The sequence below is a fragment of the Streptomyces sp. NPDC029151 genome (assembly GCF_055564315.1).
Map to the genome: position 1 here is coordinate 1,300,463 of NZ_JBVHWQ010000001.1, position 56,885 is coordinate 1,357,347.

50 protein-coding genes (2 of these 50 running past the window's edge) are annotated in these 56,885 nt (G+C 73.6%); 14 read left to right on the plus strand and 36 right to left on the minus strand.

Annotation, left to right across the window (positions count from 1 at the left end):
• Window positions 1-775: the 5' portion of a serine hydrolase domain-containing protein gene (locus ACZ4VF_RS05245; RefSeq protein WP_467923268.1), read on the minus strand. Its footprint begins 461 nt before the window's first position; only the first 775 of its 1,236 coding nucleotides appear in the window; it begins with the start codon at window positions 773-775; its stop codon lies off the left edge, out of view.
• A gap of 170 nt (window positions 776-945) precedes the next feature.
• Here ACZ4VF_RS05245 and ACZ4VF_RS05250 point away from each other — a divergent pair, with 170 nt between their 5' ends.
• On the plus strand, window positions 946-1,254 hold the full coding sequence (locus tag ACZ4VF_RS05250) for an ArsR/SmtB family transcription factor (protein ID WP_467923269.1): 309 nt from the start codon (window positions 946-948) through the stop codon (window positions 1,252-1,254).
• On the opposite strand, the gene ACZ4VF_RS05255 is transcribed toward ACZ4VF_RS05250, so the two are convergent.
• The 20 genes from ACZ4VF_RS05255 to ACZ4VF_RS05350 are packed head-to-tail and all read right to left on the minus strand — an operon-like array spanning window position 1,247 to window position 23,455.
• The gene (locus ACZ4VF_RS05255; RefSeq protein ID WP_467923270.1) at window positions 1,247-2,089 is read right to left on the minus strand and encodes a class I SAM-dependent methyltransferase; all 843 of its coding nucleotides are present in this window, start codon (window positions 2,087-2,089) and stop codon (window positions 1,247-1,249) included. The two genes, ACZ4VF_RS05250 and ACZ4VF_RS05255, sit on opposite strands and share 8 nt — an antisense overlap.
• A 2-nt stretch (window positions 2,090-2,091) precedes the next feature.
• Window positions 2,092-2,883, minus strand: a complete 792-nt coding sequence (locus ACZ4VF_RS05260; RefSeq protein WP_467923271.1) for an alpha/beta fold hydrolase — start codon at window positions 2,881-2,883, stop codon at window positions 2,092-2,094.
• Complete coding sequence (locus ACZ4VF_RS05265; RefSeq protein WP_467923272.1) at window positions 2,880-3,539, minus strand: LysR substrate-binding domain-containing protein; 660 nt, start codon at window positions 3,537-3,539, stop codon at window positions 2,880-2,882. Before ACZ4VF_RS05265 ends, ACZ4VF_RS05260 begins: the two co-directional genes overlap by 4 nt.
• Complete coding sequence (locus tag ACZ4VF_RS05270) at window positions 3,540-4,292, minus strand: DUF6182 family protein (RefSeq protein WP_467923273.1); 753 nt, start codon at window positions 4,290-4,292, stop codon at window positions 3,540-3,542.
• Window positions 4,289-5,683: a hypothetical protein gene (locus ACZ4VF_RS05275; protein ID WP_467923274.1), complete on the minus strand. Its 1,395-nt coding sequence runs from the start codon at window positions 5,681-5,683 to the stop codon at window positions 4,289-4,291. Before ACZ4VF_RS05275 ends, ACZ4VF_RS05270 begins: the two co-directional genes overlap by 4 nt.
• Window positions 5,680-7,095: an FAD-dependent oxidoreductase gene (locus ACZ4VF_RS05280; protein WP_467923275.1), complete on the minus strand. Its 1,416-nt coding sequence runs from the start codon at window positions 7,093-7,095 to the stop codon at window positions 5,680-5,682. The genes ACZ4VF_RS05275 and ACZ4VF_RS05280 overlap by 4 nt, the downstream gene beginning before the upstream one ends.
• Complete coding sequence (locus ACZ4VF_RS05285) at window positions 7,092-7,958, minus strand: class I SAM-dependent methyltransferase (RefSeq protein ID WP_467923276.1); 867 nt, start codon at window positions 7,956-7,958, stop codon at window positions 7,092-7,094. The genes ACZ4VF_RS05280 and ACZ4VF_RS05285 overlap by 4 nt, the downstream gene beginning before the upstream one ends.
• A complete protein-coding gene (locus ACZ4VF_RS05290) occupies window positions 7,955-9,655 on the minus strand; it encodes a GH3 family acyl-acid amido synthetase (RefSeq protein WP_467923277.1) in 1,701 nt (566 codons plus the stop codon). Before ACZ4VF_RS05290 ends, ACZ4VF_RS05285 begins: the two co-directional genes overlap by 4 nt.
• Complete coding sequence (locus ACZ4VF_RS05295) at window positions 9,652-10,281, minus strand: hypothetical protein (protein WP_467923278.1); 630 nt, start codon at window positions 10,279-10,281, stop codon at window positions 9,652-9,654. The genes ACZ4VF_RS05290 and ACZ4VF_RS05295 overlap by 4 nt, the downstream gene beginning before the upstream one ends.
• The gene (locus tag ACZ4VF_RS05300; protein WP_467923279.1) at window positions 10,278-10,796 is read right to left on the minus strand and encodes a shikimate kinase; all 519 of its coding nucleotides are present in this window, start codon (window positions 10,794-10,796) and stop codon (window positions 10,278-10,280) included. Before ACZ4VF_RS05300 ends, ACZ4VF_RS05295 begins: the two co-directional genes overlap by 4 nt.
• Complete coding sequence (aroC, locus tag ACZ4VF_RS05305; RefSeq protein WP_467923280.1) at window positions 10,793-11,977, minus strand: chorismate synthase; 1,185 nt, start codon at window positions 11,975-11,977, stop codon at window positions 10,793-10,795. The genes ACZ4VF_RS05300 and aroC overlap by 4 nt, the downstream gene beginning before the upstream one ends.
• Complete coding sequence (locus ACZ4VF_RS05310) at window positions 11,974-12,876, minus strand: prephenate dehydrogenase/arogenate dehydrogenase family protein (RefSeq protein WP_467923281.1); 903 nt, start codon at window positions 12,874-12,876, stop codon at window positions 11,974-11,976. The genes aroC and ACZ4VF_RS05310 overlap by 4 nt, the downstream gene beginning before the upstream one ends.
• On the minus strand, window positions 12,873-14,279 hold the full coding sequence (locus ACZ4VF_RS05315; protein WP_467923282.1) for a class II 3-deoxy-7-phosphoheptulonate synthase: 1,407 nt from the start codon (window positions 14,277-14,279) through the stop codon (window positions 12,873-12,875). Before ACZ4VF_RS05315 ends, ACZ4VF_RS05310 begins: the two co-directional genes overlap by 4 nt.
• 30 nt (window positions 14,280-14,309) lie before the next feature.
• Window positions 14,310-15,404 (minus strand): carbohydrate kinase family protein, encoded by a 1,095-nt coding sequence (locus ACZ4VF_RS05320; protein ID WP_467923283.1) that lies wholly within the window; start codon window positions 15,402-15,404, stop codon window positions 14,310-14,312.
• The gene (gene metF, locus ACZ4VF_RS05325) at window positions 15,391-16,329 is read right to left on the minus strand and encodes a methylenetetrahydrofolate reductase [NAD(P)H] (protein ID WP_467923780.1); all 939 of its coding nucleotides are present in this window, start codon (window positions 16,327-16,329) and stop codon (window positions 15,391-15,393) included. Before metF ends, ACZ4VF_RS05320 begins: the two co-directional genes overlap by 14 nt.
• 2 nt (window positions 16,330-16,331) lie before the next feature.
• Entirely contained in the window at window positions 16,332-17,327 is a 996-nt protein-coding gene (locus tag ACZ4VF_RS05330; RefSeq protein ID WP_467923284.1) for a carbohydrate kinase family protein, read from the minus strand.
• Between the two features lies 1 nt (window position 17,328).
• Entirely contained in the window at window positions 17,329-18,552 is a 1,224-nt protein-coding gene (metK, locus tag ACZ4VF_RS05335) for a methionine adenosyltransferase (RefSeq protein WP_467923285.1), read from the minus strand.
• Window positions 18,549-20,384 carry an asparagine synthase (glutamine-hydrolyzing) gene (asnB, locus tag ACZ4VF_RS05340; protein ID WP_467923286.1) on the minus strand — a complete coding sequence of 612 codons (1,836 nt, stop codon included), beginning with the start codon at window positions 20,382-20,384 and terminating at the stop codon, window positions 18,549-18,551. The genes metK and asnB overlap by 4 nt, the downstream gene beginning before the upstream one ends.
• Before the next feature lie 13 nt (window positions 20,385-20,397).
• The gene (locus tag ACZ4VF_RS05345) at window positions 20,398-21,831 is read right to left on the minus strand and encodes a phenylacetate--CoA ligase family protein (RefSeq protein ID WP_467923287.1); all 1,434 of its coding nucleotides are present in this window, start codon (window positions 21,829-21,831) and stop codon (window positions 20,398-20,400) included.
• Window positions 21,815-23,455: an HAL/PAL/TAL family ammonia-lyase gene (locus tag ACZ4VF_RS05350; protein ID WP_467923288.1), complete on the minus strand. Its 1,641-nt coding sequence runs from the start codon at window positions 23,453-23,455 to the stop codon at window positions 21,815-21,817. The genes ACZ4VF_RS05345 and ACZ4VF_RS05350 overlap by 17 nt, the downstream gene beginning before the upstream one ends.
• Before the next feature lie 285 nt (window positions 23,456-23,740).
• Here ACZ4VF_RS05350 and ACZ4VF_RS05355 point away from each other — a divergent pair, with 285 nt between their 5' ends.
• The 4 genes from ACZ4VF_RS05355 to ACZ4VF_RS05370 all read left to right on the plus strand — a co-directional run bounded on the left by ACZ4VF_RS05355 (window position 23,741) and on the right by ACZ4VF_RS05370 (window position 27,828).
• Complete coding sequence (locus tag ACZ4VF_RS05355; RefSeq protein ID WP_467923289.1) at window positions 23,741-24,451, plus strand: helix-turn-helix transcriptional regulator; 711 nt, start codon at window positions 23,741-23,743, stop codon at window positions 24,449-24,451.
• 235 nt (window positions 24,452-24,686) lie between these two features.
• Entirely contained in the window at window positions 24,687-25,880 is a 1,194-nt protein-coding gene (locus ACZ4VF_RS05360) for an acyltransferase family protein (protein WP_467923290.1), read from the plus strand.
• A gap of 37 nt (window positions 25,881-25,917) precedes the next feature.
• Window positions 25,918-27,120, plus strand: a complete 1,203-nt coding sequence (locus ACZ4VF_RS05365; RefSeq protein WP_467923291.1) for a cytochrome P450 — start codon at window positions 25,918-25,920, stop codon at window positions 27,118-27,120.
• Between the two features lie 210 nt (window positions 27,121-27,330).
• On the plus strand, window positions 27,331-27,828 hold the full coding sequence (locus tag ACZ4VF_RS05370; protein ID WP_356154602.1) for a MarR family winged helix-turn-helix transcriptional regulator: 498 nt from the start codon (window positions 27,331-27,333) through the stop codon (window positions 27,826-27,828).
• Between the two features lie 308 nt (window positions 27,829-28,136).
• Here ACZ4VF_RS05370 and ACZ4VF_RS05375 read toward each other — a convergent pair whose 3' ends face one another.
• Together ACZ4VF_RS05375 and ACZ4VF_RS05380 are read right to left on the minus strand one after the other, a co-directional pair.
• On the minus strand, window positions 28,137-29,117 hold the full coding sequence (locus ACZ4VF_RS05375) for an LLM class F420-dependent oxidoreductase (protein ID WP_467923292.1): 981 nt from the start codon (window positions 29,115-29,117) through the stop codon (window positions 28,137-28,139).
• Window positions 29,118-29,215: 98 nt separating this feature from the next.
• The gene (locus ACZ4VF_RS05380) at window positions 29,216-30,739 is read right to left on the minus strand and encodes an IucA/IucC family protein (protein WP_467923293.1); all 1,524 of its coding nucleotides are present in this window, start codon (window positions 30,737-30,739) and stop codon (window positions 29,216-29,218) included.
• 128 nt (window positions 30,740-30,867) lie between these two features.
• Between ACZ4VF_RS05380 and ACZ4VF_RS05385 the strand changes: the two genes are divergently transcribed.
• The 5 genes from ACZ4VF_RS05385 to ACZ4VF_RS05405 all read left to right on the plus strand — a co-directional run bounded on the left by ACZ4VF_RS05385 (window position 30,868) and on the right by ACZ4VF_RS05405 (window position 36,988).
• A complete protein-coding gene (locus ACZ4VF_RS05385; RefSeq protein WP_467923294.1) occupies window positions 30,868-32,406 on the plus strand; it encodes an IucA/IucC family protein in 1,539 nt (512 codons plus the stop codon).
• 108 nt (window positions 32,407-32,514) lie between these two features.
• Complete coding sequence (locus ACZ4VF_RS05390; protein WP_467923295.1) at window positions 32,515-34,056, plus strand: hypothetical protein; 1,542 nt, start codon at window positions 32,515-32,517, stop codon at window positions 34,054-34,056.
• Between the two features lie 48 nt (window positions 34,057-34,104).
• A complete protein-coding gene (locus tag ACZ4VF_RS05395; RefSeq protein ID WP_467923296.1) occupies window positions 34,105-34,848 on the plus strand; it encodes an NUDIX hydrolase in 744 nt (247 codons plus the stop codon).
• Window positions 34,849-34,925: 77 nt separating this feature from the next.
• Window positions 34,926-36,188 carry a VWA domain-containing protein gene (locus tag ACZ4VF_RS05400; protein ID WP_467923297.1) on the plus strand — a complete coding sequence of 421 codons (1,263 nt, stop codon included), beginning with the start codon at window positions 34,926-34,928 and terminating at the stop codon, window positions 36,186-36,188.
• On the plus strand, window positions 36,188-36,988 hold the full coding sequence (locus ACZ4VF_RS05405; RefSeq protein ID WP_467923298.1) for a hypothetical protein: 801 nt from the start codon (window positions 36,188-36,190) through the stop codon (window positions 36,986-36,988). Before ACZ4VF_RS05400 ends, ACZ4VF_RS05405 begins: the two co-directional genes overlap by 1 nt.
• A gap of 216 nt (window positions 36,989-37,204) precedes the next feature.
• Here ACZ4VF_RS05405 and ACZ4VF_RS05410 read toward each other — a convergent pair whose 3' ends face one another.
• The 3 genes from ACZ4VF_RS05410 to ACZ4VF_RS05420 form a co-directional block, all read right to left on the minus strand.
• Window positions 37,205-37,627 (minus strand): acyl-CoA thioesterase, encoded by a 423-nt coding sequence (locus tag ACZ4VF_RS05410; RefSeq protein ID WP_467923299.1) that lies wholly within the window; start codon window positions 37,625-37,627, stop codon window positions 37,205-37,207.
• 53 nt (window positions 37,628-37,680) lie between these two features.
• Entirely contained in the window at window positions 37,681-38,310 is a 630-nt protein-coding gene (locus tag ACZ4VF_RS05415) for a hypothetical protein (protein ID WP_467923300.1), read from the minus strand.
• A gap of 286 nt (window positions 38,311-38,596) precedes the next feature.
• Window positions 38,597-39,196 (minus strand): histidine phosphatase family protein, encoded by a 600-nt coding sequence (locus tag ACZ4VF_RS05420; RefSeq protein ID WP_467923301.1) that lies wholly within the window; start codon window positions 39,194-39,196, stop codon window positions 38,597-38,599.
• A 236-nt stretch (window positions 39,197-39,432) separates the two neighbouring features.
• On the opposite strand from ACZ4VF_RS05420, the gene ACZ4VF_RS05425 reads away from it, so the two are divergent.
• The gene (locus ACZ4VF_RS05425) at window positions 39,433-43,908 is read left to right on the plus strand and encodes a type I polyketide synthase (RefSeq protein ID WP_467923302.1); all 4,476 of its coding nucleotides are present in this window, start codon (window positions 39,433-39,435) and stop codon (window positions 43,906-43,908) included.
• A gap of 151 nt (window positions 43,909-44,059) precedes the next feature.
• Here the strand turns inward: ACZ4VF_RS05425 and ACZ4VF_RS05430 are convergent, their stop codons facing one another.
• Window positions 44,060-45,907 (minus strand): trypsin-like serine peptidase, encoded by a 1,848-nt coding sequence (locus ACZ4VF_RS05430; protein ID WP_467923303.1) that lies wholly within the window; start codon window positions 45,905-45,907, stop codon window positions 44,060-44,062.
• Between the two features lie 167 nt (window positions 45,908-46,074).
• Window positions 46,075-47,283, minus strand: coding sequence for a pyridoxal phosphate-dependent aminotransferase (locus tag ACZ4VF_RS05435; RefSeq protein WP_467923304.1), 1,209 nt, complete (start codon window positions 47,281-47,283; stop codon window positions 46,075-46,077).
• 81 nt (window positions 47,284-47,364) lie between these two features.
• Between ACZ4VF_RS05435 and ACZ4VF_RS05440 the strand changes: the two genes are divergently transcribed.
• Together ACZ4VF_RS05440 and ACZ4VF_RS05445 are read left to right on the plus strand one after the other, a co-directional pair.
• Entirely contained in the window at window positions 47,365-47,991 is a 627-nt protein-coding gene (locus ACZ4VF_RS05440) for a winged helix-turn-helix transcriptional regulator (protein ID WP_467923305.1), read from the plus strand.
• A 102-nt stretch (window positions 47,992-48,093) separates the two neighbouring features.
• On the plus strand, window positions 48,094-48,711 hold the full coding sequence (locus ACZ4VF_RS05445; RefSeq protein ID WP_467923306.1) for a 3'-5' exonuclease: 618 nt from the start codon (window positions 48,094-48,096) through the stop codon (window positions 48,709-48,711).
• Window positions 48,712-48,736: 25 nt separating this feature from the next.
• Here the strand turns inward: ACZ4VF_RS05445 and ACZ4VF_RS05450 are convergent, their stop codons facing one another.
• The 8 genes from ACZ4VF_RS05450 to ACZ4VF_RS05485 all read right to left on the minus strand — a co-directional run bounded on the left by ACZ4VF_RS05450 (window position 48,737) and on the right by ACZ4VF_RS05485 (window position 56,071).
• Entirely contained in the window at window positions 48,737-50,104 is a 1,368-nt protein-coding gene (locus ACZ4VF_RS05450) for a nucleobase:cation symporter-2 family protein (RefSeq protein ID WP_467923781.1), read from the minus strand.
• A 302-nt stretch (window positions 50,105-50,406) separates the two neighbouring features.
• Window positions 50,407-51,792 (minus strand): 8-oxoguanine deaminase, encoded by a 1,386-nt coding sequence (locus ACZ4VF_RS05455; protein ID WP_467923307.1) that lies wholly within the window; start codon window positions 51,790-51,792, stop codon window positions 50,407-50,409.
• Between the two features lie 68 nt (window positions 51,793-51,860).
• Entirely contained in the window at window positions 51,861-53,273 is a 1,413-nt protein-coding gene (locus ACZ4VF_RS05460; RefSeq protein ID WP_467923308.1) for a nucleobase:cation symporter-2 family protein, read from the minus strand.
• Between the two features lie 65 nt (window positions 53,274-53,338).
• A complete protein-coding gene (gene pucL, locus ACZ4VF_RS05465; RefSeq protein ID WP_467923309.1) occupies window positions 53,339-54,286 on the minus strand; it encodes a factor-independent urate hydroxylase in 948 nt (315 codons plus the stop codon).
• Between the two features lie 4 nt (window positions 54,287-54,290).
• Window positions 54,291-54,719 carry a hydroxyisourate hydrolase gene (gene uraH, locus ACZ4VF_RS05470; RefSeq protein ID WP_467923310.1) on the minus strand — a complete coding sequence of 143 codons (429 nt, stop codon included), beginning with the start codon at window positions 54,717-54,719 and terminating at the stop codon, window positions 54,291-54,293.
• A gap of 4 nt (window positions 54,720-54,723) precedes the next feature.
• Window positions 54,724-55,236, minus strand: a complete 513-nt coding sequence (gene uraD, locus ACZ4VF_RS05475) for a 2-oxo-4-hydroxy-4-carboxy-5-ureidoimidazoline decarboxylase (protein WP_467923311.1) — start codon at window positions 55,234-55,236, stop codon at window positions 54,724-54,726.
• A 212-nt stretch (window positions 55,237-55,448) separates the two neighbouring features.
• Window positions 55,449-55,760, minus strand: a complete 312-nt coding sequence (locus tag ACZ4VF_RS05480; RefSeq protein WP_467923782.1) for a helix-turn-helix domain-containing protein — start codon at window positions 55,758-55,760, stop codon at window positions 55,449-55,451.
• A gap of 47 nt (window positions 55,761-55,807) precedes the next feature.
• Window positions 55,808-56,071, minus strand: a complete 264-nt coding sequence (locus ACZ4VF_RS05485; protein WP_467923312.1) for a thiamine-binding protein — start codon at window positions 56,069-56,071, stop codon at window positions 55,808-55,810.
• Window positions 56,072-56,218: 147 nt separating this feature from the next.
• Here ACZ4VF_RS05485 and ACZ4VF_RS05490 point away from each other — a divergent pair, with 147 nt between their 5' ends.
• Window positions 56,219-56,885, plus strand: partial view of a TIM barrel protein gene (locus ACZ4VF_RS05490; protein WP_467923313.1) — the 5' portion only. Its footprint extends 173 nt past the window's final position; the window shows 667 of its 840 coding nt (coding positions 1-667); the start codon lies at window positions 56,219-56,221; its stop codon lies off the right edge, out of view.

Below are 56,885 nucleotides of genomic sequence, written 5' to 3' on the forward strand. Positions count from 1 at the left end.
CGGCGCGGATCGCCTTCCCGGTGGCCGGGTCCGCGGTGTAGAAGGCGGCGAGCCGGTCGGCCTTCTCCTGCGGGACGTGGAAGGCGGTGTCGGTCATCCCGAGCGGTCCGAGGATCCGCTCGGCGAAGAACTCGTCCAGGCTCCGGCCCGAGGCGACCTCGATGACACGGCCGAGCACATCGCTGGAGACGCCGTAGTTCCAGGCGGTCCCCGGCTCGAAGAGCAGCGGGAAGGAGGCCCACTGCTCACAGCAGGCGGCGAGGTCGAGCCCGGGCGGGGTGGCCCACTCGAAGCCGTTCGCGGTGTAGATCTCGTCCACCGGGTGGGCCCGGTGGAAACCGTAGGTCAGCCCCGAGGTGTGGCTGAGGAGGTGCTGGACGCGGATGGGGTTCGCGGCCGGCGTGGTGACCGGACGGGTGGCCGGTCCGCGCTGGTAGACGCGTACGTTCTCGAAGGCCGGGATGTAGCGGCTGACGGGGTCCTGCAGGCCGATGGTGCCGTCCTCGACCAGGGTCATCGCCGCGACCGAGGTGACGGGCTTGGTCATCGACCAGGCGCGGTAGATCGTGTCGCCGCCGGCGGGCAGGCCGTTCTCGACGTCCCGGTGGCCGTACTCGGCGAGATGGGCCACCTTGCCGCGGCGGGTCACGGCGAGCTGCCAGCCGGGCAGTCGTCCGTCGTCGACGTAGGAGGCCAGGTACCGGTCGAGCCGCCGTAAGCGGTCGGCGTCCAGCCCCACTTCCGCCGGATCGACTTCGGTCTTCAGCTCGGGCACCGTGCCTCCTTGTGATCGGCGTACGATGATTCATGTTCAATGGTTCGCGAGCAATAGAACTATAGGAAGAGGTCGACTGCCAGAACAAGGGCCTTATTTCGATACTATGCAAATCTCCGAAGTCGAAGGGAAGCGGAGCCGCTCCCCTCACCCGAAGAGGAGTCCGCGCGGTGCGCACGCTGAAGCATCCCAGCCGGGAAGAGATCCAACTGACGGATGTCTTCCACGCGTTGAGCGACCCCACCCGGCTGGCCATCGTCCAGAACCTGGGCGACGCGCACGAGCAGTCGTGCAGCGGCCTGAACATCCCCATGGCCAAGTCGACGCTCTCCCATCATCTGAAGGTCCTGCGGGACGCGGGCCTGACCCACACCCGCGTCGAGGGCACCCATCGCCTGATGTCCCTGCGCCGCGACGACCTCGACGCCCGCTTCCCGGGCCTCATGGACGTCGTCCTGCGGACCGGACCGGTCAGCTGACCACACCGACCGCCACCGTGTTGCCCTCCCTGATGTACGCGTGCGGACCGCGCAACGGGTGGGCGGCGCTCTCCGGGTCGAGGAACTCCCGCCACGGCCCCTCGGCGCCCGCGTCGGCCGCCATCCGCGCCACCCGGGCGCACGCCAGGGTGTAGAACCGCAGCACCTGCGGCGGCATGGGCGCGAAGTGCTCGATCAGCAGGCTGTGCTGGCGCACCGACGTCAGCCCGGCCCGGTCCAGCCACCGGTACAGCTCTCCGGTGCGCAGCAACTGCCGTGCGTAGCCCGGCTGCCGCGCCGCCCGGCGGAAGAAGTCCGGGAACAGGAACGGATCCCCCGGGCGTACGACGATCAGCCCGGCGTCGAGGTCCTTGACGGCCACCGTCCCTCCGGGCCGTACGACCCGCCGGAACTCGGCCAGGGTCTGCAGGAGTTCCTCGTCGCCGAGGTACTGGGTGGTGTTCGCGCACCAGACGGCGTCGAAGCTGTTGTCGGGGTGGTCCAGCCGCCGGATGTCGCCCTGCCGGACCTCGACCGGGCAGGGGCTGCCGTGTGCCCGCATCCGCGCGGCGGCGCGTTCGGCGTTCTCCGCGGCGAGGTCGACGGCGCTGACCCGGCCCCCGGGACCGACGGCCTCGGCCAGCCAGGGCAGGAAGGCGCCGGTCCCGCAGCCGGCGTCGAGCACGCTCCAGCCCGGCTGGATCCCGGCCGAGTCGAGCGTCGCCCGGTACGGGCCGGCGCAGGCCTCGAAGTGCGCGTCGACGATCTCCTCGTGGGTGAATCCGAGCCCCGTGGAGGCGGTGTAGCCCCAGGAGCCGTGGTCCGTCGTCCGCATCCTCACGGTTCCCTTCGCGCGGTCCGCGCCACGGCGGTGGCGTCGCGGTGCAGTGCGGTGAGCAGGCGGGTGACCTCGCCGGGCGCCTCCAGGGGCGGCAGGTGGCCGACGCCCGGCAGGACGACCAGCCGTCCCCGGGGCAGCGCGTCCGCGGTGGCCCGCGCCTCGGCGGCCGAGACCAGCTCGTCCTCCTCCCCGGCGACGACGAGCGCCGGGACACCGGTCGCGCGCAGGACGTCCAGGCCGTCCGGCCGGGCGGCGACGGCCTCCTGCGCCCAGGCGACGGACTCGGGGTCGGCGGCCCGCACGGCCGCCAGCAGGTCGCGCAGCAGCTCCGGCCGCCGGGTGCGGCTGCCGGCGCCGAGCAGCGCCGGCGTGGTGGCGTCGACGAGCCGGTCGCGGGCGGCGGGGTCGCGCATGGCCCGGGCGAAGCCCGCACGCCGGGCCGCGGCCTCGGCGGTGTCGGCGGCGGCCCGGGTGGACAGCAGGGCCAGACCCTCGACGCGTCCGGGGTGGCGGCGCAGGAAGGCCAGCGCCGTGTAGCCGCCCAGGGAACAGCCGGCCAGGACGATCCGGTCGATGCCCTGCCGGTCCAGCGCCGTCGCGAGGTCGTCCGCGACGAGGTCGAGCGAGGGCGGTGCGGTGCCGAGCGGTGCCCGGCCGAACCCGCGTTGGTCGACGGCCAGCACCCGGTGGCCCAGCGCCGTCAGCTCGCGTGTCTGCGCCCGCCACATGGCGGAGTCCAGCGGCAGCGCGTGCAGCAGGACGAACGGGGGCCGGTCGGCGGCGGTCACCGGTCCGCGCCCCGTTCCGCGGTGGCGAGCGCGCTCCGTTCCGCGGCGGCGACGAACGCGTCCCGCTCGGGGGACGGCGGGGCGTCCCGCAGCCAGGCGAGGGAGACCGGGGCGGCCGGGAGGTCCGGCACGGGGATCACCCGGACGCCGGGCGGCAGGCTCCCCGCGAGCGACAGGAACGACAGGTGGACGGCGTCCGAACCGGTCAGCGTCGCCACCAGGTCGGCCGGGGTGCCCATGAGCCGCACCCGGTGGATGGGCCGGCCCCGCGGGGTGCGGAGCGGCACGATCTCGTCCCAGACGTACGGCGGGAAGTCGCCCGGGCAGTGGAAGGCGTCGTAGGGGGCGACGTCCTCGACGGAGAGGGTGTCGCGGGCGGCCAGGGGGTGGCCGGCCCGCACGAGGGCGGCCCGGGGGTCGAAGGCGACGGGCGCGCTGGTGACGATGTCCGGCTCGCGCAGCGCATACTTGACAAGCATCAGGTCCAGTTCGCCGGCCCGCAGCAGCCGGAACGGTTCGCGCACGTCGTACCCCACGTGCGCCACGCGCGCGGTGTCGTACCCGGCGGCGGCGACGAGCCGCGCGGGCTGGGGGGAGGACCCGTGGACTCCGAGGCGCAGCGGGCGGGGGACGGCGGGGGACGGGGGCTGAGGCACCTAGTTCTCCTGGGTCAGTGCGGCGTAGGCCCGCAGGCGGTCCGGGTGGTGCTGGTCGGTGTCGACGCGCAGGGCGGCGTAGGGGGCGGGCAGGGCGGTCAGACGCGGGACGGAGCGCAGGGTCAGCCGGTCTCCGGGGCCGATGGTGCCGTCGATGACGGACTCGGCGAGGAGATGGCCGAGGTGCACCAGCGCGTCGGCCACGGTGAGCTGGGCGGTGGACAGGTACAGGTCCCGGTGGACGGGCCGCCGGCCGGCGGACGCGCCGGCCCGGGCCCCGCCACCGGGGACCTCGACGGTGGCGGGGCGCCAGGCCGTGAGCGGGCGCCGGCCGCTGTACGTCCTGAGCAGCCGGCGCAGCCCGGTCGTGGCCGCGTCCGGCGCGGGCGCGGCCCAGGCGGCCGTCGCGTCCGGGGCGACGTGCGTGAAGGCGAAGCGCTCGCGCAGGTTGTCGGGGCGGCCCGCCAGGTAGAGGGTGCGGGTGAAGGACCGGCGCCAGGCGTCGGTCTGCTCCGGGGTGAGGGACAGCACGAACGCGCACGTCTCCCGCGTCCAGGACGGCAGGTCGGCCTCCTGGACGACGGCGACGGCCGACACCCGGCCGGCGGGTGCGGCGCCCGCGGCGGAGCGGATCTCGTCCTTCACCGCGAGGAGGGAGCGCGGGCCGGACGGGCCCGCGGCCGCGAGGTCCGGACGGGCGGCCCTGAGGCGCTCGGCGGCGACGGTGAGCAGCAGTTCCGGGGAGAGGGTCATAGGTACACCGTGGAGAGCAGGTCGTGGCCGAGGGACCGGCGGGAGCGGGCCAGCAGCGACGAGGTGAGCCGGTAGGGGTCGACGTGGGTGTGGGCGCCGCGGTGCCGGCGCAGTTCCTCGTGCAGCCGCGGGGCGCCGAGCCGGTGGCCGTCGGCCCGGCGCAGCAGCCGTTCGGCGCGGTCGAGGCTCTTGCGCAGCAGGTCGGCGCGGAACGACTGGGCCTGTCCGGGGCCGAGGCCGGCGATGAAGTACAGCCGCATGGCGAGCTGGCGTACGTCGGGGTCGCCGTCGGTGCCGACGGTCCTGAGCAGGGCACCGGCCGTGTGGTCGTGCCAGCCCCCGTGCCGGGCCGACCGGATCCGGCCGTCGACGGGGACGCGGCCGACGGGGACGCGGTGCACCCGCGGTCCCAGTGCGCCGAGCACCCGCTGCAGGAGCAGGTAGTCGGCGGCCAGCTCGGGGTCGTGGAGGAGCACGACCTCGTCGTACGCGGGTGCCAGCGGGAGCAGTTCGCGCAGGGCGCAGGCGAGGTAGTTGGGCTGCCCGTCGGCGGTCGTGATCTGCCGCAGGGGCAGCCCGTACCGGGTGGCGTCGAGGTAGACCGGTCCGCCGCCGGCCCGCTGGTCGAGCCCCATCCCCAGGGTGACGAGCCGCTCGATCATCTCCTCCGTGCCGAGTCCCGGCGGCTGGTGGCGCGTCAGCCCCGGGTCGTGGAGGCCGAGGGCGTCGTAGTGCGCGGTCCACAGCCGCAGCACGCGCTCGCTCGCCGGGTGCACCCAGCCGTTGCGCTCCACTTCATGGGCGTAGGGGCGCAGCGCCTCGGCCGGCGGGGGCGTGTCCTTGCGGAACCGGACGTACAGGTCGCCGATCTCCTCCTCCGACAGCGAGGCGTACGGCAGGTCGCCCTGGGTGCGGTCGAGGAACTCCCAGAAACCCAGGGTCTGTTCGGTGAGGTGGTAGGTGGTCGGGCTGTAGCGGTAGGTGACGTCCGCGAGCGGGACGGTGGCCCGGAACATGACGTCGGTCCACAGCAGGCCCTTGAGGTGGCTGGGGGTCAGGGGTTTGGCCGGGGTGACGGTGACGGGCGCGAGCAGGACGGTGGGGCGGCTGGCCGGGGAGACGGCCAGGTGGTCGGCTCGGCGGTCGGCCGGGGCGTCGGCCAAACGGTCGGCCGGGGAGACGGGCAGGTGGTCGGCAGCGGCCAGGCGGTCGGCCGGGGAGACGGGCAGGTGGTCGGCAGCGGCCAGGCGGTCGGCCGGGGGGACGGCCCGGCGGTCGGCCGGGACGTCGGCCAAGCGGTCGGCCGGGGGGACGGGCAGGTGGTCGGCAGCGGCCCGGCGGTCGGCCCGGCGGTCGGCCGGGGCGTCGGCCAGGCGGTCGAGGGGGGTCATGCGGGCTCCTCGCAGGAGACGGCCCGGACCAGTTCCGCGCGCGTCGGCGGCAGCGGGCCGCGCGCCACGGGCGCCGGGGCCGAGCCCACCCGCTTGCGGAACACCTCGTCGTCGAAGACGTCCTCCGCGGTGTCCAGGCTCATCAGGACCCGGGTCAGGCCGCGCCACACCACGGTGTCGGCGGCGGCCGCGGCCGCGACGGCGGCGAGGGGCGGGCGGCCGTCGGGGGACGGCGTGGCGGGCGGGGGGCCGCCGGTGACCTGCGCACGCCACAGCGCGGTGCGTGCCGTGTCCTCGCGGACGGCGTGTTCGTACCACGGCCGGTAGACGCGGTCGGCGAGCGCCGCCGCCCGTTCCGCGTTCCGCGCGGCCGGGCCCGTCTCGCCGTCGAGGAGGTCCGCGAGCAGGAACGCGTGATGCAGCGCCAGGGACATGCCCCGCCCGAACAGCGGGTTGGTGACGCACAGGGAGTCCCCGACCGGGTACAGGCCGGCGACCGGACCGGCGTGCGCGTCGGCCTGGCGGCGCAGGATGTCGGGGGGCAGGGTGATGGGGCGCACGGGGCCGGCCGGCTCCCCCACGGCGGGGTCGGCCCAGGCGGCGACGTGCGGCGAGAGGCGGGCCACCCGGGTGAACCCGGACGGGTGGCGCAGGCCGGTCGTGGCGGGGTCCCGCGTGGGCACGCCGAGCGTGATCGCGTAGGTGCCGTTGTCGGCGGGGTGCGCCACGGCCGCGTAGTGGCCCCAGATCCCGCCGGCCGCGTTGCCGCGGTTGAGCGGACCGGGCAGGGGGCCGGGGGACGTCTGCCGGTAGAAGCGGGTGAAGCCGCGGACCCGGGTGGGCGCGGTCAGCTCGGCCGGCACGGGCAGGCCCGCGGCCGCCAGCCAGGTCCGCCAGGCCCCTCGGCGTCCGGTGGCGTCCACCACGGCGTACGCCGGGAGCCGCGCACCGTCGCCGGTGACGACCCCGGTCACCCGGCGGCCCGCCGTGGACAGGCCCCGCACGGTGACGCGGTGGCCGAACGTGACGCCGGGCAGGGACCGTACCACCTGCCGCAGGACGAGTTCGAGGACCGGGCGGCGCACGGCGAGGGCCACCAGCTCGTCGTCGTCCAGCCGGTCGGGCGCCGCGTCGGTGAGGTCGAGCAGGCGGGCGCCGGCGCCGAGGGCTGCGTCGAGCACGTCGGGGGCGTGGTCGCGCAGCACCCGCACCCCGAGGGAGGTGAGGACGTGGGAGTGGCCGTGCTGCGCCACGGTGGGCCGGTGCCACCGGTCGGCCGCCCGCCGCGCGGGGCCCTCGGGGGGCGGCGGCGCCTGTTCCAGCACCGTGACCGGGAAGCCGCGCCGGCCCAGCGCGAGGGCGCAGGCGAGACCGGCCACGCTGCCGCCGGCCACCACGACCGGCCGGGTCATCGGCGTCGGCCGTGGACGAAGAAGACCCGCCGGACGTCCTTCACCGAGCGGTCGGGGACCGGGTCGGGCCAGCGTCCGAAGTCCGCGCCCGGCTCGCCGGGCTGGACCGCGGTCACGTCGAAGCCGTACTGCCCGAACAGCGCCTCGGGTTCGTCGCTGCCGAACAGCCAGGGGCAGCCCCAGCCCTCGAACACGTCCAGCAGGGGGCGCATGTGCGGCAGGGTGAGGGCCGCCGCGTTGACGAGGTCGGCGGCGACGAGGCTGCCGGGGGCGCAGAAGGCGGCGACCCGTTCCAGCATGCGGCGGGCGTCGTGCTCGGGGATGTAGTACAGCAGCCCTTCGAGCATCCACACGGAGGGCGCGTCCGGGTCGTACCCGGCGGCGCGGAGCCGGTCCTCCCAGTCGTCGGCGGTGAGGTCGACGGCGACGGTGACGTGGTCGACGCGGGGGGTGGCGCCGCGCAGCCGCTCCTCCTTGAACGCGAGCACGGCCGGGCGGTCGACCTCGAAGTACCGCAGGCCCGCCGGCCAGTCGAGCCGGTAGGCGCGCGAGTCCATGCCGGCGGGGGCCATGACGAGCTGGGCCCTGCCGGCCTCGCCGACGGCACGCTGGAGGAAGTCGTCGAAGAACCGGGTCCGGATGGCGTTGTAGTCCGGGGTGCTCGGGACGGAGCGCGGCCGGTCGGGCGGGAAGGTCGCGGCACGGATCTCGGCCAGGAGCCGGGGCCCGGCGTCGCCGACCAGCGTGGCCGCGTACGGGTCCGTGTAGAGCCGGTCCTCGCGGAGGCTCTCCGCGGCGCGCAGGGCGGCGGTGAGGAGGGCGGTCTTCTCGACGGGGTCGGCGGGGTCCAGGACGTGCGTCACGTGCCTTCTCCTCGTAGTGCGTCGGACGCGGCGACCAGTCGTCGCCACTGGGGTTCTTCCTGCCGGAACAGCCGGTCCTTCACCTGGGCGGGCCGGTTGCCGTCGGCCACGCGCGCGTGCCAGTCCCGCTGGAAGCTGTCGGGGTGCAGCGGCAGCAGTTCCGCCCCGCCGAGGCGGCCGTCGCGCCGGGCCCGTGCGTAGCCCGCGGACCGGCCGCCGAGCGCCGTGTCGAGCAGGGCGGTGAACCGCGCGGAGGCCTCCGCCGGCCAGGGGGTCTCCGGGGCGACGGCGAACCGGTACCGGGGCGGCCCGCCGGCGGGTTCCTCGACGCGGCAGGCGACGTTGCGCGCGGTGACGCCGGCGCCGGCCAGGGCCTCCTGCAGCGCCCGGACCACCTGTGCCTCGCGCAGCCGTTCACCGGCCGCGTCCGAGCGGGTCGACCGGCCGGCGTACATCAGGCGCGGAACGCCCCGGACCCGGTCCACCACCCGGACGACGTCGCCGACGGCGTACCGGTACAGGCCTCCGACATGGCTGAAGACGACGTGGTAGTCGCGGTCCGGTTCGAGGTCCTGCGGGAGGAGGGTCGCGGTGTCGGGGCGGAGGTCGTCGTCGGCGTCGGCGAACTCGTACACGCAGGCGGAGGGGATGAGGGTGCCCGCGGTGGGATGCGTGTCGAGGGGCACCGCCACCGGCCCCTCCGACGCGGCCACCGGTGCGGGCAGGGCGGCGACCGAGGACCCGAACCGCTCGCGCAGGGCGGGCAGGTACAGGGAGGCCACGCCCGTCGTCCACCCGAACAGGGCGCGGATCCGGGGCCAGACGTCGCCGGGCCGCACCTGCCCGGAGGAGTCGGCGAGCGCCTCCAGCCGGGCGGCCAGCCCGGGATCGCCGGGCCCGTACGGCACGGCCCCCAGGGTGCCGTCGCGCACCTCCTTCACGATGCGCTGCCACCACAGGCCCAGCAGGTACGGCACGGCCGCGAGCACCGCCGGGTTGATGCCGATGAGGCCGCGGACGTCGCTGTGCACCGCCAGTCGCAGCCGCAGGTACATCCGTTCGAGGTGGTCGTCGGGTGCCACGGGCACGCGCAGCGCGGACCAGGGCGCCGCGGTACCCATCTCCGCCGCGAGCGGCTCACCGAACGCCGTGCCGAAGTCGACCTGGCTGGCACCGACGTGGGGATGTCCGTCGGCGGTGACCGGAGGGGCGGCCGGCGGGTCGTGCTTGAGGTTGAGCATCGCGTCGGGCCGGTCCATGAGGTCCGGGAAGCTTTCGATCAGCGGTGCCCAGGCGGCGTAGTAGAAGGGGAAGAACACCGTCTTCATGAAGCGCCGGGTGACCGGGATCTTCTTGTGGGCCCCGGTGCTTCCGCTGCTGGTGAAGTAGACCACCGGGGCGTCGGCGGTGAGGACGCCGGGCTCCCCCGCGGCCATGCGCTCGATCCAGGGGGCGTGGGCCGCGTAGTCCTGGATCGGTACGGCCGACTGGAAGTCCCTCAGGGTGCGGATCGCGGCGAAGTCGTGCCGCCGGCCGAACTCGGTCGCGCGGTTGAAGTCCAGGAGGTCGGTCAGCACGCTCTGCTGCCGGCCCGGCAGGTCGGCCAGTTCGGCCGTGAGGCGCGCCTGTTCGGCGAGGACGCGCCGGCGGTAGCGCTCGGCGTGGCCGGGGGCGCCCCAGCCCGGGTCCGCGCTCATGCGGCGAGCGCCTTGCGTACGGCCGCCACGGTGGTGTCGGGCCCGGTGCTCTCCTCGATCACCGTCACCGGCAGCCGCCCGGTCTCCTCCAGCATCAGCTTCCTCAGGTTCTTCTGGTAGCTCTCGAAGCCGAACCACTCGGGCCGGGGACCGAAGTGCTCCAGGGGGTTGAGGCGGGTGCCCCGGCCCGAGCGGCGCCAGGCGGTCTCGGGCGACACGTCGAGGTAGACCACCGCGCGCGGCTGCGGGAAGGAGCGCCACCAGCCGTACAGCGGGTGGGTCGTGAGGCCGGCGAGCCTGCACTTCGCGAGGATCTTGTAGTAGTAGGAGTCCATCAGGACCGGTGTCCGCGGGTCCTGCCGTTCCAGCTGGTCCCGCAGGTGGACGACCGCGGTGCCGAGCAGCTGGGCGAGGAAGTCGACGGAGTAGGCCCGGCCGAGTTCCGGCAGGACGTCCTCGACGACGCTCCGGCGCAACCGGGTGATCAGCCCGTGCTCGCCGGCCACCAGCTCGTCGTCGGTCGACAGGGTCCGCCAGCCGGGCAGCGCCGTGGACAGCTCGGCCATCACGGAGGACTTCCCTGCGCCGTCGGGACCCAGCAGGACGTAGAACTCACGATCCGTCACGTCTGTTTCTCCTCCAGTGCGTCCAGGGCTGCCTGGGTGACCTCTTCGGGGGTACGGCCGTCGGTGGCCACCACCGCGGTGGCGACCTCCTCGTACAGGTGCCGGCGCGCCTCCATCAGCTCCCGCCAGCGCTTGCGCGGGTTGGCCGCCAGCAGCGGGCGGGCCACGTTCAGGCCGGTCCGCTTCACGGCCTCCTCGACGTCCATCGACAGGTAGACCACCCGGTGCCCGGCGAGCAGGGCGCGCGTGTCCGGGTCGAGGACCGCCCCGCCGCCGAGCGCGACGACACCGTCGTTCCCGGTGAGCGCGGCGCGTACGGCGGCCTTCTCGACGGCGCGGAAGGCCTCCTCGCCCTCGTCGACGAAGATCTCGGCGATGGTGCGGCCCTGGGCGGCGACGATCTCCTCGTCGGTGTCCCGGTAGCCCACGCCCAGACGCCCGGCGAGCAGTCGCCCGACGGTGGACTTGCCCGCCCCCATCGGGCCGACGAGGACGACCGCGGGTCCGCCGCTCACCTGATCCCCAGGCCGTCGAGGTACGACCGCACGTTGCGGCGGGTCTCGGGGACGGAGTCGCCGCCGAACTTCTCCGCGACGGCGTCCGCGAGGACGAGCGCCACCATGGCCTCGGCGACGATGCCGGCGGCCGGCACCGCGCACACGTCCGAGCGCTGGTGGTGGGCCTGGGCGGGCTCGCCGGTGACCACGTCCACCGTGGCCAGCGCGCGCGGCACGGTCGCGATCGGCTTCATCGCCGCGCGCACCCGCAGCGGCTCACCCGTGCTGAGACCGCCCTCGGTACCACCGGACCGCCGCGAGGCACGCCGGATGCCCTCGGAGGTGTTGACGATCTCGTCGTGGGCCCGGGAGCCGGGCACACGGGCCAGCTCGAAGCCGTCGCCGATCTCGACGCCCTTGATGGCCTGGATGCCCATCAGGGCGGCGGCCAGGCGCGCGTCCAGCCTGCGGTCCCAGTGCACGTGCGAGCCGAGCCCCACCGGGACGCCGTAGGCCAGGACCTCGACCACACCGCCGAGGGTGTCGCCGTCCTGGTGGGCCTGATCGATCTCCGCGACCATCGCCTTCGAGGCGTCCGCGTCGAGGCAGCGCACCGGATCCGCGTCCAGCCTGGCCGCGTCACCCGGAACCGGACAGACCCCGTAAGGGGCCCGGGCACCGGCCAGCTCCACCACGTGGGAGACGATCTCCACACCGGCCGTCTCCCGCAGGTACGACCTGGCCACCGCGCCCAGCGCCACCCGCGCCGCGGTCTCCCGGGCCGAGGCGCGTTCCAGGATGGGGCGGGCCTCGTCGAAGCCGTACTTCTGCATCCCCGCCAGGTCCGCGTGGCCGGGGCGCGGACGGGTCAGCGGCGCGTTGCGGGCGAGGCCGGCCAGTACCTCGGGATCGACCGGGTCGGCGGCCATGACCTGCTCCCACTTCGGCCACTCGGTGTTGCCCACCATGACCGCCACCGGAGAACCCAGGGTCAGGCCGTGCCGCACCCCGCCCAGGAACGTGACCTCGTCGCGCTCGAACCTCATCCGCGCACCGCGGCCGTGACCGAGCCGCCGCCGCGCCAGGTGATCCGCCACCATCTCCGTGGTGACCGGCACGCCGGCGGGAAGACCCTCCAGCGTCGCGACCAGTGCGGGACCGTGCGACTCCCCCGCGGTCAGCCAGCGCAATGCGGTCAACGGACACCCCCCGTCCGGCCGTCGTGGTGCGCCGCGACCGCGGCGTACCCGTCCCTGCCCTGCTCCAGAAGGTGCGCCAGCTGCTTCCCGCTCTGTTCCCGGTGGGCGTCGTCCGGTGAGTCCACGCCCTCCAGCGCGGCGAGCAGGACGTCGAGGTCGGCGCTCACCTCGCGCAGGACGGCGGCCACCGCGGAGGCGTTGCCGCGCAGCAGGTCGCTCCACGGCTCCGGGTCCAGGTCTGCGGGGCGCAGCACCGCGCACAGGTCCGGCTCCGTCAGCCGCAGAAGGCGTGGCCGCGGAGGGTGGAAGCGGGCGGCCAGGAGGGCGGTGAGCAGGCGCGGGACGTGCGCGGTCCGGGCCATCGCCGCGTCGTGGGACGCGTGGTCCATGACGACGGGGACGGCACCGCACAGCGCGGTCAGCCCCAGCACACGGTTGAGGGTCTCCCGCGAGGTGGCCGGGGTCGGCGCGAGCACCCAGGGGCGGCCCTCGAAGAGGCCGGCCGACGCGTCGGGCCCGGTGAGGTCCGTCAGCGGATGCCCGGCGAGGTAGTCGGAGCCGTCCGGGCCGCTCACGTCGGCCGGGCCGGCCGCGCGGCCGTCCGTGGCGTCCCGCTCCACGGCCGCGTCCACGCCGGTCGTGTCGGTGTAGGCCTCGGCGACGCCGAGTCGCCGGCAGTCCGCGAGGACGGCGCCGACGCGGCTCGGCGCGACGGCGAGCACCGCCAGGTCCGCCGGCCGGTCCGGAGCACCGGTCCCGGCGACCGCCCCGGCCTGGGCGCCGGCCCCGGCCAGGTTCTCGGGCACCAGGCGCACCCGCACGCCGTGGCGGGCCAGCGCCAGGGTCAGCGAGGACGCGATCGTGCCGCCGCCCACCACGGCGACCGTACGCGGAATCATCGGTTCCTTCCTTCCGTTCCTCCGGGCGCGGACGCGCGCCACCGCCGGCCGGCGTCCCGCCGGTACATCTCCGCCACGAGGAAGGCGAGGTCCAGCGACTGACTGTGGTTCAGTCGGGGGTCGCAGGCGGTCTCGTAGCGCTGGTGCAGGTCGTCGACGAAGATCTCGTCGCCGCCGCCCACGCACTCGGTGACGTCGTCGCCGGTCAGCTCCACGTGGATGCCGCCCGGGTGGGTGCCGAGCGCCTTGTGCACCTCGAAGAAGCCCTTGACCTCGTCGAGGACGTCGTCGAAGCGGCGCGTCTTGTGCCCGGAGGCCGCCTCGAAGGTGTTGCCGTGCATCGGGTCGGTCACCCAGGCCACCGTGGCACCGGACGCCGTGACCTTCTCCACCAGCTCGGGCAGCTTGTCGCGGATCTTCCCGGCACCCATGCGGACGATGAAGGTCAGCCGGCCCGGCTCCCGCTCGGGGTCGAGACGGTCGATGTAACGCAGCGCCTCCTCGGCCGTCGTGGTCGGGCCGAGCTTGATGCCGATCGGGTTGCGGATCCGCGAGGCGAACTCGATGTGCGCACCGTCCATCTGCCGGGTGCGCTCGCCGATCCACACCATGTGCGCGGAGACGTCGTACAGCCTGCCGGTGCGCGAGTCGACCCGGGTCAGGGCGGACTCGTAGTCCAGCAGCAGCGCCTCGTGCGAGGAGAAGAACTCGACGGTCCTGAACTCCTCCGGGTCGGTGCCGCAGGCCCGCATGAAGTTCAGCGCGTTGTCGATCTCCCGCGCGAGCTGCTCGTAGCGCTGGCCCGAGCGCGAGGTGCGCACGAAGTCCTGGTTCCAGGCGTGCACCTGGCGCAGGTCGGCGTACCCGCCGGTGGTGAAGGCGCGCACCAGGTTCAGCGTCGACGCCGAGGCGTGGTACATGCGCTTGAGCCGCTCGGGATCCGGGATGCGGGACGCGGGCGCGAAGTCCAGGCCGTTGACGGAGTCGCCCCGGTACACCGGGAGCGTCACGCCGTCGCGGGTCTCGGTCGGCTTGGAGCGGGGCTTGGAGTACTGCCCCGCGATCCGGCCGACCTTCACCACCGGCACGGAGGCCGCGTAGGTCAGGACGGCGCCCATCTGGAGCAGCGTCTTGAGCTTGTTGCGGATGTGGTCGGCGGACACCGCGTCGAAGGCCTCGGCGCAGTCGCCGCCCTGGAGGAGGAACGCCTCTCCCCTGGCGACGGCCGCCATCCGGGCGCGCAGCTGGTCGCACTCGCCCGCGAAGACGAGCGGCGGGAAGGTCTCGAGGTCCGCGATCACCGCGCGCAGCGCCTCGGGGTCGGGGTACTCGGGCTGCTGCGCCGCGGGCAGGTCACGCCAGCTGAGTCGGTCCGGCACCGGGTCGTGCGGATGGGCATGCATGGCAGCGTCTCCTGGGACGGGAGGTGGGGGTCACCGTCGGCCTGCGGGTGACGGAGCGGCTCCCCGGAATCCGATCGTGGGAACCGCACGGCGCGGCGGGGTCCGCGGCGCCGTCATGGTCGATGCCGTCAGGAAGTCGTAGCGCTCCAGCAGTTCCGCGCCGTGGCGGCAGCGGGGGTCCGTGCCGCGCAGGCCCGACCACCAGCGGGTGATCTCGTGCCAGCCCGGCGCCGAGTGCGCTCCGCCGAACTCGGCGACGGAGAGCGCGGCGCAGAGGTTGGCGAAGGCGAGGCGGTCCGCGAGCGGCCAGTCGGCCAGTGTCGCGAACACGAACCCGGACAGGAACACATCGCCCGCGCCGGTGGGATCCAGGGCGTCGACGGACACCGCGGGCACGGCCGCCTCGTCCCCGGTGCGGCCGTCGCAGGCGACGGCGCCCTGCTCGCCCGCGGTCACCACGGCCACCGGTACCACCTCGGCCAGCGCGCGGGCCGCGGCGCGGACGTCGTCGGTGCGGGTGTAGCGGAGGGCCTCGGCCGCGTTCGGTACGAAGGCATGGCAGTGGTCGAGCCCGTCCAGGTCGGACAGGGTCCAGCGGCCGGTGGCGTCCCAGCCGGCGTCGGCGAACACCAGGCTGCCCTGCGCGGCGGCCCGCCGCACCCAGCCGGCCTCCTGGTCCGGAGCGAGTCCGGTGACGCAGGCGCGGCTGCCCGGCGGCACCGGCGGCGGCAGGTGCTCGCCGGCCGGTACCTCGTGGCCGTGGGTGACCATGGTCCGGTCGCCCTCGTAGGCGAAGGAGACGGTCACCGGGGAGTGCCAGCCCGCCGGTCTGCGGGCCAGCGACAGGTCGACGCCCTCGGCGGCGAGGTCGGCCCAGCAGTGGTCGCCGTACTCGTCGTCGCCGAACGCCGCGCAGAGCATGGTGCGCAGGCCCAGCCGGGCGAGTGCCGTCGCCGTGTTGGCCACCCCGCCCGGGCTGCACCCCATGCCGCGGGCCCAGGACTCGGCGCCCTTCACCGGGGCTCCGTCGAGCCCGGTGAAGACGATGTCCTGGAACACGGTGCCCACGACGTACACGTCACAGTCGGCGTCGGCCGCCGGGGCGGTGGCTTCAGCGCGTACCACGGTCGGTTCCTCCTGCGGCCGCCGCGAGGGCACGGCGGGGCTCGGGCAGTCCCAGACCGCGGTAGATGTCGAGGGCCGCCGTCGAACGGTTGAGGGTGATGAAGTGCAGGCCGGGCGCCCCCTGGTCGAGCAGGTGCCGGGCCATCGCGGTGGCGTGGTCGACGCCGATCCGGTGGGCCTCGGCGTCGTCCCGCGCGTTCTCCAGCCGGTGGGCCAGTTCGGCGGGCACGGTCGCGCCGCTCAGCTCGGCGAAGCGGGCGATCTGCCGGAACCGGGTGGCGGGCATGATCTCGGGGATCACCGGGAGGGTGCACCCCGCCGCGTCGAGCCGGTCCCGGAGCCGCAGGTAGTCCTCGGCCCGGAAGAACATCTGGGTGATCGCGAAGTCGGCGCCGGCCCGCGCCTTCGCGACGAAGTGCCGGATGTCCTGCTCCCAGTCCGGCGAGCGGGGGTGGCGCTCGGGGAACGCGGCGACACCGATCCCGAAGTCACCGGCCTGGCGGACCAGCCGCACCAGTTCGGCGGCGTACCGCACCCCTTGGGGGTGCGGTGTCCACGGCCCCTGCGGATCGTTCGGCGGATCGCCGCGCAGGACCAGCAGGTCACGCACCCCGGCCTGCGCGTAACTCCCGATGATCCGCCGCAGTTCGGCCACGGAGTGCCCGACGGCGGTGAGATGGGCGACCACCGGGAGGGTGGTGTCCTGCGCGATGCGCTCGGCGAGGGACGTCGTACGGTCCCGGGAGGAGCCGCCCGCCCCGTAGGTGACCGAGACGAACGCCGGCCGCAGCACCTCGATGTCGCGCAGGGTGCGCCACAGGTCCCGTTCGCCCCGCGGGGTCTTCGGCGGGAAGACCTCGAAGGAGTACAGGGGGCGGCCCTCGGCCAGCCTGCGGCGCACACCCTCCGGCGGCGCGCCCGGCACGGTCACGAGTCCCCACCGCCCCCGGCGCCGAGGAACCCGGCCAGCTCCCGCTGTGCCTCGGGCCCGTAGGCGGCGCCGCACCGCGCGGCCAGGTCCCGCGGGTCCAGCCGGTACTCCTGGGCACCGACCGCCTCCAGCACGCTCGCGGCCACGGCGGAGCCCAGCTGGGCCGCCCTGGCCGGGCCGAGTCCCCAGCCGAGTGCCGCGAGGAACCCGGCGCGGAAGCCGTCGCCCACGCCGGTGGGGTCGCGCTGGTCGGTCACCGGCACCGCCGCGATCTCGGTGCCGGGCTCGCCCCGGCGCTGGATCCGGCAGCCCTTGCCGCCCAGGGTCGTGACCCAGGTGCCGACCCGTTCGAGGACGTCCTCCGGCTGCCAGCCGGTCTTGCGGAGCAGCAGACCGCTTTCGTACCCGTTGGTGAAGAGGTGGTCCGCACCGGTCACCAGCTCCCTGATCGCCTCGCCGGGCAGCCGTGCGAGCTGCTGGGACGGGTCGGCGGCGAAGGGCAGCCCGGCCCGGCGGCAGTCCTCGGTGTGCCGGAGCATCGCCTCGGGGTCGTTCGCCCCGATCAGCACCAGGTCCAGGCCGCCGACACGGTCGGCGACGGCGCCGATGTCGATCGTCGCCGCCTCGCTCATCGCGCCGGCGTAGAACGAGGCGATCTGGTTGCCGTCCTCGTCGGTGGTGCACTGGAACCGTGCGGTGTGCCGGGTCCGGGAGCGGTGGACCACGCCGGTGTCGACGCCGTGCCGGGTGAGCCACGCGTCGTACTCCTCGAAGTCCTGGCCGACGGCGCCGACGAGCACCGGCCGCAGGCCGAGCTGTCCGAGGCCGAAGGCGATGTTCGAGGCGACGCCGCCGCGGCGGATGTGCAGCTCGTCCACCAGGAAGGAGAGCGACACGTGGTCGAGCTGCTCCGCCACGAGCTGTTCGCTGAACCGGCCGGGGAAGTGCATCAGGTGATCGGTGGCGATGGAGCCGGTGACCGCTATCCGCACCTCACACCCCCGCTGCCTTGCGGAGGGCCGTCACGCGGTCGGTGCGCTCCCAGGTGAAGTCGGGGTGGGTCCGCCCGAAGTGGCCGTAGGCCGCGGTCCGGGAGTAGATCGGGCGGAGCAGGCTCAGGTCGCGGATGATCGCGGCCGGGCGGAGGTCGAAGACCTCGTCGATCGCCTTCTCGATCCTCTCCGGGTCGACCGTGTGGGTGCCGAAGGTCTCCACGAACAGGCCCACCGGCTCCGCCTTGCCGATCGCGTACGCCACCTGCACCTCGCAGCGCGAGGCGAGACCGGCGGCGACGACGTTCTTCGCGACCCAGCGCATCGCGTACGCGGCCGAACGGTCGACCTTGGACGGGTCCTTGCCGGAGAAGGCACCGCCGCCGTGGCGGGCCATGCCGCCGTAGGTGTCGATGATGATCTTGCGGCCGGTCAGGCCGGCGTCGCCCATCGGGCCGCCGATCTCGAAACGGCCGGTCGGGTTCACCAGCAGCCGGTAGCCCTCGGTCTCCAGCTTGATGCCCTCGTCCAGCAGCGCCTTCAGCTCCGGCTCCACCACGAACGTACGGACGTCCGGGATCAGCATCTCGTCGAGGTCGACGTCGGAGGCGTGCTGGGAGGAGACGACCACCGTGTCGAGGCGGACGGCCTTGTCGCCGTCGTACTCGATGGTGACCTGCGTCTTCCCGTCCGGGCGCAGGTAGGGGATGGTGCCGTTCTTGCGGACCTCGGAGAGCCGCTTGGACAGCCGGTGCGCCAGGAAGATCGGCAGCGGCATCAGGGTCGGCGTCTCGTCGGACGCGTAACCGAACATCAGGCCCTGGTCGCCCGCGCCCTGCTTGTCGAGTTCGTCCGCTTCCCCGCCCGCGGCGGCGCCCTCCACCCGGGCCTCGTACGCCGCGTCGACACCCTGCGCGATGTCAGGGGACTGCGCGCCGATCGACACCGACACACCGCAGGACACGCCGTCGAAGCCCTTCTTCGAGGAGTCGTAACCGATGGCCAGGATCGTGTCGCGGACGAGGGCCGGGATGTCCGCGTAGGCCTTGGTCGTCACCTCGCCGGCCACGTGCACCTGACCGGTGGTGATCAGCGTCTCCACGGCGACCCGGGAGGCCGGGTCCTGCCGCAGCAGCGCGTCGAGAATCGTGTCGCTGATCTGGTCGGCGATCTTGTCGGGATGTCCCTCGGTCACGGACTCCGAGGTGAACAGACGGCGAGTCACAGCACCACCCTGACCTGGTAGTCACGAAGCCAGCTGTCGAGTTGCAGCGCGCGGGGCAGGATGGGCGGCGGCGTGAAGTTGCCGTTGAACCAGTCCTTGTTGTCGACCATGGCGCGCAGGGTCGTGGCGTCCAGCAGCTCCATGGCCGGTGACCCCGAGTCGCCGATCATGTCGGAGACCGCGGCCCGGACGGAGTCCAGGTACGCGGAGCCCTTGCCGACGGGGAAACCGCTCTTGGGCCGGTGCACCACCTCGGCGGGCAGCAGGTCCTCGACCGCGCTGCGCAGCAGGCCCTTCTCCTGGTCGCCCAGCCGCTTGACCTGCCAGGGCACGTTCCACACGTAGTCGACCAGCCGGTGGTCGCAGAACGGCACCCGGACCTCCAGGCCGTTGGCCATGCTCATCCGGTCCTTGCGGTCGAGCAGGAACGGCAGGAACCGGGTGAGCTGCAGGTAGTAGACCTCCCGCATCCGCCGGTCCGTACCGGTCTCGCCCTCCAGCCGGGGCACCTCGCTCAGCGCCTCCCGATAGCGGGCGTCGAGGCGGGCGTGCAGGTCGAGGTGGGGCCGCAGCTGCGCCGACAGGACGGCGTTGCGGTCCTGGACGCCGGCCGACCAGGGGAAGTTGTCGGTCGGCTGCTTCGTCTCGGACAGGAACCAGGGGTAACCGCCGAACGCGTCGTCCGCCCCCTCGCCGGACAGGGCGACGGTGAGGTGCCCCCGTACCTCGCGGAAGAGCAGGTAGAGCGACACGTCCAGGTCGCCGACGCCGGGGACGTCCCGGGCCCGCAGGGTGGTCCGGGACTCCTCCAGCAGCGCGGCCGGCTCCACCAGGACCTCGGTGTGCTTGGTGCCCAGGTGGCCGACGACCGCCTGGACGAACGGGGCGTCGCGGGAGTCGTGCAGCGCGTCCGCGGAGAACTCCTCCTCGCTGCCGGCGAAGTCGACCGAGTACGTGGCGAGCGGGTCCAGGCCCGCCGCCGACAGGGCGCCGGCGCCGAGCGCCGTGATGGCACTGGAGTCGATGCCGCCGGAGAGCAGGGCGCCCAGCGGCACATCGGCGTGGACCTGCTCGGTGACCGCCCGGCCGAGCAGCTCGCGGACCCGGGCGACCGTGGTGGGGACGTCGTCCTCGTGCGGGGCGCTCCGCACCTGCCAGTACCGCTGCTCGTGGGCGCCGCGGCGGTCGCAGCGGACGATGTGGCCGGGCTTCACCTCCCGCATGGTGCGGAACACGGCGTCCCCGGGGCGTCTGGCCGCCACCGTGAAGACGTCCACCAGTCCCTCGGCGTCCACCTCGGCGGCGACCTGGCCGCTGGCGAACAGCGCCTTCGGCTCGGACCCGAAGATCACTCCGGAGGGGTGTTCCGCGTAGAAGAGGGGCTTGACGCCCAGCGGGTCGCGGGCCAGCCACAGGGTCTCCCGGGCGATGTCCCACAGCGCGTACGCGAACATTCCGGCGAACCGGGTGACGGCCGTCTCGCCCCACTCGCGGTGGGCGGCCAGCAGCACCTCGGTGTCCGTGCCGGTGCGGAAGCGGTGCCCCCGCGCGGTGAGTTCGGTGCGCAGCTCACGGAAGTTGTGGATCTCGCCGCTGAAGGAGACCACCGCCAGCTCCCGGTCGTCGTCCGTGGCGTGGACGGCCATCGGCTGATGCCCGTGGTCCACGTCGATGACGGCGAGCCTGCGGTGTCCGAGCGCGAGGCGCGGTGCGCTCCACACTCCGGCCCCGTCCGGGCCGCGCAGGGCGAGCGTCTCCGCCATCCGGGAGACGACGGCCGCGTGACCGGTCATGTCGCGTTGCCAGTCGAGCCAGCCTGCTATGCCGCACATGTGCGTGGACTCCTCACTTCTCGGGCGTGGACGCGAGGTCGGCGAGGGTCGTCTCGACCACGCCCCGGATCGGATCGGGCAGCCGGTCCCGGTTGCGGGCGTCGTTGAGGTCGAGGACCCGCGACAGTTTCCAGCCGAGGTACTGGCCGAGCGAGGCGAGCGGCGGCAGCTTCTCCACCGGGCGCAGGGCCAGTTCGTAGCCGGGGAACAGGCCCTGGACCCGGTCCGCGGTCGCGCGCGTCCAGGCCTCGTCGACGGGTACGTCGGTGGTCGCCAGGCAGACGACGGCCTTGCCCTGGATGACCAGCATGTAGTTCAGGACCGTGGGACCGCTGTGCCGCTCCGGCCAGAGCGCGGCCTCGAAGTCGTTCTGCCGGATGCCGTTGCCCTCCAGGACGATCAGGTCCTGCGAACGTCCCAGGGTGCGCAGCAGCGGGGTCGCGACCCCGCACGGGCACGGTGTCCCGGGGATCTCCACGAGGTCGCCGGTGCGGTAGCGCAGCAGGGGCCGGCCCGGCATGTCGAGGGTGGTGACGACGAGTTCGCCGCGGTCGGGGCTGCCGTCCACGAACCGGGTCCCGGAGTCGTCGGTCAGTTCCAGGACGTAACTCTGCGTCTGGAGGTGCAGGTTGCCGCGTTCGCAGGTGACGGCGGTGGTGCCGGTCTCCGAGGAGCCGTAGGCGGCGACGTAGGCGGTGGCCCCGGTGAGCCGCTCCAGGTGGCGCACGAATCCGGGTCCGGTCTGCTCGGCCATCAGCAGCAGCTTGTCGAAGGCCGGCACCGGCTCGTCGTTGCGGTAGGCGAACTGGACCATCTCCAGCAGCCGCGACGGGGGCCCGACGAAGACGTTCACCCCGAGTTCCCGGGTGAGCCGGAGCACCCGGGTGTAGTCCCCGGTGATGTTGTCCACCCACGGCCGCAGGGACATCACCTGGAGGTACTCCAGGACCTTCTCGAACTGGTAGGCCGCCGGCGCGAAGGGGGCGTTGATCAGGATGAGGGCGCGGTCGGAACGCTCCAGGATCCTGCCCCACTGCTCGCCGATGTTGATCGTGTTCACGACCAGGTCGTCGAGGGCCTTCGGCGCGGCGACCGGGTTGCCGGTCGTGCCCGACGACTCGTAGTAGTGCAGGAACTCCGACAGCCCGCGGGTGAACGCCTTGTGCCCGCCGGTGCTCAGGCTCTGCTTGGGCAGGAACGGCAGCTGGGGCACGAGGTCCGCGACGACGGACTCCGGGGCGGCCGCCAGGGCCTTGTCGGCGAGTCCGGCGAGGGCGTCGCGCTCGTACAGGCCGGATTCCAGTGCGGCCTGCAGGGTGGCGGTGAACTTCCGGCCCAGCGCGCCGGGTTCGACCGTCCCCGCGTGGCTGTCGCGGACGAGGCCGGTGTGCTCACGGGCCGTGCCGAGGAGTGCCTCTTCCGTGGTGGTGTCACGCAGCAGCAGCATCGGTGTCCTTGTCGGATGAGTAGCCGGCCGCGCGGGCCAGGCTGCCGTCGAGAATCAACTCGCGGACGGTGGCGATGTCCCCTTCCATGCGCCGGTCGCCGTCGGTGAAGGGGACGTGGGAGCGGACGAGGGCGTGGACCCGGCGGACCGAGGGGGCGGCCTGCTCGGGGCCCCGCAGGTCGATGGCCTGGGCGGCGGCGAGCAGGGTGATCGCGGCCACCTGGCTCGTCAGCTCGTTCACGGTGCGCGCGTCGCGCGCCGCGATGGTGCCCATGCTCACCTTGTCCTGGTTGTGGGCTTCGGTGGAGCGGGAGAACACGCTGGCCGGAGCGGCGGTCTTGAGCGCCTCGGCGGTCACCGCGGAGGCGGCGATCTGCATGCCCTTGAAACCGTGGTGCAGTCCGGCCTCGGCGCTGAGCGAGGGCGGCACGAGGTTGGCGGGCAGTCCCCGGCTGAACTTCGGGTCCACGATGAGCGCGAGCTGCCGGTCCAGCAGGTCGGCCACACTGGCGGTGGCGGTCTTGAGGCTGTCCATGGCCTGGGCGACATGGCCGGCGTAGAAGTTGCCGCCGTGGTGCGCGCGTTCCTCGTCGACGGAGAAGAGCGGGTTGTCGGTGGAGGCGTTGATCTCGGTCGTGAGCCACTGGCGGACCCAGCCGAGGGTGTCGTGCAGTACACCGATGACGTGCGGGGCGCAGCGCACCGAGTAGTGGTCCTGGATGCGCTGTTCCAGCCGGCGGTAGTCGTCGAACAGCGGGTCCGTGGCGTCGAGGATCTCCTCGTACGTCGTGGCGAGGCCGGAGCCGGCGATCAGCCGGCTGACCCGCTCGGCCACGGCGACCTGGCCGGGGTGCGGTTTGGCCTCGTGCAGGAAGGCGGCGAAGTGCGAGGCGTTGCCCAGCAGGGCCTCGCTGACGAACGCGGTGACGATCTCGGCGCTGTGTGCGATCGAGGTGGCGTCATGGGCCGCGAGGACGGCGAACGCCGTGGTGAACGACGTGCCGTTGATGAGGGCCAGGCCCTCCTTGGCCTCCAGGGTGAGCGGCTGGATGTCCGCTTCCCGGTGGGCCTCGGAGGCCGGCAGCAGCCGTTTGCCGTAGTGGACGTCGCCTTCCCCGAGCAGCACGGAGGCGACGTAGCACAGCGGGACCAGGTCGCCGCTCGCGCCCAGCGACCCGCGTTCGGGTACGCGGGGCAGGACGTCGGCGTGCAGGTGGTCGAGGAGTCTGTCGATGACCACCGGCCGGATCCCGGAGTTTCCGCGGGCGAGCGCGTTGGCCCGGATGAGGAGGGTGGCGCGTACCACGTCGGCGGCGGTGTCCGGCCCGGTGCCGTTGAGGTGGTAGCGAATCAGATTCCGTTGCAGGTGCGCAGCGCGCTCGGGGCTGATCTGGTTGGTGACACTGTCTCCAAATCCCGTGGTGACACCGTAGATGGGCTTGCGGCCCTCGATCAGACGGTTCCGCAGGCGCACGCTTCGTTCCGTCGCGAGCTGGGCTTCCGGGCTCAGGGCGGCGGTGGCGGCCACCCCCTCCAACGGGGGCCGGGCCATGCGGACGACATCGTGCAGCGTGAGGGACCGGCCGTCGAGCAAGACCCTTTCGGCGTGGGTCGGGGCTGTCACAGGACCTTCTCCGGCGTAAATCGATTCGGCATACACCCAGCCTGTGTGATCGACCGTGCCCGGTGCTTCGGCCGACCGGCCAGTCTGAACCTCGACCGAAGACCAGGGAGATCGGAACCGGTCACAGTCTTTCGTTACAGCAGTATGTCTGGCCGAAAATGATTGAAAGCAAGATGGTTATGGGGATAGCATCGGCGCACCGTCGCCTGCTGGGTGAAGCTGCCCGCGCCATTCCGACCGCTGTCCGCCGGGAAGCGGCCCATTTGGTCATCAACAGGGGGTACTGTGATCGAGCGCGATACGAGTAACCGCAGCGTGACGGCCATTCACGTGGCCACCCCGAGAAGCCAGTCGATCCTCTCCGCCGGAATCGCGGCAGCCCTCCGGTCGACGCCGGGCATCCAACTCGTCGCGCGGCCGCCCGCCGGCCGGGAGCACTACGGTCCCAGGCCGCAGGCCGATGTCCTGCTGGTGGAGGACGTCGCCGCGTTATCGCCCAAGGAAGTCCTCCTGACCAGCGAGGAAGTCTCCGCCGGTGTCGGTGCGCAGCCGCCGCGGCGGCGGCCGGCCGGCGTCGTGCTGGTCATGCGCGACCCCCGCATCGAGCGCATCGTCGCCTATCTCCAGCTGGGTGTGCGCGCTTTCGTCTGTCACGACGCACCGCTGGACGATCTGGTGGGCGCCGTCCATTCGACCGCGCGGGACCAGGTTTTCCTGCCCCATGGCATCGCGGTCCGCATCATCGACGGCATACTGCCGCACCTCCCCTTCTTCACTCCCGGTACCGCCTCACCGCTGGAACGGCTCACCGCCCGGGAGAGGGAGGTCTTCTCCCATATGACCGCCGGCCGGTCCAATGCGGAGATCGCCGAGGCCTGCTGCCTCAGCCAGAAAACCGTCAAATTCCATGTATCCAATATCCTTCGGAAACTCGGGGTGAAGAATCGCCTCCAGGCCGTCACCCACGCACACCAGGCACTCGAATCGGCCGCCTGAGGCTTCCGTGACACCGTCGCCGGGACAACGGACAGGCTCCCGGCGGCACCTCACCGCCCCGCACGCGCAGCCCCTGCCCCCTCGTCCACGGAGGGCCCCGCTTCCGCGGTGACGGGCAGCCCGCGCCGCCGTACGCAGGCGGTCCCGCTCCGCCGTTCACAGGCGGCCCCGTTTCGCCTAAACTTCGATGTTTAGCGAACATGAGAATACTGGTCTTCTAGATCCGGAGTGTTACATGACCACGGATCCGCGTGGGCCGGCGAGCCTCTCCCGGCTCCCGTCCCTGACGGGCCTGCGCTTCGTCGCCGTTCTGTTCGTCTTCGCCTTCCACGCCTCGCTCGAAGCCCCGTTCACCGACGCCGGCTTCGGCCGGGGATACGCGAACGCCGTGGCCAACGCCGGCTGGCTGGGCGTGAGTTTCTTCTTCGTGCTCAGCGGTTTCGTCCTGACCTGGTCCGCCCGCCCCACGGACACGGCACGGGCCTTCTGGCGCCGACGGGCCGCCAAGATCTATCCGCTGCACGCCGTCACCTGGGCCGCCGCGCTGATCCTGCTGGCCACGGCCGGTACCGCGGCCACCTGGCGCCAGGCCGTCCCCAACCTGCTGCTGGTGCACACCTGGTTCCCCGACCGCTCGGTCTTCTCCAGCCTCAACGACGTCAGCTGGTCGCTGTCCTGCGAGGTCTTCTTCTACCTGCTGTTCCCGGTGCTGCTGCGGCTCGTGCGGCGCATCGAGCCCGGGCGGCTGTGGCGGTGGGCGGTGGTCACGGCGCTGCTCGTCCCGCTGCTCCCGCTGGTCTCGGAACTGCTGCCCGACTCCCCGGCCCTGCCGTTCGGCTCCGGCTCCGTGTGGCAGTTCTGGTTCGTGTACGTCCTTCCGGTCGGCCGCCTGCTGGAGTTCGGCTTCGGCATCCTGCTGGCCCGGATGGTGCTGGCGGGCCGGGCCGTCCCCGTGCGGGTGCTGCCGGCGGCCGTGCTGGTCCTCGCGGGCTACGCGCTCTCGCTGCAACTTCCGTTCCTGTACGGCCTCACCAGCGTGACCGTCGTACCCATCGGCCTGCTCATCGCGGCCGTCGCCCAGCGGGACGTGCGGGGCGCCGGTTCACCGCTCGCCCACCCCGTCGCCGTCCGGCTCGGCGAATGGTCCTTCGCCTTCTACCTCGTCCACCGGCTGCTGCTCCAGCACGGGCACCGGCTGCTCGGCACGGGCCGGACCTGGGAGACCTCCACGGCGCTCGGCCTGATGGCGATCGCCTTCGCCCTCTCCCTGCTGCTGTCCTGGGCCCTGCACGTGGCCGTCGAGCACCCCGCGATGCGCCTGTTCGGCCGGAAGCCGCCCGCGCCCGCGCCGGTACCGGCCATCGCCGTACCGCCGCTCACCGGCCCGCCCACGACCCCGGAAGCCACTTCGTCCACCCCCACGGCCTGACCGCCCGCCCACCGACCGCCCGAAGGGAACCCACGGCATGTCCGACGACACACTTCCGCAGTACCCGCTCCCGCTCGGCCCCCTCGGCGAGCCCCCGGAGGAATACTCCGAGCTGCGCGCCAAGTGCCCCGTGACCAAGGTGCGGCTGCCCAGCGGCGACACCGCCTGGATGGTCACCGGCTACGACGAGGTGTCGGCCGCGATGTCCGACCGCAGGCTGTCCCGGGCGGCACTGCGGGAGCCGGGGGCGGTCCGCACCGTCAGCGGTGAGGACTTCTCGGACAACCCCTACAACCTCCTCAACCAGGAGGGGCCGGACCACTCCCGGCTGCGCCGGCTCATCTCCCCCGCGTTCACCCCGCGCAAGGCGGAGCTGTGGCGGCCCCGGATCGAGCAGATCGCCAACGAGCTGATCGACCGGCTGGCCGAGGGGCCCCGCCCGGCCGACCTGCACCACGACTTCGCCGCCGTGCTGCCCGTCTGGGTCATCTGCGAGATGGTCGGCGCCCCCGTCGAGGACCGGGAGAAGCTCCAGCGGTGGACCGACCGGCTCGTGAGCATCACGGCGCACACACCGGAGGAGCGGCTGGCGGCACGCGAGGAGTCCGCCGCGTACGTCGCCGGCCTGGTCGCCAAGCACCGCGAGGAGCCGGGTGAGGACCTGCTCAGCACGCTGATCACGGCGCGGGACGCCGACGACCGGCTGAACGAGCGGGAGCTGGTCTGGCTCGGCATCAACCTGCTGGTGGCGGGCCACGACACCACGGTGAGCGCCATCTCGCGCGGCCTGTTCCAGCTGCTGCGCCACCAGGACCAGTGGCGGCTGCTCGCCGACGACCCCGGTCTGCTGCCGCAGGCGACGGAGGAACTCCTGCGCTACGCGCCCCCGTCCGAGATCGGCTTCATGCGGATCGCCACGGAGGACGTCGAACTGGCCGGCACCCGGGTGGCCAAGGGCGAGGGTGTCATCCCGGTGATGCACGCGGCGGGGCGCGACACCCGGCGGGTGTCCGACCCCGAGCGCCTCGACCTCACCCGCACCGACATCGCCCACCTGGCCTTCGGGCACGGCCACCACTACTGCCCGGGTGCGGGTGTCGCGCGCGTGGAGCTCCAGGCCGCGTTCGGCACCCTGGCCCGTCGGCTGCCGTCACTGCGCCTCGCCGTCCCCGCCGAGCAGGTGGAATGGGTGGGCGGCCTGCTGACGCTGCGCCCCAGGGCCCTTCCCGTGGAGTGGTGAGACCGGGCCACGGGCTCCGGACGGACCGGGGTGCGCGCGGGGGTGTTCCCACCCCGCGGGCGCCCCGGTCCGCCGCGTACCGCGACCGTGCGGACACCGCCGGCACGCGTGGAACATCCCGTAACTTGTTAGAGTTGAGTTCGATATATGTGGTAGTACAAACATTCTTGGCACCTCCTATGGCGAGGAAGTGCAGGGACGAGGAAGCCTATGACCACCAACCCGCCACGCACCCGGCGCACTTCGCCGAGCAGGGATGCCGAGGACACCAGCCGCCGGCGCTACTTCGCCACACTGGCCATGGACCGCCCGGACATCGCGATGTGCCGGGCCACCACCGTGGTGGCCCGGGCCGTCGACGCCGAACTGACCGGGTACAACGTCACCGCGGCCCAGCACCTGGTGCTGAAGATGCTCAGCGACGTGGGGCCCTGTTCGCAGCAGGAGCTGAGCGAGCAGTTGCGCATCGACCGCAGCGTGATGGTGGGCTGCATCGACGGCCTGGAGGACTCGGGCCTGGTGCGTCGCGAGCGGCATCCCAAGGACCGGCGTGCCAACGCGATCACCCTGACCGCGGAGGGGCTGGTCGCCCTGGCCGAGGTCGAGAGCGGGGTGCCGCGCCTGCTGGACCGCGCCTTCCAGGCCCTCACTCCCGCCGAGCGCAAGACACTGGCCCGCCTGGTCGCCAAGATCCTCGAGGTCAAGTAGGCGACGCCGAGCGGCTTCCGGGAGCACGAGACCGCCGGCCGCCCGGCCAGGGCACCGACGGTTCGGGCGGGGCGCCGTCGGGTCCGGCCGGACGCCGGCGGTTCGGACGGCACACCGGCAGGCCGGGCGGGGCGCCGGCGGTCCGGCCGAGGCGAGCGCTGAAACCGGAGCACCGGCCGGTCCTCCGAGTCACCGGCCGCCGCGGCCGGGACACCGGCCGCCCGGCCGAGAGGCCCGTCGACCCGACCCGTACCCCCCGGACCGGCCGAGGCACCGGCCGCCCCGCCCGGAACGCCGGCCGCCCCCGGTCAGGCCCCCGGCGCCAGGGCCTGGAGCGTGCGGATCATGCCCTCGGGGCCGGCGCCGGACTCCGGTGCCGGGATCACGGCGAGCAGCGGGGTGGTCACCCCGGCGTCCACGTAGCGCCGGATGTGCGCGCGGCACTCCTCCGGGTGGCCGTGGACGAGGAGTTCGTCCACGAGCCGGTCCGGGACGGCCGCCGCGGCCCCCCTGAAGTCGCCCGCCGCCCAGGCCCGGTGGGAGGCGGCCAGGACGTCGCCCCGGCCGAGCCAGTCGTGGAAGCCGGAATAGGTGCGGGCGTTGAGGATGGAGCCCAGCATGGCGCGCCCCTGGGCCCGGGCGTAGGCACGGTCGCGGGTGGGGCAGACGAAGAGCCGCGCGACGACCTCCTTGGTCTTGCCCTGCGGCCCCATCGCCTCGACCACCCGCGGAACGTCGTCCACGGTGAGGAAGTTGGTCACGAGCCCGTCGGTCTCCCGGCCGGCGAGGCGCAGCATCTGCGGGCCGAGCGCACCGATCATGACGGGCGGCGCGGGCCGCGGTACGGAGGCGAGGCGGAACCCCTCGATGGTGAACGAGTCGAAGTGCCCGGCCACGTACTCCCCGGCCAGCGCCGCCCTGAGGAAGCGCACGGTGTCGCGGACCTTGCGGTAGGGGTGCTCGAAGGGGATGCCGTTGATCCGGGTGACGAACGGGGGCCCGGACGACCCCACCCCGACGACGACCCGCCCCGGCGCCGCCTCCGCCAGCGTCGCCACCGTCATGGCCAGCAGCGCGGGGCCGCGCGTCTGCACGGGGACCACCCCGGTCCCGACCCGCAGGGAGGGTGCCCAGGCGGCGGCCAGCGCGAGCGGGGTGAACCCGTCGTAGCCGGCGGCCTCACCGGTCCACGCGTCCGTGTAGCCGAGGTCGGGGAGCCGCTCCAGGATGCGCCGGTGCCCGGACAGCGGAACGGTGTTGAAGGGGATCGTCACTCCGTAGCGGTCCAACGTCTCAGGCCCTTCAGTCCGATGCAGTTTTTGATTGTTCGCGAACCATCAAAATAGAAACCGCGCCGCGCCCGTGTCAATGCCGCCGGGCGGACGGTTCAGGCCCCGGCCAGCGGGTTCGGCAGAGGGAGGTAACGGGCGTCCGCGCCGTCCGCGCCGGTCCAGCGCAGCAGCAGGTTGGTCTTGCCGGGCAGGGTGGGCGCGCCGAGCAGCGCGGGGATCTCGGGCAGGTCGTGCCGGGCGAGTTCGCGGCGGGCGGCGGGCCACGGGTCGAGCCCGGGGTGGTGGTCGGCGAGGGCGCCGGCGATCTCGGTGAGGTGGTTGACGACCAGGCAGTACACCAGCCGCTCCCAGCCGGCGGCCCGGGTCACGTCCGGGAGCAGCTTGGTGCCCTCGGCGTCCCGGAACAGCGCCTGGACGGGCGTACCGGCCGCGTCCACCGCGACGAGGGTGTTCTGCAGATGGGCCTCCAGCACCACCCCGTGGGCGTCGAACGCGGTCAGGGCGGGCGGCACGACCTGCCGCAGATACGCCTCCCACCAGGCGGCCGGGTCGGTCGCGGCGGCCAGCGGGCTGCCCTCGAAACCCTCGGCGAGCCCCGCCGCGAGCAGCGGGGTGGCGCCCGGCAGCAGGTGGCCGCGCAGGCCGTCGCGGACCAGGACCGCCAGTTCCTCGAAGGCGAAGGCGGCGGTGCGGTAGCCCCGGTCGCTGAGCCAGGCCGCGGGCGGGCCCATCGCGGCGAAGGCGTCCGCGGCGGCCGTGTCGGTACGGCGGAGCCTGCGCAGGTCGTGACGCCAGAGCCGGCGGATGTCGTTGGTGATGCGGACGTCCAGGCTGAACTTCAGGAACAGGTCGCGGCGGGGCTCGTACACCGTGCGGACGGCGGCCGTCGGCCAGGTGTCGAACCCGGTCGTACCGAGCCGCAGCAGCCGGCCGTCGGCGAACGCGGGCGCGAGGTCGCGGGCGACGAGGTCGAGTTGCCAGGGGTGGGCGGGCAGCAGCCGGTAGCCGGGCGGGGCGGTGCCGAGGGCGTCCAGGGCCCGGGTGTCGCCCTCCTCGGCCACCTGGTCCTCGCGGACGCCGAGCAGCACCAGCGGGAAGCGGGCGTGCGCCTCGGGGGCGTACGGCAGCCAGGACGCGGCCGGGCCGCCGCCGCGGGCCTTGGGGGCCGGGTGGTGGGGGTGGCCGGTGAGCAGGGACTGCTCGGAGCGCACGTACGGGTCGTCGGGTGCGGTGGCGCGGGCGCGGGCGGTGAGCAGGGCGGCGATCGCCTCCCGGCTGTCGATCATCTCGGCGGGCAGGTCGCCGCCGGGCAGCCCGGTGTGCCGGCGCAGCTCCTCGGCGACCAGTTTCACCAGCTCCGGGTGGCCGATCCGGCGCCAGGCTCCGTCCGTGTACACCTCCGGGTCGGCGGGGCGCCGCCCGGCGCGCACCCGCAGCAGCCGGCCGTCCGGCAGCCGGTGGACGCGGCGGTCCCCGGTGTCCGGGAGCGGCTCGGCCACCTCCCGCAGCAGGCAGTTGAGCAGGGGTGCGGCCGCGTAGGCGTCGGCGCGGCGGCCGACCGCGCCGGTGGAAGGTGTGCGGCCGGCGCGGGTGGGGGGTGTGAGGTCCACGCGATCCATTCGTTCTTCGTCCAGGGGCCCGCGGTCTTCCCCGCGCACACCGGGTGCGCTCCGCGGGAGCCGGTGACGATCAGTATGGCTGCCGTCCCGGACAATCGTGCCGTCCCCGTGTACCCGAGGAGCCGACCGTGCACCGTCCCCCCACCGCCGAGGCCGAGATCGCCGAGGAGCTGGCCGCCGTCCGGCCCGGTCTGCTCCCCCGGTACACGGCGGAGCTGCCCGGTGCCCGCGCCGCCGTACTGACCCGGCTGTGGCGGGCGCTGGCCCATGAGCCGCTGCCCTTCGTCACCGGCCGCGTGCCCGGGGCGCACTCCCTCGCCCTGCGCCTGGCCGACGGCCGGACCCTGCACGGGCCGCACGCGGACCCGTACGCCACGAGCGCCTACGTCACCGGCGTGCGGCTGGACCGGGAACGGTACGACGATCCGGCGCGGCTGATGGCGGCGCTCGGGGTGCCGCACGGGTCCGCCTTCGCGGCGGAGCTGGCGCACGGCACGGCCTCGCTGGCGCTGTCCCGGGCCGGCGCGGATCACCCGAAGGAGTGGCCGGCAGCGGTCCCCCCGGCCGGAGGCCGGCCCACGGCGTGGGAGTGGGAGCAGCGGGTGGTCGACGGGCACCCGTACCACCCGAACTGCCGGTCCCGGCCCGGCTTCTCGGTCGCGGACCAGCTGGCGTACGGCCCCGAGCACGGCCCGGTGGTGCGGCTGCGGACCGTACCCGTGCCGGCGGCCGACTGCCTGCTGACCGGCGGCTGGCCGGCCGAGCTCCGCGACGGCGACCGCCTCCTGCTGCCGGTCCACCCCTGGCAGGCCGAGCACGTGCTGAGGCGCGCGTACGACCCCTGGCGCGCGGCCCGTCCGCTGATGTCCCTGCGCACCCTGGCGCTGCCCGGCGGCCCGCACGTGAAGACCGCGCTCAGCGCCCGGCTGACCTCCTCGGTGCGGGACATCTCCGTGTACTCGGTACGGTCCGCCGCGACCCTGTCCGACTTCGCCGGGGAACTGGCGGCGCGCACCGACGGCCTGCTGCACATCACCCGCACCCTGGGCGCGGCCACGGCCGGCTTCCCCGACCTGGCCGCCCTGCTGCGGGAGCCGCCGGAGGTGTACGCGGGACCGGACGAGCACGTCGTGCCCGTGGCCGCCCTCGCCACCACCTCCCTGCCCGGCTCCCCCGCCTGGCTGACCGCGTTCACCCGGCTGGCGCTCACCGTGGGCCTGCGCCTGCTGGACCTCGGTGTGGCCCTGGAGGCCCACGGCCAGAACCTCCTGGCCGTGCTGTCGGCCGACGGCACCCCGCTGCGCCTGGTCTACCGGGACCTGGCCGACATCCGCATCAGCCCCGCCCGCCTGACCCGCCACGGCATCACCCCGCCCGCCCTCTCGGGCCGCCTGATCACCGACGACGAACCCGCCCTGCGCCGCAAGCTGTTCGGCTCCCTGGTGGCAGGGGCGCTGGCGGCCACGGCGGGCTCGGGGCCGGCGCTGGCCGCGGCGCTGCGGGCCGCCCTGCCCGATCTGCCGCCCGGCCCGGACCTGGACGCGCTGCGCGACGGCCCGCTTCCGGCGAAGGCGTTGACGCTGATGCGTCTGTCGCCCGGCCGGAGCGGGGACCTGTGGACGTGTCTTCCCCACCCCCGCGCCGTACCGTTCCCGGCTCCGGACTGATTTCGCGCCATGTTGCCTGGCCCGAAATCATCGTTGTCGTCCGTCTCGCCGTCCGGCGGTGTACCCCTGATGAGCCAGCCAGGACACGAGACTTTTCGAGAGCAGCAGATGACTGACGACGACCGCAGTGACAGCCTGATGTCGCCGATCCGGCCCGAACAGCTGGATCCGGGGGCCGTGATCGCCCAGTCGCTGGACAACCAATGGGTGCCCGCGCCGCTCGCCAGGGAGATGATCGAGCGCGGCGAGTCCCTGGACCAGGTCGACCGCCGACGCGTGCGGGAGGTGCGGGCCGAGTACTTCCGCAGCCTCATCAACGCCGGCCAGGTCGTGATCAACCGTGCCTACTTCTACAACAACGACGCGATCGGCCGTGACCTCGCCGAGGAGGGGGAGGCCCGCGAGGCCCACCGGAAGCTGCTCGCCTCGGGCGCGATCGTCCCCTTCCTGCTGCGCGAACGCCACCCGGCGGAGGACCCGCCCGGCCATCTCCACCTGCGGCGCGACGGGTTCACCGCCTGGCAGGAGACGCTGGCCGGCATGTCCGCGAGCGACAGGGTGCGCTGTGTGCGCATGTCCTGGGACGATGCCAGAGGCGACCAGGAGAACAGGGACCGCACCCGGATACGCCTCTACCAGCCGTTCACCGAGAAGGTCCAGGGACTCACGGCCAAGGACATCGACATCCTCGCCGCGCAGGTCGGTGTGGCGCGCGAGGACACGGACCGGTTCGGCGAACGGCTCGGTGAGGTGGTCGCGTTCAGCAACGGTCTCAGCGTGCGCAGACAGCCGGTCGTGCGCAACACCCTGTACGAGGAGTTCGTGACCGTCCCGGGCACGAACGTGGCCGAGGGCAGATACGACCGCGGCAAGCCCTTCGCGGCGGAGATAAAGCAGCTCCTCGACCTCATCTACAACGTCAACCTGGCCGACGCGCTGGGGCGTTACCCCCTCACGCCGGTCGGCAGCCTGCGGCGCGTGGTGCTGCAGGAGGCCCGCGAGGCCACGTCCGCCACCGTGGGTGTCGTGCAGGACCCGGAACAGCTGCTGACGTTCCTGCGGCGGCAGACCTTCGCCGTCGTGCAGGACCATCTGACCCCCCAGGCGGTGAACGACCTGACGCTGCACGACATCTGGCGGCTGCGGCAGACCCCCGCCTGGAACTCCTACATCAAGGCCTTCGGGGCACTGACCGCCGCGCCGGAGGCGTTCCACGACGGTGTCGGGCAGGTCTTCGACTCCTACGTCCGGCTCAACGCGGAGATCCTCCGGCTCGCCCGGGAACGCCGGCAGGCCCGGCCGGCCCCCTGGCGCCCGGTGGTCGAGGTCGTCGTCACCGTGGGCGCGGCCGTGTTCACCGCCGTCAGCGGCAACGACGTCTGGCAGGTGGCCGGTGCGGTCCTGCCGCTCACGGTGAGCGGCTCGCTGACCGGCTCGGTGCAGCTGGTGCTCCGCAACCACGTCGCCGGACGGCAGGAACAGAGGTTCGCCCGCGAGATCGCCGGCGTACGACTGGCCAGTGAACGAGAATGGTCGCAGTTCCACGACCTGGTGCGCCGGCTGCCCGGCTACCGGGACACGGCCGGCCGGGCTCCGACGGGCACGGCCTCGACGACCACCCAGGACAACGAAGACCTGCCCGACTACTGATCGACCGATGAGCCGGAGTACGCCTGTGCCGAGCCTGCCGAGGCCCCGATGAACCGTTACGAGGCACTGCGCCGGATCGTCCCGGAGTGGTTCCGCGACGATCCGGGGGGCATCCGCATCCTCACGGACCCGGCGCTGGTCCGCGACGCGCGCCGCCAGGCGGCCACGGCCGGGCGACGCGGCCGCGGCGGTCCGTTCGCAGGCCTGTGGGCACGGCTGCGGGCCGTGCTGCGGCCGGTCCCGGCGGGTGTGGTGTCGGCCGGCCGCTACCTGTGGTACCTGCGCGACCCGGTGCGCTTCCCCGACGGCCGCCTGGGCCTGTACGACCGGATCCTGCCGCCCCCGGGCTCCACCCCCGGCGTGGTCGTCCTGCCGCTGCTCGGTCCCGAGCGCAGGGTGGTCCTGGTCGAGCACCACCGGCACGCCACCCGGAGCCGGCACTGGGAGGTGGTGCGCGGCTTCGGGGACCCGGGTGCCACGCCCGCCGAGAACGTCAGCCGGGAGCTGCGGGAGGAGATCGCGGCCACACCGGCGACGGTGGTCCCCCTGGGCGAGTTGCACCCCGACACCGGACTGCTCGCCCACAAGGTCCTCCTCTACGCGGCGTGTGTGGACGGCATCGGCGCGGTGGAGCGGGGCGAGGCGATCGTCCGGGCGATCACCGTGACGCCGGCCGAGGCGGAGGAGATGGTGGCCGACGGACGGATCACCGACGCGTTCACCGTCGCCGCGCTGTACCGGGCCCGCCTGGCAGGCCTGTTCGCGACCCCGGCGCCGGGTGACGGCGCGTGAGGTCCGGTCCCGGCGCCCCGGGCCGGCGGGGGGCGGTCGTTTTGGAGGACGGCCCGTCTGATCAATAAGATCCGGCGATGATCAGAAGACAACGGCTGGCGGCGGGCGTGTGTGCTCTGCTCGCCGCCCTGACGGCCGGGATCGCGTTCCCCGCCGGAGCGGTCGCCGACGAGCCGGAACAGGGCGCTCCGAAGGTCGAGCTGGTGCTGGACGTCAGCGGTTCCATGCGCACCCGCGACATGGACGGCGGCACCCGGATGGCCGCGGCGAAGCAGGCGTTCAACGAGGTGCTGGACGCGACTCCGGAGGAGGTCCAGCTCGGTATCCGCACGCTGGGCGCCAACTACCGCGGCAACGACCGCAAGGAGGGCTGCAAGGACACCGAGCGGCTCTACCCGGTCGGCCCGCTGGACCGGACCGACGCCAAGACGGCCGTGGCCACGCTGGCGCCGACCGGCTGGACCCCGATCGGGCCCGCGCTGCTGAAGGCGGCGGACGACCTGAACGGCGGTGACGGCACCCGCCGCATCGTCCTGATCAGCGACGGCGAGGACACCTGCCAGCCGCTCGACCCGTGCGAGGTGGCCCGGGAGATAGCCGCCAAGGGCATCGGGCTGACCATCGACACCCTCGGCCTGGTGCCGGACGCCAAGACCCGCGACCAGCTCAGCTGCATCGCGGACGCGACCGGCGGTACGTACACCGACGTACGGCACAAGGAGGAACTGTCCGACCGGGTCGGCCAGTTGGTCGAGCGGGCGGCCGATCCGGTGGTGACACCGGTGGCCACCGAGGGCGCGGACCGGTGCGAGAAGGCACCGGCGCTGAAGTCGGGGCTGTACACCGACCGCGCGGGGTTCGGGCAGCAGCGCTGGTACAAGGTGGACGTCGAGCCCGGCCAGGAGCTGCGTGCCTCGGTGAGCGTCGCGGACGACCGGGCCGTCCGGCCGGACTACGGTGTGCTGCTGCGGGCGGTGACCGTGCACGGCCGGGAGATCGTGCGCGGTGAGGCCGCCGGCACCGGCCGTACCGACGTCATCTCCACCGGCCTGCGCTATCCCAAGCCGGACAGCGACGACGACGCGGCGCCCGCGGAGACGGTGTGCCTCCAGGTGACCAGCTCCTTCTCGGCCGCCGCCGGCGTCAAGACCAGCCCCGGCCTGCCGCTGGAGCTGACCGTCGACGTCGTGGACGGGCCGTCGGGCCACCACGACGTGGCCGCCTTCGGTCTCGGCCGCGGCTGGTGGCTGCTCGGTCTGCTGGTGCTGGCCGGCTTCCTCGCCGGTCTGCTGTGGGGCTGGCTGTCGCGCTGGCGGGTCGCCGTCTGGAGGACGAACTGATGCGGATCACACGTGTGCTGGGCGCCGCCCTGCTGGCGCTGGGGCTGGCCGCCGTGCCGGCCGCCGCCGACTCCTCGCCCTCCCCGAGCGCCTCGGCCGACGGTGACGCGCCCACCCGGGCGGGTACCTCCTTCCGTACGGCGGCCGAGATCGAGCAGGGCCGGCAGGCCACCGCCTCCGGCTCCACCGGCGACTACCTGTACTGGTCGTTCCCCGCCGACACCGGGCAGCGCCCCACCGTCGAGGCGACGGTGAAGCTCCCCGGCACGCACGGCGCCGAGACCTGGCAGCTCGACGTGTACGACGGTCTGCGGCGCCGCCAGGCCTGCCAGTACGGCGCCCAGACCCGCACCGCCGCGCAGGGCGCCGCCTCGGTCGAACTGGCCTGTGTGCTGCGCACGGTGCGCGGCTGGTCGGAGCCGTGGGCGAACGACCCGCTGCCGGGCACCTACTACGTCCGGCTGACGGTGGTAAACCTCGCCGCCGCCGACCTCGGGCAGCCGGTGAGCGCCGAGGTGCGCGTCGACTCCAAGGACATCGGCGGCGCGGCCGCGGTCGACGGGTCCCTGGGCAAGCCGCTCGTCCCCGGCATCGCCGCCAAGCCGGAGGCGGCCAAGGGCGGTTCGAAGGAGGCCGTGCTCTCCAGCTTCGGCCGGGACGACGGCTGGTCGTCCGGCTGGTGGTCCGACCGCTGGGTGTGGACGGGCATCGGCGGCATCCTGGCCGCGCTCGCCGGCATCGGCGGGTACGCCCTGACGCGCGGCTCGGGACGGCCGTCGCGGGTGCCGCCGGGCGCCTGAGCGACGGCGGGGGCCCCTGAGCGGGCCGACGCCGGGACGACACACCGCGGGGCCCGGCCGGGGCGGTTTCCTCGGCCGGGCCCCGCGCCGCGCGGGCTCTTCCCCGGCCGGGCGGGAACGGGCCGCGGCCGGCCCCCGTCACGGACCCGCGGGCCGACGACACCGAGCGCGCGCCGCGCACCGGCCGCCGGCCGTCCACCCGCCGGTCCGGGCCGCCTACAGGCCGAACAGCCCGGGGTCCGCGGCCAGTTCCTTGAACACCTCCCGCGGGTCGGCCATCAGCTTGCGCCGTTCGAGGTCGAGCAGGCCGCCCACCGCGGTGACCTCGGCGGCGAGCGTGCCGTCGGTCTTGCGGATCTCCTGCCGGATCCGGAAGGTCTTGCCCTCCCCCCATTCGAACGCGCAGGTCACGTCGGTCTCGTCGCCGGCGAGGAGCTCCCGCAGGTAGCGGATGTTCGTCTCCAGCGCCACCGGGCCCACGCCCCGGCCCACGAGCCGGGCCTGGCTGATCCCGGCCGCCTGGAGGAGGGACCAGCGGGCGTGCTCGGCGTAGTTGAGGTACACCGCCTGGTTGAGATGGCCCTGGGTGTCCGTCTCGTAGCCGCGGACGGTCACCCGGACGGAAAACGGTTCGGCCACTGCATGCCCTCCTCGTGTACTTGTCTGACGGTCGCCCGATCCTGACACGCCGTTCACACCCGGCGCGGGGAGGCGAGGAGATACCGGGCCCTCGTCCGGGGCTCGGTGTACTCGCCCGCCTGCCAGCCGGCCCGCTCCAGCGTGGCCGCGCAGGCCGCCAGGGCCGGCGCGTCCGGTGCGTACACCGCGACCGCCTCCGGCTGCGGGGTGGCCCGGACCCGGTACCCGTCCGCGTCCCCGCCGGCCGGAGCGTGCCCGGCCGCCTCCAGCGCGAGCGCCGCGGCCCGCACGAGATGCGTCCGCTCCCATCCGCAGGGCCGGTCCACGGCACCGTCGGGGTTCGTCATCCGGCGCAGCTCCACCAGGCCCTGCCAGGCGCTGTGCACCTCGCGCCGGCGGGCCGGGCCGGACGGGGGCGGCTCCTCCTCGCCGCCGGCACGGGCCACGAACACCCCGGTGTCCGGCGCGGTCCGCGCGGGCTCCTCGGGCTGCTCGGGCACCGCCTCCCGTATCCGGTGGCCCGCCGGTGTGAGGAAGTGGTCGTGCGGCGGCCGCGGGTGCCGGAAGGCCAGCCCCCGCTTCACCAGCGCCGCGAGCTGGGCCTCCGTACCGCGCAGCCGGCCGGTGACCGGGTCGGCGCCCTCGATCACCCGCCGTTGCGCGGCGGTCGGCGGTCGGGTCACGGATGCTCCTTCCGGCGCCGTCGCTGCACGGGCCGCCGGGAGGGCGGCCTCTTCGCAGAGTACGGCCCGGGTCTGACAACGCCCTCGGCGCGCGGCGGGGCAGGGCGGACCACCCGGCGCCACCGCGGGCGTGCTCCCCGCGGGCCGCCCGGCGCGCGGGGCGGGCGGTGACCGGGGTGTGCCCCCGGCGCCACCGGGCCGGACGACGTGGTCGTGGAGGGGCCGGCCCGGGACCGGCAGGCGCCGGTCGCGGCGGTACCCGGCGGGCCGGTGCCGGTGCGCTTCGCTACTGCGGGGGCCGGATGTTCCAGCCCGCCACCACCGGGCGTCCGTGCTCCGTGCCGAGGCGGCACAGCGTGCCCGTCGCCAGTCGGAAGAGGGCCCCGTACCGGGGCGGCAGGCCCAGACGGCGGGCGGTGAGGACGCGGAGGAAGTGGCCGTGGGCGATCAGTACGACGACGCCCTCGGCGTCGGCGAGCGCGGCGTCGGCCCTTTCCAGCACCCGGTCGGCGCGCTCCCCGACCTGTTCCGGAGTCTCGCCCGGGTGGTCCGGGGGGCCGGGTGCGACGCCGTCCGTGAAGAGGAACCAGCCGGGCCGGGTCCGCTGGATCTCCGGCGTGGTCACGCCCTCGTACCCGCCGTAGTCCCACTCGCGCAGGTCGGCGTCGACCCGCGCGTCCGGGATCCCGATGAGCCGGGCGGTCTCCCGGGCCCGCTGGAGGGGGCTGACGAAGGCCCCGGCGATCCGGTGCGAGCGGATCAGCGGCACCAGGCGGCGCGCCTCCTCCCGGCCGTGCTCGGTGAGGGGGACGTCGGTGCAGCCGGTGTGCCGCCCGGACCGCGACCACTCGGTCTCACCGTGCCGGACGAGGAGGAGGTCACCCATGACGGCACGGTGGCACACCCCCGTCCCCGCCCGCAGGACGGACTGCGCCATACGGCGTCGGCGGTCCGCTGCCGTCGCCGTGCCGGGCACCCGTGCCGACCGGCCGGCGGGACGCGGTAACCGCGCGGGGCGTCCGCCGTCAAGTCACGAAGAGCAGGGGCTGGGGCTCCGGGCCAGTCCCGGGCGACGGTGTCCGTACCCAGCACCACCACCCCCCACCCCGGAGCAGGTCCCCCATGACTGACATCGCCATCGTCGGACTCGGCTGCCGCTTCCCCGGCGCCCCCGACAGCCGGGCGTACTGGCGGCTCCTCCTGAACGCGGAGCGTCAGTTCCGCCCCGTCCCGGAGGACCGCTGGAACCACCGCCCCTTCCACGCCCCCGCGGACCGGTCCGCGCCCGACACCGCCTACACCGACCGGGTCGCCTTCCTCGACGGCGTCGACCGTTTCGCCGCCCTGCACTACGGTCTGCCGCCCCGCCGCGCGGAGGGCATGGACCCGCAGCACCGGCTGCTCCTCGACGTGACCCGGGAGGCCCTGGACGACGCCGGCCTGGGCCGGGGCGGCTTCGACCGCGACGGCACCGGCGTCTTCTTCGGCCTGTCGGTCTCCGACCACAAGGACCTGGTGACGGCCCGGATGCGCGCCCTCGCCCTCGCCGACGGCCCCCTGGCGCAGGGCGCGCCCGGCGCCGCGCGCGCCCTGCGGGAGGGCGTGACCGCGCTCCTGCCGCCGCTGGACGCCTTCACCGTGCCGGGCGGCCTGCTGAACATGGCGTCCGCCGCGGTCAGCCGGCACTTCGGCCTGGGCGGCCCCAGCTTCGCCGTCGACGCCGCCTGCTCCAGCTCCCTGGTCGCCCTCGAACAGGCCGTGCTGCACCTGCGTGCCGGCACCTGCGGCACGGCCGTCGTCGGCGGCGCCTACGTCAGCCTCACCCCGGACACCCTCGTCGGCTTCTCCCGGCTGGGCGCGCTGTCGGCCGACGGGGTGTGCCGCCCGTTCGACGAGCGGGCCGACGGTTTCGTCCTCGGCGAGGGCGCGGGAGCGGTCGTCGTACGGCCGCTGCGGGACGCGCTCGCCGCCGGCGACCGGATCTACGCCGTCCTGGAGGGCGTGGGCACGTCCAACGACGGCACCACGCCGGGCCCGCTGTGCCCGACGCCGGAAGGACAGCTGCGGGCCATGCGCCGCGCCTACGCCGACGCGGGCGTGCCGCCCTCGGCGGTCGGGTTCATCGAGGCGCACGGCACGGGGACGGGCGTGGGCGACCGGGTGGAGGCGGAGGCGCTGCGCCGGTTGCGGGCGGACGGGCCGGGCCCGTGCTACCTGTCCGCCGGCAAGGCGCTGACCGGACACGCGCTGTCCGCCGCCGGCATCGCGGGGCTGATCAAGACCGCGCTGGTCGTCCACCACCGTACGGTCGTGCCCCAGCCGGACACCGTCCCGCACCCCGGTCTCGGCCTGGCCGCCGCCGGCCTGCTCATCGCCGACTCCGCCCGGCCGTGGCCGGACACCGGCACCCCGCTGCGCGCGGCCGTCAGCTCCTTCGGCTTCGGCGGCACCAACGCCCACGCCGTCCTGCGCGAGGCCCCGGCCCCCGGACGAGCCCGCGCCCGCGCCACGGCCGCCCCCGGTGCGGGTCCTCAGCTGGTGCTCGTCTCCGCGGGCGGCCCGCGCGCGCTCCTCCGGCACGTCGACGCACTGCTCGACACCCTCGGCCACCACCCGGCGGCGTCCGCCGGAGCCCTCGCCCACACCCTCGGCGGCCGTGAGGTGCTGTCGAGCAGGCTCGCCGTCGTGGCCGCCGACGCGGCCGGGTGCGCCGAACGGCTGCGCCGGGCGCGGCGGCAGCTGGCCGACGGTGCCCGGGGTGATCTCGGGGACGGGGCCTTCGCCGCCGACGCGGTGCCGCCGCCGGTTGAGCGGCGCGTCGCCCTCCTCTTTCCCGGCCAGGGCAGCCAGCGGCCCGGGCTGCTGCGCGCCGTGTACGAGCGGTTCCCCGGCTTCCGGCGGACCGTGGCCGCCCTGGGTGCGGCGGCCGGGGTCGAGGTCGCCGAGCTGTTGTACGGCGGCGCGGAGACCGACCCGGTCCGGCGGGAGCGGCTCGCCGCCACCGAGGTGTGCCAGCCGCTGCTCGGCAGCGTGCAGATCGCCGCGACCCGGCTGCTGGCCGCCTGCGGTGTCGTACCCGACCTGGTGCTCGGCCACAGCGTCGGCGAGTTCGCCGCGGCGGCCGCGGCCGGCGTGCTCGGCGCCGAGGAGACGGTACGGCTGCTGGCCCACCGGGGTGCCGTGCTGCGGGACGCCGAGGCGGAACCGCGCGGCGGGATGCTCGCCGTGCAGGCGGACCCCGAGACCTGCCGGCGTCTGCTCCGGGGCGTCGACGGCGTCTGGCCCGCCTGCTTCAACGCGCCCCGGCAGACCGTCGTGAGCGGCGGCCGGGCGGGCCTCGACACGCTGCGGCGGCGCTGCGCCGAGGAGGGCGTCGCGACCTCCGTCCTCGACGTGTCGCACGCCTTCCACTCCCCGCGGCTCGCCGCGGCCGACGAGGCGATGCGCGCCGATCTCGCCGGGCGCCCGCTCGCCGAGCCCCGCCTGCCGTTCGTCTCGGCCGTCAGCGGGACGGTGTGCCACGACCCCGGGCGGCTGCGCGAGCTGTGGGCGCGGCACGCCTCCGCGCCGGTCCGTTTCGGCGACACCGTCCGCGCCGCCCACGACGCGGGCGCCCGGATCTTCGTCCAGGTCGCCGGGGCGGGTTCGCTGCTCGCCGCCGTCCGCCGCAACCTCACCGGGCGTGACGGCGTCCACGTCGTCGCGGTGGACGGCGGCGAGCCGGACGACGCGTGGGCGCTGCCCCGGGCCCTGGGCCGGCTGGCGGTGCTGGGCGTACCGGTCGATCCCCGGGCCCTGGTATCGGAGCCCGAGCGCCGGCTGCTGGACCTGCCGGCCGCCCCGCTGGACGCCCGGCCCTGCCGGCTGCGCCACCCGGCCCGCACCCCCGCCCCCGCTCCCGCCGGCGTCCCCGCCCCCGGCCGCCGGCCGGCCCTCCCGGAGAACGCCATGGACGACAACCCCGTCGAGAACCCCGTGGGCCAGAGCCCCGTGAACGACGTCGAGACCCCGCTGCACCAGCTGCTCGACCTGGTGCAGCAGCAGGTGACCGTCCTCAGGCGCCTCGGCGGGACGCCGCCCGCCACGGCCGCCGCACCCCCGGCGCCCGGCCCCGTCGGGGAACCCGGTGCCGCGCATGCCGTACGGGAGCGGATCGCCCGCATCGGTGCCTTCCCGGTGGAGCACCTGAGGGGCGAGCAGCGGCTGGTCGAGGACCTCGGCTTCGACTCGCTGATGCTGACCGACCTGTTCGCCTCCCTCAAGCGCCGGTGGCCCGCCCTCGCCCTCGACGGCCGGTGGACCCGGCCGACCGTCGACGGCGTCACCGCGATGGTCGGGGCCGACGCGGGTCCGGCGGAACCGGACGCCGCCGACGGCACCGCGCGGATCGAGTGCTTCCCGGAGGTCGCCGCGCACCGCGCACGCGTGGCCGTACTGGACGAACTCCGCCTGCCCAACCCGTACTTCCTGGTCCACGAGCGCGGCATGACGGACCGGACGGTCGTCGGCGGACGGGAGCTGGTCTCCTTCGCGGGCTACAACTACCTCGGCCTGGCCACCGACCCCCGGGTGCGGGACGCGGTGACGGAGGCCGTGGCGCGGTACGGCACCTCCGCCTCCGCCAGCCGGCTGCTGTCCGGCAGCCGTCCGCTCCACGTGGAGCTGGAACGCGAACTCGCCGACACCCTCGGCACCGAGGACGCGCTCACCCTGACGAGCGGGCACGCCACCAACGTCACCGTGATCGGGCACCTCGTCGGGCCGGACGACCTGATCGTGCACGACGCGCTGGCCCACGACAGCATCCTCCAGGGCTGCCGGCTCTCCGGCGCCACCCGCCGGCCCTTCCCGCACAACGACGCGGCGGCCCTGGACGCACTGCTCGGCGGGGTCAGGGGCCGCTACCGGCGGGTGCTGGTGGTGGCCGAGGGCGCGTACAGCATGGACGGCGACATCGCCGACCTGCCCGCCCTGATCGAGGTCAAGCGCCGGCACCGGGCGCTGCTCATGGTCGACGAGGCCCACAGCATCGGGGTGCTCGGCGCCACCGGCCGCGGTGCCGGCGAGCACTTCGGCCTCGACCGTGCGGACGTCGACCTGTGGATGGGCACCCTGTCCAAGGCGCTGGCGAGCTGCGGCGGTTACGTCGCGGCGGGCCGCACCGCGATCGAGTGGCTGCGCTACACCGCCCCCGGCTTCGTGTACAGCGCCGGTATGACCCCCGCCGACACGGCGGCGGCGCTGGCCGCGCTGCGGCTGCTGCGGGCCGAGCCGGAGCGGGTGTCGCGGCTGCGGGAGAACGCGGCGCTGTTCCTGCGGCTGGCCCGCCGGGCGGGGGTCGACACCGGGGACAGCGGGGGCACGCCGATCGTGCCCTGCGTCGTCGGGGAGTCGGCGGCCACGCTCCGGCTGGCCCAGGGGCTGTTCGAGGACGGGATCAGCGTCAACCCGATCCTGCACCCGGCGGTGCCGGAGGAGCTGGCCCGGCTGCGCTTCTTCGTCACCGGCGCGCACACGCCCCCGCAGATCTGCCGTACGGTGACGGCGCTGGCCCGGCGGCTGCGGCCCGGCGACGACGCCGGGCGCGCCGCCGTGTGAGGGTGGTGTGTCGTGCACCGCGCGCCCGCCCTGGACGGCGGGCGCCGCGCACCGGCCCGGCGGACCGGGGGCGCGGTCCTCGTCCTGGTCCTCGCGCACACCCGGCGAGCGTCCCCGCGCCAGCGCCGTCGGCGCGGGGAGGCCACCGCGGTCAGGTGCCGGGGTGGACCAGTGTGTGCTCGGTGCCCAGGGACTTGGTGCCGGTGTCGGCGTAGAGCGTGGTCTCTCCGTCGGACCAGCGCACGACCAGGTCGTTGCCGGTGCGACCGTGGCGGAAGTCGCCGGCGGTGAGCACCTGCGCGTGCGTCCACAGGCCGTTCGGCCCGCGCATCCGGGTCCTGGTGCCGAGCCCGGCGGCCGAGGTGCCGGCGTACGCGTCGAGGGTGCCGTCCGCCCAGCGCACCAGCAGGTCCCCGCCGGCCGCGCCGTCGAACTCGCCGCCGGTCAGCAGGGCGGCCTTGGTCCAGGTGCCGTTTGCCGCGAGGAGTGTGCCGGTGCCGAAGCCGCCGGTCCCGATCCCGGGGTAGAGGGTGAGCGAGCCGTCGGACCGGCGCACCAGCAGTCCGGTGCGGCCGCCGTCCGCGAACGCGCCGGCGGTGAACTGGACGGCGTTCTTCCATGCGGAGCCGGGCGCCGCCATCCGGACCTCCCGGCCCAGTCCGGAGGGGCCGGGCTGCGGGTAGAGGGTGACCTCGCCGTCGGACCAGCGCACCAGCAGCCCGGACCGGTCGCCGGTGAAGGTGCCGCCCGTCATGGTCCGGGCGTGGGTCCAGGTGGAGTTGGCCTGCCGGAGCCGCTTCTCGGCGCCGAACCCGCCCTTGCCGTCGCCGGGGTGCAGGGTGACCCCGCCGTCGGACCAGACGACGAGCAGATCGCCGTGCCGGTCGCCCGTGTAGTCGCCGGAGGCCATGAGCGCGGCTCCCCGCCAGCGTGCCGCGCCGCCGGGCAGGGTGCCCTTCAGGCCCCGGTAGGGGGGCAGGTCGGTGGGCGGGGCCTGGTCGGCGACGGCGTCGGCGAGGAGGTTCGCGGCGTCGGCGCCGAACGCGGTGCCGTAGCTGATGTAGTCGACGTTGGCGTCGTTGCCGCCGCCGTTGTAGCCGCCGAGGTTGCCGATGACGTGTCCGGTGCGGGCGTCGTCCTTGTAGTCGGTGATCCAGGGGCTGCCGGAGACGCCGCCGTAGTAGCCGCCGCAGGTCATCGCCAGCTGCCGGTAGCCGCGCAGTTGCCTGGTCGGGACGGTGCACTTGACGGCCCGTCCGGCGCTGTTGTGCCGGTGGGAGGGGTATCCGGTGACGGTGACGTTCCGGAGGTTGTAGCCGGCCGGGCGGGTGAAGGTGAGACCGCCGCCGACCGCGTCCTGGAGGGACGTGCCCCACTGGTTGGCCGAGACCCGGGCGAAGGCGGTGTCCAGGTCGGACGCGGCCTTCTTGCTGGTGGCCGAGCCTCGGTCGGGGACGTAGCGGGGGTCGATGAAGACCCGCTGGATGTGGAAGATGCCGTACGGCTGCCGGTCGGGGGCGGCGCCCTTCACGAACTTGGGGACGAAGACGTAGTCGCTCTTCATGTTCAGCGCGCAGTGGGCCGCGGTGAGCACGATGTCCCGGGCCTTGGTGTCGATCACGCTGCCGGTGCAGTGCCAGGTGGTGCCGCCCGGCCCGTCGGAGCCGAAGAACGTGCCGACCAGACGGGTCCCCTTGAAGAGGGTGCCCTTCGGGCGGGCCGCGGCCGACGCGCCCGGCGCCGCCGGGGTCTGCCGTGCCGCGTCCAGCGGGCGTGCGCCGGCCATGCGCTGTGCGGTCCAGAACCGCGCGGCCTGCCGTGCCTCCTGCCCGGCGGCGGACGCGGACGGCGCGGCCTGAGCGGCCCCCGCGCCCGGGACGGCGGCGCCGAACAGCACGGCGCACAGCACGGCGACGGCAGGGCGGCGCCCCGCGGGGGTACGGCTGCTGCCGGCCGTACCGTCGCTTCCGGGTGTACGGCGTGGTCCGTACGAGAACACTGCTGGTCCCCCTGATCTGTGTGGTCTGCCGGAGCCGGACCAAGGGGCGGGCGGGTGCGCGGCGCTGGTCGGGCGCGCGCACCACGGCGCTCGGGCCCGTTTCGCGGGCGGCCCCCGGCCGGCAACGGGGGTGATCTTCGCACGGATGAGCGAAACGGGCCAGGCGGCTACTGCCGGTACCCGCTGAGGAACCTGCCGATCCGGCCGATCGCCGCCTCCAGGTCGTCGGCGTGCGGGAGGGTCAGGATGCGGAAGTGGTCGGGGGCGGGCCAGTTGAAGCCGGTGCCCTGCACCACCTGGATCTTCTCGCGCAGCAGCAGGTCCAGGACGAACTTCTCGTCGTCGTGGATGGGGTGCACCTTGGGGTCGATGCGCGGGAACGCGTACAGCGCGCCCTTGGGTTTGACACAGGTCACGCCGGGGATCTCGTTCAGCTTCTCCCAGGCGACGTTCCGCTGCTCGTGCAGCCGGCCGCCGGGCAGGGTGAGTTCGCGGATGGACTGGCGTCCGCCGAGCGCGGCCTGGATGGCGTACTGGGCGGGCGCGTTGGCGCACAGCCGCATGGAGGCCAGCATGGTGAGGCCCTCCAGGTAGTCCCTGGCGTGCTGCTTCGGACCGGTGACCACCAGCCAGCCGGAGCGGAAGCCCGCCACCCGGTAGGTCTTGGACAGGCCGCAGAAGGTGAGGACGACGAGGTCGGGGGCGAGTGAGGCGGCCGAGTGGTGGACGGCGTCGTCGTAGAGGATCTGGTCGTAGATCTCGTCGGCGAAGACCATCAGGCCGTGCCGGCGGGCCAGGTCGAGGATGCCCTCGACGACCTCCTTCGGATAGACCGCGCCCGTGGGGTTGTTGGGGTTGATGATGACCACGGCCTTGGTGCGGTCGGTGATCTTCGACGCCATGTCGGCGAGGTCCGGGGTCCAGTCGGCCTGCTCGTCGCACAGGTAGTGGACGGCCTTGCCGCCGGCCAGCGTGGTGACGGCCGTCCAGAGGGGGAAGTCCGGTGCCGGGATGAGGATCTCGTCGCCGTCCTCGACCAGCGCCTGCACGGCCATGGAGACCAGCTCCGAGACCCCGTTGCCGAGGAAGACGTCGTCCACGGTGACGTCGAGGCCGAGGTTCTGGTAGCGCTGGGCGACCGCGCGGCGGGCGGAGAGGACGCCACGGGAGTCCGTGTAACCGTGCGCCTGCGGCAGCATCCGGATCATGTCCTGGAGGATCTCCTCCGGCGCCTCGAACCCGAAGGCAGCGGGATTGCCGGTGTTCAGGCGCAGCACGCTGTGCCCCGCCTCCTCCAGCGCGTTCGCGTGCTCGATCACCGGGCCGCGGATCTCGTAGCACACCTCGCTGAGCTTGTTGGACTGCCGGAACTCCATGCGCCCCTCCGGAAACTCGTGTTGCTTGGTTTTACCAAGTGCGAGCTTGGAAAGTCCAACAACGCGTCTACACTGCGTCGCATGTCACCTCGCCGAAGCTACGACCAGTACTGCTCCGCGGCCCGCGCGCTCGACCTCGTCGGCGACCGATGGACCCTGCTGATCGTCCGGGAGCTGCTCGCCGGGCCCCGCCGCTACACGGACCTGCACGCGGACCTGCCCGGCGTCAGCACGGACGTACTCGCCTCACGGCTGAAGGACATGGAACGCGACGGCCTCACCACCAGGCGCCGGCTCCCCCCGCCGGGCGCGGCGTACGTCTACGAACTCACCGCACGCGGACGCGGGCTGCTCCCGGTCCTCCAGGCGCTGGGTACCTGGGGCGAGGGGGAGCTGGGCGGGCGCCGCCCCACGGACGCCGTCCGCGCCCACTGGTTCGCCCTGCCGCTGCTGCGGGCGCTGGACGGCGAGGGGGTCGTGGAAGTCGCCCTGGAGGAAGGCGACTTCCACCTCCACGTGGGCACCGGGGACGGCCCGGTCTACGGCGACGGTCCGGCCCCCGGCGAGGCGGACGCCCGGCTGGTGATGGACGCGGCCACCTGCGAGGCCATCGCCCGCGGCGAGACCCGCCTGCCGGACGCGGTACGGGCCGGACGGGTGACGGTGACCGGCGACGGGACCCTGGCGAAGGCACTGCGCGAGGGGTGACCTCTCCCGCGCGGCCTCCGCAGCGGCCGACGCCGCGTCAGGCGGGCCGTGGCACCCGGAACCCGGGTGCGCGCGCACGTCGCGGGTGGGATGCTGCCGGTCATGTCCGCCCGCCGCGTCAGGCCCAGTGTGTACATCTCCGTCGACATCGAGGCCGACGGCCCGATTCCCGGACCGTACTCGATGCTCAGCCTCGGGGCCGCGGTCGCCGGGGTGCAGGACGGTGCCGGCTTCACGGCCGCCGATCCCGAGGAGCGGACCTTCTACCGCGAACTGCGGCCGGTGAGCGAGGAGTTCGTGCCGCAGGCGCTGGCGGTGAGCGGGCTGGACCGGGACCGGCTGATCGCCGAGGGCGCCGAACCGGACGCGGCGCTCGCGGAGTTCGCCGCGTGGGTGCGGGAGGTGAGCGCGGGGGCGCAGCCGGTGATGTGCGGCTACCCGGCGTCGTACGACTGGATGTTCCTGTACTGGTACCTGATCCGCTTCACCGGCTCCAGCCCCTTCGGGCACTCGGGCTGTCTGGACATGAAGACGCTGTACGCGACGAAGGCCGGGCTTCCGCTGCGGTCGGTGGCGAAGGGCACCATGCCGCGTGAGCTGCTGTCCCGGCGCCGGCACACGCACCACGCGCTGGACGACGCGATCGAACAGGCCGAGCTGTTCGCCCACCTCATGCGGTGGCCGGGGGTGACGGTGCCCCCGTCTCCCCCGGCCGGCTGAGCCGGTCACGTCCTGACCGCCGCTCTCAGTGCACCGCGGCGATCTCCTCCCCCGACTCCATCGGATGGGTGACGTCCTGGGCCTCGCGTCCCCTGCCGAGGTGGTTGAAGAGGAGGTTGAGCACCACGGCTGTGACGCAGCCCGTGGAGATCCCCGAGTCCAGGACGATCTTCGCGGTCTCGGGGAACGCGTGGTAGAACTCCGGCGCGGTGATCGGGATGATGCCGACCGCGAGGGACACGGCGACGATCAGGACGTTGTTGTCCTTGTCGAGGCCGGCCCGGACCAGCGTCTGGATGCCGCTCGCGGCGACCGAGCCGAACAGCACGACACCGGCGCCGCCGAGGACCGGGCGGGGTACGACGGCGATGAGCGAGGCCGCCATCGGGCACAGGCCCATCAGGACCAGGAAGCCGCCGCCGGTCGCGACGACATAGCGGCTGCGGACCCTCGTCATCGCGACCAGACCGATGTTCTGCGCGAAGGCACTGCACATGAAGCCGTTGAACAGCGGGCTGATCGCCGAGCCCAGGGTGTCGGCGCGCAGGCCGGCGGCGATGGTCCGCTCGTCCGCCGGGCGCTCCACGATCTCGCCGAGCGCCAGCATGTCGGCGGTCGACTCGGTCATCGACACCACCATCACCACGCACAGGGAGAGGATCGCGGCGAGCTGGAACTGGGGGGCGCCGAAGTGGAACGGGGTCGGGAAGCCCACGACGTCGGCCTCGCCGACGGGACCGAAGTCCGTGACGCCGAACGGTATCGCGACGAGCGTGCCCGCGATCAGACCGAGCAGGACGGCGATCTGCTTGACGAAGCCCCGGGTGAAGCGGCGCAGCAGCAGGACGATCAGCAGGGTGACGCCGGCGAGGGTGAGGTAGGTGGTGGAACCGTAGTCGTCCGCCCGGGGGTCGGGGCCCTGCGCCCAGCCGAACGCGACCGGCAGGAGGGACACGCCGATCAGTGTGATGACCGAGCCGGTGACGACGGGCGGGAAGAAGCGCACCGCCTTGCAGAAGACCGGGGCGGCGAGGAAACCGAGGAGGCCGGCGACGATGACCGCGCCGAAGATGACCGGCAGGGCGTCGGACTTGTCCTCGGTGGAGGCGACGATCGCGGTCATGGGGGCGACACCGGCGAAGGTGACGCCGTTGACGAAGGGCAGGCGGGCGCCGATCTTCCAGAGGCCGAGCGTCTGGAGGAAGGTGGCGAGGCCCGCGGTGAACAGGCAGGCACCGGTGAGGAAGGTCAGGTCGGTCGCGCTCAGGCCGATGGCCGCGCCGACGATCAGGGGTGGGGCGACGACTCCTGCGTACATGGCGGCCACGTGCTGCAGGCCGCTGGTCGCCATTTTCAGGGCGGGGAGTTTCTCGTCTACGGGATGGGCGGCCACGGCGGGTCCTCCGGACGGGTAACACGTCGTCTGGGACGTGGGTTTCATGGAGGTGGTGCGTGTGGGCATGGGGCACCTCCCTGCTCGGGCGAAGCCGGGGGCTTGCCGGGCGCTATGGGGAGGGACCGTCGGGGGGGGTGGCGGCTGAGCGGTTGAGCGGTTGAGCGGACGGTGTGGGGGTGACCGTCTCCGGGGCGCGTGCGTCCACACGCGACCCGGAGACGGCGTGCCGTGGATCCCGCTCGGATCCACGGCCCCGGCCGGGAGCCGTCCCTCCCGGCCGGAGTCTGTGCGGCCCGGGGTCAGGCCTGTGCGGCGATCCGGGCCAGGCGCTGGGCCTCCGCGCGGGTGGAGGCGGCCACGGCGTCCTCGTCGACGGTGAGCAGGCGGCCGTTCTCCACGATCTGCCGGCCGTCCACGAAGGACGCGGTGACCGGGGCCGCCGCGCCGAAGACCAGCGCGGTCACCGGGTCGGCGATGGAGGCGTGGGCGAGGGTGTCCATCCTCCACAGCACCAGGTCGGCGAGCTTGCCGGGCTCCAGCGAGCCGATCTGCTCCGCCCGGCCGAGGACGCGGGCGCCGCCGTGGGTGCCGAGCCTGAGCGCCTGGCGGGCGTTCAGGGCGGCCTCGCGGTGGGCGCCCAGGCGGTTGATCAGCAGGGCGTTGCGCAGCTCGGTGTGGAGTTCACCGGACTCGTTGGAGGCGGTGCCGTCGACGCCGAGGCCGACCGGGACGCCCGACCGCAGCATGTCGGGGACGCGGGCGATGCCGGCGGCGAGGCGGGCGTTGGAGGACGGGCAGTGGGCGACACCGGTCTTCGTGCGGGCGAAGGCGGCGATGTCGGAGTCGTTCATGTGGACGCAGTGCGCCATCCACACGTCCTCACCGAGCCAGCCGGTGGACTCGAAGTAGTCGGTCGGGCCCATGCCGAACAGCTCGTGGCAGAACTTCTCCTCCTCCACCGTCTCCGAGCCGTGGGTGTGCAGCCGTACGCCGAGGCGGCGGGCCAGCTCGGCGCCCTGGCGCATGAGTTCGGTGGAGACGGAGAACGGCGAGCAGGGCGCGACCGCCACCTGGGTCATCGCGTCGAAGGAGGCGTCGTGGTGCCTGCGGACCGTCTCCTCGGTGGCGGCGAGGGCGCCGTCCAGCGTCTCGACGGCGAAGTCCGGGGGCAGGCCGCCGTCCTTCTCGCTGCGGTCCATCGAGCCGCGGGCCAGCGTGAAGCGCACGCCCGTCTCGGCGGCGGCCCGGATGATGGAGCCGGACAGGTCGCCGGAGCCGTGCGGGTAGACGTAGTGGTGGTCCATGGCGGTGGTGACGCCGCCGCGGGCCATCATGGCGAGGGACCCCTGCGCGGCGGCGTACGTCATCTGCTCGTCGATGCGCGCCCAGGTGGGGTAGAGCGCGACCAGCCAGTTGAACAGGTTGTGGTCGGTGGCCAGGCCGCGGGTGATCCACTGGTAGAAGTGGTGGTGGGTGTTGACCAGACCGGGCGTGGCCAGATGGCCGCTCGCGTCGATCCGGCGCACCACGTTCTCCAGGCCCTCGGGTGCCTTGCCGGCGCCGACCGACTCGATGCGGTTGCCGGCGAGGACGAGGTGTCCGCAGGCGTACTCCGTGTCGCCCGCGTCCACCGTGGCGATGGCACAGTTCTCGATGACGATGCGCTCGGCTGCCGATGGCGCCATGGTGCTTCCTTGTCTTTCAGTGGCGGCCCGTGGACGGGGGGTGTCCACGGGGAGGGCACGGCAGGACCCTAGGAGGATTTGAGTGCCGGAGCCGGTTGGCCGCTCCGGGTGCCGAGATGGTGGAAGAACAGGTTCAGCAGGACCGCGACGAGCGCGCCCGCGCTGATGCCGGAGCCGAGCACGGTCTGCGCCCAGGCCGGGAAGCCGGCGTAGAAGGTCGGAGCGGCCAGCGGGATGATGCCGGCACCGAGCGCCACGGCCACCAGGATGATGTTGGAGCTGTCGTCCAGGCCCGCCTCGGACAGTGTACGGATGCCGCTGACGGCGATGGAGCCGAAGAGGACGATGCCCGCGCCGCCGAGGACCGGCATGGGGACCAGGGAGACGACCGCGCCGAGGACCGGGAAGGCACCGAGGACCAGCAGGGTGGCACCGGCGACGGCGACGACGTACCGGCTGCGCACCCGGGTGAGGGAGACGACGCCGACGTTCTGGGCGAAGGCGGAGGTGGGGAAGCCGCCGAAGACGGGACCGACCAGGGTGGCGATGCCGTCGGTGCGCAGGCCCCGGGTGATGGTCCGGGCGTCGGCGCTGCGGCCGCAGATCTCGCCGAGGGCGAGCATGCCGGCGCTGGACTCGGTCATCAGCACCAGCATCACGATGCACAGCGAGAGGATGGCCGCGGGCTGGAACTCGGGTGCGCCGAAGGCGAACGGGGTGGGCAGCGCGGCGACGGGCGCGGACCTCAGGCCGCTGAAGTCGGCCATGCCGAAGGGGATCGCGGCGAGGGTGCCGACGAGCAGTCCGAACAGCAGGGCGATCTGCCTGACGAAGCCCTTGCCGAAGCGCTGGACCAGCAGGATGACGGCGAGGGTGAACCCGGCGAGCGCGAGGTGCCGCATGGCGCCGAAGTCGGCGGCGGTCGTGTCGCCGCCCTGTGCCCAGCCGACCGGGACGGGCATCAGGGTGACGCCGATCAGGGTGATGACGACGCCGGTGACCAGGGGCGGGAAGAAGCGCAGCAGCCGGCCGAAGAAGGGGCCGAGGGCCAGGCAGAAGACTCCGGCGACCATCACCGCGCCGTAGATCGCGGGGAGTTGGTGGCCCCGGCCGTTGGTCTCGGCGATCGCGAGGATCGGTGCGATGCCGGCGGAGGAGGCGGCGTTGACGAAGGGCAGCCGGTTGCCGACGAGGCCCTTGACGCCGATGGTCTGCAGAACGGTCGCGACGCCCGCGATGAGCAGGCTCGCGGCGATGAGCCGGGTGCGGGCCGCGATGTCGAGTCCGCAGGCCTGGCCGATGATGAGCGGAGGAGTGACAACGCCCGCGTACATCGCGGCGATGTGCTGGAGCGCGGCGGGGACGAGCCGCGAGAGGTGGAGCTTCTCGTCCACCGGGTGCACGGACGTGACGGCGTCCTCGGTGTGCTCCGGCGGGGTGGAACAGGGGGCTGTGTCGGGCCCCTTCGCAGGCTGTGCCATTTCGTTCCCTCCGGTGTCGCGCGCCCCCGGCCCGGGTGGCGGGGCCGGGGGGCGCGCGTCCCGCGTCAGAGGTTGGTCATGTCGACCGGGATACGGGCCTCACAGCCGTCCCGCAGGATCGTGGCCTCGATGAGGCCGTAGGGGCGGTCGGCGGCGAAGTAGACCTCGTTGTCGTTCTTGAGACCGAACGGCTCCAGGTCCACCAGGAAGTGGTGCTTGTTCGGCAGCGAGAAGCGGACCTCGTCGATCTCGCCGCGGTTGTTGATGATGCGCGCGCCCATCTGGTACAGCGTCTGCTGCAGCGAGAGGGAGTAGGTCTCGGCGAAGGCCTGGAGCATGTGCTTCCTGGTCTGCTCGTAGGACTTCTCCCAGTTGGGCATCTTCTGCTCGTCGTCGGTCCAGTTGAACCGCCAGCGGCCGGAGACCTGGGTGGCCAGGATGCGGTCGTACGCCTCCTGGAGGGTGGTGTACTTGTCCTTGACGTAGCCCCAGAACTCGGAGTTGGTCGAGTTCATCACGACCAGGTCCTTCAGGCCGGAGACGACCTCCCACTTCTCGCCGTCGTAGGTGATCTGGGTGAGGCGGGTCTCCTGGCCCTTGCGGACGAAGGAGTGCTTGACCTCGTCGGCGCCGATGAACCTGCTGTTGGCGTCGGAGGTCTCGATCCGCTCCCAGGAGTACTCCTCGATCCGGATGCGCGCCTGGTGGATCGGCTCCTGGCTGGTGACGAAGTGCCGGGCGAGGTGGATGCCGAACTGCTCGGCGGACTCGATGCCGTACTCCTTGGCGAACGCGAACACCGTGTTCTTGGTGGTGTCGGTCGGCAGGACGTTGGCGTTGGAGCCGGAGTAGTGGACCTCCTCCATGTCGCCGCTCAGCGCGACGGAGACGTTGAGGTCCTTGATGTGGTGGGTGGCGCCGTCCCGCGTGATCTTGACGACTCGGTTCTCGGCCTTGCCGTACTGGTTCTGTCCCAGGATGACCGGGCGGGCAGGGCGGGAATTGACGGTCATTTAGCTAGCTCCCTCGGTAAACGGAGTAGCCGAACGGGTTGAGCAGCAGCGGCACGTGGTAGTGCTCGCCCGGTACGACGGCGAACGTGATCGCCACCTCCGGGAAGAACACGGGCGACGCACCGCTGTCCCGAGTCGCGGGGGCGTCCTGCTGCGCATCGGCTTGCTTCTTCGCAGTTTGTCCTTCGAAGTACGGCTCGACGGCGAAGTCGAGCCGTACGTGGGTGGTCCCCTCCGGCAGCGCCGGCAGGTCCTTGCACCGGCCGTCGGCGTCGGTCGCGGAGCCGCCGAGCGCCTGCCAGTCCCCTCCTTGCCCGTAGTCGGCGGAGCTGCCGCGCCGGGCGGAGAGGTGGACGGCGACGCCCTCGGCGGGGCGGCCGATCGAGGTGTCCAGGATGTGCGTGGACACGGAGGCGGTGGTGCTGGTGCTCATGGTGTCAGGCGTCCTCTTCGACGAGTCGGGCCAGTCGGATGCGGTTGATCTTGCCCAGCTCGGTGCGGACGATCTCCCGCTCCTGCTCCGGCGCGTTCCCGATCCGCTCCTTGACCGCGTCCCGCATCTGCTCGCCGGTCCGGCCGGTGGCGCAGATGAGGAAGACATGGCCGAACTTCTCCTGGTAGGCCAGGTTGAGTTCGAGCATCTCGGCCTTGAGTTCCTCGGAGGCTCCGGCCATGCCGCGCTGTTCGCGGGCGGAGGTCGGGTCGCCGGTCTTGGGGCGCCCGATCGGCGGATGGCCGGCCATCGCCTCCTGGAGGTCCGCGGTGGTCAGCTCGGCCATGGCGGCGTCGCTGGCGGTGTACAAATCCTCCACGGTGGCGTACGGGCGGCCGGCGAGCAGCCGCCGGGCCCACTCGGTGGAGGCGCACGCCTCGTGGAGGGCGGCGAGGGCCGCGCTCTCCCCGAGATCGTTGAACCGGGCCAGGCCCGGGGGCGTGGAAGTCGACGTCACGGGAGCCTCCGTGGCCGCGATGGGCCGTCGTGCTGAACGGGCTGCCGATAGCTAACGCCCTCGGAAACATCACGTCAACACTTTGTTGAAAATTCCGCGTAACAAGCAGAGTGCCCCGCGATGACGCGGCGAACCGCGTGACCAGCCGCGTCGGCACAGCGGACGCGCGACGACAGCCACGGCGCCCCGGACGCCGCACCCCGCGCCGAGCGCTACGCCCCCTTCTCCCGGTTGAGGTAGTTGTAGACCGTGAAGCGGCTGACGCCGAGCGCGCTCGCCACGGTCTCCACGCCGTGCCGCACGGCGAACGCGCCGCGCGCCTCCAGGCTGCGCACGAGTTCCTGCTTGGCCTTGCGGTCCAGGTCGGCCAGCGGCCGGCCCTGCCTGCGCTCCATGGCGGCGAGGATGTGGTCGAGGGAGTCGGCGAGCTGGGGCAGGCGCACGGCGACGACGTCGACGCCCTCCCAGGCGAGGACGACGTCCTCGGGGCCGGCCTCGTCGGGCGGCAGCAGTGCCGCGCCCATCGCGTCGACCAGCGGCTTCACGGCCGCGATGAAGGGCTCTTCCCCGGTCACCTATCGCCCTCCCCGATCCCGTCGTCGATCACGTTGACCTGGAGCGAGACCCGCGTGGCACCGGCCTCCAGGGTCTTGCGCAGCAGCGCGCCCACCGCGGACAGCACACGGTCGGCACCGCCCTCGGCCGTGTTGCCGAAGGGGCCGACGTCGACGGCGTCCAGCTCGGCCTCCTCGATGACCTCCCGCGCCACCAGGGCGTGCGCGGGCGCCTCGTCCAGGTCGAAGGGTTCGGTCGTGAACTCCACTCTCAATCGCACGCGCTCAACCTAACGCCCGGCAGGGCCTTTGGGGCGGCCGGTGGCGGACCCCCCTTGACAAGCGGCGACACACGGCGGCAATCTTCCATTACGCAGAAACGAACTTCCGTAATACGGAATAATGACACGGAAGGGAGCGCGACCCGAATGGGATTTGCAGACCAGCGCTTCAACGTCAACCTGTCGATCCTCTTCACGGAACTCCCGCTCCTGGAGCGCCCCGCGGCCGCCGCCGCGGCGGGCTTCTCCGCGGTCGAGCTGTGGTGGCCCTGGATCGACTCGCCCACCCCCGCCCAGTCCGAACTGGACGCCCTGAAGAAGGCCGTCGAGGACGCCGGAGTCCGGCTCACGGGCCTGAACTTCTACGCAGGGCGGCTGCCCGGCCCCGACCGCGGTGCCCTCTCGGTCCCCGGCGAGGAGTCGGAGCGCTTCCGCGCCAACATCGACGTCGCCGCGGACTTCGCGGCCTCGCTCGGCTGCACGGCGCTCAACGCGCTCTACGGCAACCGCGTGGACGGCACGGACCCGGCCGAGCAGGACGCGCTCGCCCTGGAGAACCTGGTCCTCGCGGCCCGTGCGGCCGACCGGATCGGCGCGGTCCTCCTGATCGAGGCCCTCAACCGGCCCGAGTCGCCGCTGTACCCGCTGGTGTCGGCGCCGGCCGCGATCGGGGTCGTCGACAAGGTGAACGCGGCGACGGGACTCGGCAACGCCAAGTTCCTCATGGACCTCTACCACCTGTCCATGAACGGCGAGGACCTGCCCTCGGTCGTCGAGCGGTACGCGGCGAAGACCGGCCACGTCCAGATCGCCG

Bases quoted from the DNA above. Each gene is read 5' to 3' on its own strand.
- ACZ4VF_RS05255 (WP_467923270.1), bottom strand. From the start codon at position 2,089: ATGCGGACGACGGACCACGGCTCCTGGGGCTACACCGCCTCCACGGGG.
- ACZ4VF_RS05270 (WP_467923273.1), bottom strand. From the start codon at position 4,292: ATGACCCTCTCCCCGGAACTGCTGCTCACCGTCGCCGCCGAGCGCCTC.
- ACZ4VF_RS05275 (WP_467923274.1), bottom strand. From the start codon at position 5,683: ATGACCCCCCTCGACCGCCTGGCCGACGCCCCGGCCGACCGCCGGGCC.
- ACZ4VF_RS05280 (WP_467923275.1), bottom strand. From the start codon at position 7,095: ATGACCCGGCCGGTCGTGGTGGCCGGCGGCAGCGTGGCCGGTCTCGCC.
- ACZ4VF_RS05290 (WP_467923277.1), bottom strand. From the start codon at position 9,655: ATGAGCGCGGACCCGGGCTGGGGCGCCCCCGGCCACGCCGAGCGCTAC.
- ACZ4VF_RS05310 (WP_467923281.1), bottom strand. From the start codon at position 12,876: ATGATTCCGCGTACGGTCGCCGTGGTGGGCGGCGGCACGATCGCGTCC.
- ACZ4VF_RS05315 (WP_467923282.1), bottom strand. From the start codon at position 14,279: ATGCATGCCCATCCGCACGACCCGGTGCCGGACCGACTCAGCTGGCGT.
- asnB (WP_467923286.1), bottom strand. From the start codon at position 20,384: ATGTGCGGCATAGCAGGCTGGCTCGACTGGCAACGCGACATGACCGGT.
- ACZ4VF_RS05345 (WP_467923287.1), bottom strand. From the start codon at position 21,831: ATGCTGCTGCTGCGTGACACCACCACGGAAGAGGCACTCCTCGGCACG.
- ACZ4VF_RS05360 (WP_467923290.1), top strand. From the start codon at position 24,687: ATGACCACGGATCCGCGTGGGCCGGCGAGCCTCTCCCGGCTCCCGTCC.
- ACZ4VF_RS05365 (WP_467923291.1), top strand. From the start codon at position 25,918: ATGTCCGACGACACACTTCCGCAGTACCCGCTCCCGCTCGGCCCCCTC.
- ACZ4VF_RS05370 (WP_356154602.1), top strand. From the start codon at position 27,331: ATGACCACCAACCCGCCACGCACCCGGCGCACTTCGCCGAGCAGGGAT.
- ACZ4VF_RS05380 (WP_467923293.1), bottom strand. From the start codon at position 30,739: ATGGATCGCGTGGACCTCACACCCCCCACCCGCGCCGGCCGCACACCT.
- ACZ4VF_RS05390 (WP_467923295.1), top strand. From the start codon at position 32,515: ATGACTGACGACGACCGCAGTGACAGCCTGATGTCGCCGATCCGGCCC.
- ACZ4VF_RS05395 (WP_467923296.1), top strand. From the start codon at position 34,105: ATGAACCGTTACGAGGCACTGCGCCGGATCGTCCCGGAGTGGTTCCGC.
- ACZ4VF_RS05400 (WP_467923297.1), top strand. From the start codon at position 34,926: ATGATCAGAAGACAACGGCTGGCGGCGGGCGTGTGTGCTCTGCTCGCC.
- ACZ4VF_RS05405 (WP_467923298.1), top strand. From the start codon at position 36,188: ATGCGGATCACACGTGTGCTGGGCGCCGCCCTGCTGGCGCTGGGGCTG.
- ACZ4VF_RS05420 (WP_467923301.1), bottom strand. From the start codon at position 39,196: ATGGGTGACCTCCTCCTCGTCCGGCACGGTGAGACCGAGTGGTCGCGG.
- ACZ4VF_RS05425 (WP_467923302.1), top strand. From the start codon at position 39,433: ATGACTGACATCGCCATCGTCGGACTCGGCTGCCGCTTCCCCGGCGCC.
- ACZ4VF_RS05435 (WP_467923304.1), bottom strand. From the start codon at position 47,283: ATGGAGTTCCGGCAGTCCAACAAGCTCAGCGAGGTGTGCTACGAGATC.
- ACZ4VF_RS05440 (WP_467923305.1), top strand. From the start codon at position 47,365: ATGTCACCTCGCCGAAGCTACGACCAGTACTGCTCCGCGGCCCGCGCG.
- ACZ4VF_RS05445 (WP_467923306.1), top strand. From the start codon at position 48,094: ATGTCCGCCCGCCGCGTCAGGCCCAGTGTGTACATCTCCGTCGACATC.
- ACZ4VF_RS05455 (WP_467923307.1), bottom strand. From the start codon at position 51,792: ATGGCGCCATCGGCAGCCGAGCGCATCGTCATCGAGAACTGTGCCATC.
- ACZ4VF_RS05460 (WP_467923308.1), bottom strand. From the start codon at position 53,273: ATGGCACAGCCTGCGAAGGGGCCCGACACAGCCCCCTGTTCCACCCCG.
- pucL (WP_467923309.1), bottom strand. From the start codon at position 54,286: ATGACCGTCAATTCCCGCCCTGCCCGCCCGGTCATCCTGGGACAGAAC.
- uraH (WP_467923310.1), bottom strand. From the start codon at position 54,719: ATGAGCACCAGCACCACCGCCTCCGTGTCCACGCACATCCTGGACACC.
- ACZ4VF_RS05480 (WP_467923782.1), bottom strand. From the start codon at position 55,760: ATGGGCGCGGCACTGCTGCCGCCCGACGAGGCCGGCCCCGAGGACGTC.